This window comes from Mameliella sp. CS4 (assembly GCF_019392335.1).
Taxonomy (GTDB): Bacteria; Pseudomonadota; Alphaproteobacteria; order Rhodobacterales; family Rhodobacteraceae; genus Antarctobacter.
In genome coordinates this window covers 1-54,538 of record NZ_JAHXRQ010000022.1, presented here as the reverse complement: position 1 = coordinate 54,538, position 54,538 = coordinate 1, and the positions used below count along the sequence as shown (strand labels likewise).

At 65.0% G+C, this 54,538-nt stretch carries 58 protein-coding genes, 1 tRNA gene and 1 pseudogene (1 of these 60 cut by a window edge); 42 read left to right on the top strand and 18 right to left on the bottom strand.

The features are described 5' to 3' along the window. Positions 1 to 160 carry the 3' portion of a nitrilase-related carbon-nitrogen hydrolase gene (locus KZZ07_RS21150; RefSeq protein WP_219516976.1) on the top strand. 710 nt of this gene lie to the left of the window's left edge, so the window shows 160 of its 870 coding nt (coding positions 711–870); its start codon lies beyond the left edge, outside the window; it ends in the stop codon at positions 158 to 160. Positions 161 to 379: 219 nt separating this feature from the next. Beyond that, positions 380 to 2,785: a phenylalanine--tRNA ligase subunit beta gene (gene pheT / locus KZZ07_RS21145; protein WP_219516975.1), complete on the top strand. Its 2,406-nt coding sequence runs from the start codon at positions 380 to 382 to the stop codon at positions 2,783 to 2,785. Between the two features lie 42 nt (positions 2,786 to 2,827). On the opposite strand, the gene KZZ07_RS21140 is transcribed toward pheT, so the two are convergent. The 3 genes from KZZ07_RS21140 to KZZ07_RS21130 all read right to left on the bottom strand — a co-directional run bounded on the left by KZZ07_RS21140 (position 2,828) and on the right by KZZ07_RS21130 (position 4,721). Then, the gene (locus tag KZZ07_RS21140) at positions 2,828 to 3,736 is read right to left on the bottom strand and encodes a DMT family transporter (RefSeq protein ID WP_219516974.1); all 909 of its coding nucleotides are present in this window, start codon (positions 3,734 to 3,736) and stop codon (positions 2,828 to 2,830) included. Positions 3,737 to 3,849: 113 nt separating this feature from the next. After that, positions 3,850 to 4,296 (bottom strand): EF-hand domain-containing protein, encoded by a 447-nt coding sequence (locus KZZ07_RS21135; RefSeq protein WP_219516973.1) that lies wholly within the window; start codon positions 4,294 to 4,296, stop codon positions 3,850 to 3,852. A gap of 83 nt (positions 4,297 to 4,379) precedes the next feature. Then, a complete protein-coding gene (locus KZZ07_RS21130; RefSeq protein WP_219516972.1) occupies positions 4,380 to 4,721 on the bottom strand; it encodes a carboxymuconolactone decarboxylase family protein in 342 nt (113 codons plus the stop codon). A gap of 558 nt (positions 4,722 to 5,279) precedes the next feature. On the opposite strand from KZZ07_RS21130, the gene KZZ07_RS21125 reads away from it, so the two are divergent. The 10 genes from KZZ07_RS21125 to KZZ07_RS21080 all read left to right on the top strand — a co-directional run bounded on the left by KZZ07_RS21125 (position 5,280) and on the right by KZZ07_RS21080 (position 15,210). Beyond that, complete coding sequence (locus KZZ07_RS21125) at positions 5,280 to 5,588, top strand: 2TM domain-containing protein (RefSeq protein WP_219516971.1); 309 nt, start codon at positions 5,280 to 5,282, stop codon at positions 5,586 to 5,588. Further along, positions 5,588 to 6,838, top strand: a complete 1,251-nt coding sequence (locus tag KZZ07_RS21120) for a saccharopine dehydrogenase family protein (RefSeq protein WP_219516970.1) — start codon at positions 5,588 to 5,590, stop codon at positions 6,836 to 6,838. The genes KZZ07_RS21125 and KZZ07_RS21120 overlap by 1 nt, the downstream gene beginning before the upstream one ends. A gap of 203 nt (positions 6,839 to 7,041) precedes the next feature. Continuing rightward, positions 7,042 to 7,986: an N-acyl homoserine lactonase family protein gene (locus tag KZZ07_RS21115; RefSeq protein ID WP_219516969.1), complete on the top strand. Its 945-nt coding sequence runs from the start codon at positions 7,042 to 7,044 to the stop codon at positions 7,984 to 7,986. Further along, complete coding sequence (locus KZZ07_RS21110; RefSeq protein WP_219516967.1) at positions 7,964 to 9,517, top strand: phytoene desaturase family protein; 1,554 nt, start codon at positions 7,964 to 7,966, stop codon at positions 9,515 to 9,517. Before KZZ07_RS21115 ends, KZZ07_RS21110 begins: the two co-directional genes overlap by 23 nt. A 176-nt stretch (positions 9,518 to 9,693) precedes the next feature. Further along, a complete protein-coding gene (locus tag KZZ07_RS21105) occupies positions 9,694 to 10,023 on the top strand; it encodes a DMT family transporter (RefSeq protein WP_219516965.1) in 330 nt (109 codons plus the stop codon). A gap of 4 nt (positions 10,024 to 10,027) precedes the next feature. Further along, complete coding sequence (locus KZZ07_RS21100) at positions 10,028 to 10,471, top strand: hypothetical protein (RefSeq protein ID WP_219516964.1); 444 nt, start codon at positions 10,028 to 10,030, stop codon at positions 10,469 to 10,471. Between the two features lie 175 nt (positions 10,472 to 10,646). Continuing rightward, positions 10,647 to 12,248, top strand: a complete 1,602-nt coding sequence (locus KZZ07_RS21095; RefSeq protein ID WP_219516962.1) for an amidase — start codon at positions 10,647 to 10,649, stop codon at positions 12,246 to 12,248. 211 nt (positions 12,249 to 12,459) lie between these two features. Next, positions 12,460 to 13,092: a TetR/AcrR family transcriptional regulator gene (locus KZZ07_RS21090; protein ID WP_219516960.1), complete on the top strand. Its 633-nt coding sequence runs from the start codon at positions 12,460 to 12,462 to the stop codon at positions 13,090 to 13,092. Positions 13,093 to 13,273: 181 nt separating this feature from the next. Beyond that, entirely contained in the window at positions 13,274 to 14,047 is a 774-nt protein-coding gene (locus KZZ07_RS21085) for a CPBP family intramembrane glutamic endopeptidase (protein ID WP_255564499.1), read from the top strand. Beyond that, entirely contained in the window at positions 14,044 to 15,210 is a 1,167-nt protein-coding gene (locus KZZ07_RS21080) for a serine hydrolase domain-containing protein (RefSeq protein WP_219516958.1), read from the top strand. Before KZZ07_RS21085 ends, KZZ07_RS21080 begins: the two co-directional genes overlap by 4 nt. A 445-nt stretch (positions 15,211 to 15,655) precedes the next feature. Here the strand turns inward: KZZ07_RS21080 and KZZ07_RS21075 are convergent, their stop codons facing one another. Both KZZ07_RS21075 and KZZ07_RS28125 read right to left on the bottom strand, forming a co-directional pair. Then, a complete protein-coding gene (locus KZZ07_RS21075) occupies positions 15,656 to 16,159 on the bottom strand; it encodes an SDR family NAD(P)-dependent oxidoreductase (RefSeq protein ID WP_219516957.1) in 504 nt (167 codons plus the stop codon). Beyond that, a pseudogene (locus KZZ07_RS28125) lies at positions 16,077 to 16,244 on the bottom strand (NAD-dependent epimerase/dehydratase family protein); the annotation flags it as partial. The gene KZZ07_RS21075 and the pseudogene KZZ07_RS28125, both read right to left, overlap by 83 nt. Positions 16,245 to 16,413: 169 nt before the next feature. Between KZZ07_RS28125 and KZZ07_RS21070 the strand changes: the two are divergent. The 3 genes from KZZ07_RS21070 to KZZ07_RS21060 are packed head-to-tail and all read left to right on the top strand — an operon-like array spanning position 16,414 to position 18,749. After that, a complete protein-coding gene (locus KZZ07_RS21070; protein WP_219516956.1) occupies positions 16,414 to 17,202 on the top strand; it encodes a DUF4386 family protein in 789 nt (262 codons plus the stop codon). Positions 17,203 to 17,257: 55 nt separating this feature from the next. Continuing rightward, complete coding sequence (locus tag KZZ07_RS21065) at positions 17,258 to 18,175, top strand: helix-turn-helix transcriptional regulator (protein WP_219516955.1); 918 nt, start codon at positions 17,258 to 17,260, stop codon at positions 18,173 to 18,175. A 49-nt stretch (positions 18,176 to 18,224) separates the two neighbouring features. Then, positions 18,225 to 18,749, top strand: a complete 525-nt coding sequence (locus KZZ07_RS21060) for an SRPBCC domain-containing protein (RefSeq protein ID WP_219516954.1) — start codon at positions 18,225 to 18,227, stop codon at positions 18,747 to 18,749. 225 nt (positions 18,750 to 18,974) lie between these two features. On the opposite strand, the gene KZZ07_RS21055 is transcribed toward KZZ07_RS21060, so the two are convergent. Then, positions 18,975 to 20,660, bottom strand: a complete 1,686-nt coding sequence (locus KZZ07_RS21055; protein WP_219516952.1) for an acyl-CoA dehydrogenase family protein — start codon at positions 20,658 to 20,660, stop codon at positions 18,975 to 18,977. 228 nt (positions 20,661 to 20,888) lie between these two features. Here KZZ07_RS21055 and KZZ07_RS21050 point away from each other — a divergent pair, with 228 nt between their 5' ends. Together KZZ07_RS21050 and KZZ07_RS21045 are read left to right on the top strand one after the other, a co-directional pair. Further along, a complete protein-coding gene (locus KZZ07_RS21050; protein WP_219516950.1) occupies positions 20,889 to 21,656 on the top strand; it encodes a sulfite exporter TauE/SafE family protein in 768 nt (255 codons plus the stop codon). Positions 21,657 to 21,661: 5 nt separating this feature from the next. Then, entirely contained in the window at positions 21,662 to 21,979 is a 318-nt protein-coding gene (locus tag KZZ07_RS21045; protein ID WP_219516948.1) for a hypothetical protein, read from the top strand. A gap of 156 nt (positions 21,980 to 22,135) precedes the next feature. Here the strand turns inward: KZZ07_RS21045 and KZZ07_RS21040 are convergent. Continuing rightward, positions 22,136 to 22,211, bottom strand: a tRNA-Ala gene (locus KZZ07_RS21040). Positions 22,212 to 22,405: 194 nt separating this feature from the next. Then, entirely contained in the window at positions 22,406 to 22,729 is a 324-nt protein-coding gene (locus KZZ07_RS21035; protein ID WP_219516946.1) for a TIGR02300 family protein, read from the bottom strand. A gap of 106 nt (positions 22,730 to 22,835) precedes the next feature. Between KZZ07_RS21035 and KZZ07_RS21030 the strand changes: the two genes are divergently transcribed. Then, the gene (locus KZZ07_RS21030) at positions 22,836 to 23,525 is read left to right on the top strand and encodes a M48 family metallopeptidase (RefSeq protein WP_219516944.1); all 690 of its coding nucleotides are present in this window, start codon (positions 22,836 to 22,838) and stop codon (positions 23,523 to 23,525) included. 27 nt (positions 23,526 to 23,552) lie between these two features. On the opposite strand, the gene KZZ07_RS21025 is transcribed toward KZZ07_RS21030, so the two are convergent. Further along, the gene (locus KZZ07_RS21025) at positions 23,553 to 24,068 is read right to left on the bottom strand and encodes a J domain-containing protein (protein WP_219516942.1); all 516 of its coding nucleotides are present in this window, start codon (positions 24,066 to 24,068) and stop codon (positions 23,553 to 23,555) included. A gap of 187 nt (positions 24,069 to 24,255) precedes the next feature. Between KZZ07_RS21025 and KZZ07_RS21020 the strand changes: the two genes are divergently transcribed. Further along, positions 24,256 to 24,903: a GntR family transcriptional regulator gene (locus KZZ07_RS21020; RefSeq protein WP_219516940.1), complete on the top strand. Its 648-nt coding sequence runs from the start codon at positions 24,256 to 24,258 to the stop codon at positions 24,901 to 24,903. Between the two features lie 46 nt (positions 24,904 to 24,949). Further along, on the top strand, positions 24,950 to 26,125 hold the full coding sequence (locus KZZ07_RS21015) for a cation:proton antiporter (RefSeq protein ID WP_219516937.1): 1,176 nt from the start codon (positions 24,950 to 24,952) through the stop codon (positions 26,123 to 26,125). A gap of 14 nt (positions 26,126 to 26,139) precedes the next feature. Here the strand turns inward: KZZ07_RS21015 and KZZ07_RS21010 are convergent, their stop codons facing one another. From KZZ07_RS21010 to KZZ07_RS21000, 3 genes are all read right to left on the bottom strand, one after another. Next, complete coding sequence (locus KZZ07_RS21010) at positions 26,140 to 26,553, bottom strand: thioredoxin family protein (RefSeq protein ID WP_219516935.1); 414 nt, start codon at positions 26,551 to 26,553, stop codon at positions 26,140 to 26,142. A 39-nt stretch (positions 26,554 to 26,592) separates the two neighbouring features. Next, the gene (locus tag KZZ07_RS21005) at positions 26,593 to 27,306 is read right to left on the bottom strand and encodes a cytochrome c biogenesis CcdA family protein (protein WP_219516933.1); all 714 of its coding nucleotides are present in this window, start codon (positions 27,304 to 27,306) and stop codon (positions 26,593 to 26,595) included. A gap of 193 nt (positions 27,307 to 27,499) precedes the next feature. Then, complete coding sequence (locus tag KZZ07_RS21000; protein ID WP_219516932.1) at positions 27,500 to 28,462, bottom strand: acetyl-CoA carboxylase carboxyltransferase subunit alpha; 963 nt, start codon at positions 28,460 to 28,462, stop codon at positions 27,500 to 27,502. Positions 28,463 to 28,572: 110 nt separating this feature from the next. Here KZZ07_RS21000 and KZZ07_RS20995 point away from each other — a divergent pair, with 110 nt between their 5' ends. Next, positions 28,573 to 29,430 carry an AraC family transcriptional regulator gene (locus tag KZZ07_RS20995; RefSeq protein ID WP_219516931.1) on the top strand — a complete coding sequence of 286 codons (858 nt, stop codon included), beginning with the start codon at positions 28,573 to 28,575 and terminating at the stop codon, positions 29,428 to 29,430. A gap of 2 nt (positions 29,431 to 29,432) precedes the next feature. On the opposite strand, the gene KZZ07_RS20990 is transcribed toward KZZ07_RS20995, so the two are convergent. After that, positions 29,433 to 30,026: a LysE family translocator gene (locus KZZ07_RS20990; RefSeq protein ID WP_219516930.1), complete on the bottom strand. Its 594-nt coding sequence runs from the start codon at positions 30,024 to 30,026 to the stop codon at positions 29,433 to 29,435. A 72-nt stretch (positions 30,027 to 30,098) separates the two neighbouring features. On the opposite strand from KZZ07_RS20990, the gene KZZ07_RS20985 reads away from it, so the two are divergent. After that, entirely contained in the window at positions 30,099 to 30,551 is a 453-nt protein-coding gene (locus KZZ07_RS20985; RefSeq protein WP_219516929.1) for an Lrp/AsnC family transcriptional regulator, read from the top strand. A 27-nt stretch (positions 30,552 to 30,578) separates the two neighbouring features. Then, the gene (locus KZZ07_RS20980) at positions 30,579 to 31,373 is read left to right on the top strand and encodes a hypothetical protein (protein ID WP_219516928.1); all 795 of its coding nucleotides are present in this window, start codon (positions 30,579 to 30,581) and stop codon (positions 31,371 to 31,373) included. Between the two features lie 29 nt (positions 31,374 to 31,402). Here KZZ07_RS20980 and KZZ07_RS20975 read toward each other — a convergent pair whose 3' ends face one another. Further along, a complete protein-coding gene (locus KZZ07_RS20975) occupies positions 31,403 to 32,362 on the bottom strand; it encodes an L-malyl-CoA/beta-methylmalyl-CoA lyase (RefSeq protein ID WP_219516927.1) in 960 nt (319 codons plus the stop codon). Positions 32,363 to 32,603: 241 nt separating this feature from the next. Between KZZ07_RS20975 and dgcN the strand changes: the two genes are divergently transcribed. The 4 genes from dgcN to KZZ07_RS20955 all read left to right on the top strand — a co-directional run bounded on the left by dgcN (position 32,604) and on the right by KZZ07_RS20955 (position 38,149). Next, complete coding sequence (gene dgcN, locus KZZ07_RS20970) at positions 32,604 to 33,605, top strand: N-acetyltransferase DgcN (protein WP_219516926.1); 1,002 nt, start codon at positions 32,604 to 32,606, stop codon at positions 33,603 to 33,605. A 160-nt stretch (positions 33,606 to 33,765) separates the two neighbouring features. Further along, entirely contained in the window at positions 33,766 to 34,731 is a 966-nt protein-coding gene (dgcA, locus tag KZZ07_RS20965) for an N-acetyl-D-Glu racemase DgcA (RefSeq protein ID WP_219516925.1), read from the top strand. 366 nt (positions 34,732 to 35,097) lie between these two features. After that, entirely contained in the window at positions 35,098 to 35,961 is an 864-nt protein-coding gene (locus tag KZZ07_RS20960; RefSeq protein ID WP_219516922.1) for a D-amino-acid transaminase, read from the top strand. 4 nt (positions 35,962 to 35,965) lie between these two features. Beyond that, the gene (locus KZZ07_RS20955; RefSeq protein ID WP_219516920.1) at positions 35,966 to 38,149 is read left to right on the top strand and encodes an OmpA family protein; all 2,184 of its coding nucleotides are present in this window, start codon (positions 35,966 to 35,968) and stop codon (positions 38,147 to 38,149) included. Between the two features lie 9 nt (positions 38,150 to 38,158). Here the strand turns inward: KZZ07_RS20955 and KZZ07_RS20950 are convergent, their stop codons facing one another. Together KZZ07_RS20950 and KZZ07_RS20945 are read right to left on the bottom strand one after the other, a co-directional pair. Then, the gene (locus tag KZZ07_RS20950) at positions 38,159 to 39,367 is read right to left on the bottom strand and encodes a TIGR03862 family flavoprotein (RefSeq protein WP_370631212.1); all 1,209 of its coding nucleotides are present in this window, start codon (positions 39,365 to 39,367) and stop codon (positions 38,159 to 38,161) included. Further along, the gene (locus KZZ07_RS20945) at positions 39,364 to 40,713 is read right to left on the bottom strand and encodes a mechanosensitive ion channel family protein (protein WP_219516918.1); all 1,350 of its coding nucleotides are present in this window, start codon (positions 40,711 to 40,713) and stop codon (positions 39,364 to 39,366) included. The genes KZZ07_RS20950 and KZZ07_RS20945 overlap by 4 nt, the downstream gene beginning before the upstream one ends. 70 nt (positions 40,714 to 40,783) lie before the next feature. On the opposite strand from KZZ07_RS20945, the gene KZZ07_RS20940 reads away from it, so the two are divergent. Continuing rightward, on the top strand, positions 40,784 to 41,086 hold the full coding sequence (locus KZZ07_RS20940; RefSeq protein WP_219516916.1) for an HNH endonuclease family protein: 303 nt from the start codon (positions 40,784 to 40,786) through the stop codon (positions 41,084 to 41,086). 72 nt (positions 41,087 to 41,158) lie between these two features. Beyond that, on the top strand, positions 41,159 to 41,548 hold the full coding sequence (ybgC, locus tag KZZ07_RS20935; protein WP_219516914.1) for a tol-pal system-associated acyl-CoA thioesterase: 390 nt from the start codon (positions 41,159 to 41,161) through the stop codon (positions 41,546 to 41,548). Between the two features lie 71 nt (positions 41,549 to 41,619). Here the strand turns inward: ybgC and KZZ07_RS20930 are convergent, their stop codons facing one another. Next, positions 41,620 to 42,546: a LysR family transcriptional regulator gene (locus KZZ07_RS20930; protein ID WP_219516913.1), complete on the bottom strand. Its 927-nt coding sequence runs from the start codon at positions 42,544 to 42,546 to the stop codon at positions 41,620 to 41,622. 99 nt (positions 42,547 to 42,645) lie between these two features. Between KZZ07_RS20930 and KZZ07_RS20925 the strand changes: the two genes are divergently transcribed. Beyond that, positions 42,646 to 42,849, top strand: coding sequence for a hypothetical protein (locus KZZ07_RS20925; protein WP_219516912.1), 204 nt, complete (start codon positions 42,646 to 42,648; stop codon positions 42,847 to 42,849). A 17-nt stretch (positions 42,850 to 42,866) separates the two neighbouring features. Here the strand turns inward: KZZ07_RS20925 and KZZ07_RS20920 are convergent, their stop codons facing one another. Further along, complete coding sequence (locus tag KZZ07_RS20920) at positions 42,867 to 43,571, bottom strand: SDR family NAD(P)-dependent oxidoreductase (protein ID WP_219516911.1); 705 nt, start codon at positions 43,569 to 43,571, stop codon at positions 42,867 to 42,869. A gap of 212 nt (positions 43,572 to 43,783) precedes the next feature. Between KZZ07_RS20920 and tolQ the strand changes: the two genes are divergently transcribed. From tolQ to KZZ07_RS20860, 12 genes are all read left to right on the top strand, one after another. Further along, on the top strand, positions 43,784 to 44,479 hold the full coding sequence (gene tolQ / locus KZZ07_RS20915) for a protein TolQ (protein ID WP_219516910.1): 696 nt from the start codon (positions 43,784 to 43,786) through the stop codon (positions 44,477 to 44,479). 3 nt (positions 44,480 to 44,482) lie between these two features. Further along, complete coding sequence (gene tolR, locus KZZ07_RS20910) at positions 44,483 to 44,959, top strand: protein TolR (protein ID WP_219516909.1); 477 nt, start codon at positions 44,483 to 44,485, stop codon at positions 44,957 to 44,959. Positions 44,960 to 44,966: 7 nt separating this feature from the next. Continuing rightward, positions 44,967 to 46,184 carry a cell envelope integrity protein TolA gene (gene tolA, locus KZZ07_RS20905; protein ID WP_219516908.1) on the top strand — a complete coding sequence of 406 codons (1,218 nt, stop codon included), beginning with the start codon at positions 44,967 to 44,969 and terminating at the stop codon, positions 46,182 to 46,184. After that, positions 46,181 to 46,555 (top strand): cell envelope integrity protein TolA, encoded by a 375-nt coding sequence (gene tolA / locus KZZ07_RS20900; protein ID WP_219516907.1) that lies wholly within the window; start codon positions 46,181 to 46,183, stop codon positions 46,553 to 46,555. Before tolA (KZZ07_RS20905) ends, tolA (KZZ07_RS20900) begins: the two co-directional genes overlap by 4 nt. A gap of 139 nt (positions 46,556 to 46,694) precedes the next feature. Continuing rightward, positions 46,695 to 48,020, top strand: coding sequence for a Tol-Pal system beta propeller repeat protein TolB (gene tolB / locus KZZ07_RS20895; protein WP_219516905.1), 1,326 nt, complete (start codon positions 46,695 to 46,697; stop codon positions 48,018 to 48,020). A gap of 68 nt (positions 48,021 to 48,088) precedes the next feature. Beyond that, positions 48,089 to 48,604 (top strand): peptidoglycan-associated lipoprotein Pal, encoded by a 516-nt coding sequence (gene pal / locus KZZ07_RS20890; RefSeq protein WP_219516904.1) that lies wholly within the window; start codon positions 48,089 to 48,091, stop codon positions 48,602 to 48,604. Between the two features lie 3 nt (positions 48,605 to 48,607). After that, positions 48,608 to 49,441 (top strand): tetratricopeptide repeat protein, encoded by an 834-nt coding sequence (locus tag KZZ07_RS20885; protein ID WP_219516903.1) that lies wholly within the window; start codon positions 48,608 to 48,610, stop codon positions 49,439 to 49,441. Next, the gene (gene tilS / locus KZZ07_RS20880; protein ID WP_219516902.1) at positions 49,392 to 50,690 is read left to right on the top strand and encodes a tRNA lysidine(34) synthetase TilS; all 1,299 of its coding nucleotides are present in this window, start codon (positions 49,392 to 49,394) and stop codon (positions 50,688 to 50,690) included. Before KZZ07_RS20885 ends, tilS begins: the two co-directional genes overlap by 50 nt. A 78-nt stretch (positions 50,691 to 50,768) precedes the next feature. Further along, positions 50,769 to 52,688: an ATP-dependent zinc metalloprotease FtsH gene (gene ftsH, locus KZZ07_RS20875; RefSeq protein ID WP_219516901.1), complete on the top strand. Its 1,920-nt coding sequence runs from the start codon at positions 50,769 to 50,771 to the stop codon at positions 52,686 to 52,688. Continuing rightward, positions 52,685 to 53,503 (top strand): methyltransferase domain-containing protein, encoded by an 819-nt coding sequence (locus tag KZZ07_RS20870; protein WP_219516900.1) that lies wholly within the window; start codon positions 52,685 to 52,687, stop codon positions 53,501 to 53,503. Before ftsH ends, KZZ07_RS20870 begins: the two co-directional genes overlap by 4 nt. A 12-nt stretch (positions 53,504 to 53,515) precedes the next feature. Next, entirely contained in the window at positions 53,516 to 54,103 is a 588-nt protein-coding gene (locus KZZ07_RS20865) for an MOSC domain-containing protein (protein WP_219516899.1), read from the top strand. 281 nt (positions 54,104 to 54,384) lie between these two features. Beyond that, positions 54,385 to 54,538 (top strand): formate--tetrahydrofolate ligase (locus KZZ07_RS20860; protein WP_219517017.1); only part of this gene is annotated, 154 nt, incomplete at its 3' end.

Here is a 54,538-nt window from a genome sequence, read left to right as displayed (position 1 = left end):
CCCGGAACTGATCACAGCCGAGCTGGACTATGCGCAGGTGCGCCACGCCCGCGCCCTTCTGCCCACCGTGCGCGACAGCAACATCAGCCTGGTCGAGCGTGAGATGAACCGCCTGAACGACCGCCTCGGCGTGCCGGACATCATTCGCGACGCCGAGTGAGCCGCGCCGGGCCATCCTGGCCGGCCCCGCTGCGCGCGCGCCCATGTTTCTTTGGGCTGAAAATACCTCCGGGGGTGAAGGCCGCAGGCCGAGGGGGCAGAGCCCCCTTTCGCCCGACACATCAACCGGCAAGTCGTCCGGGCAACGCGCCCCTCTTTCCTCCCCCCACCCGATCCGCTAAGGACGGCGCGACGTGACGCATATGCGGGGCATGAAGCGATGAAATTCACCCTCTCCTGGCTCAAGGAACACCTCGACACCGAAGCTTCGGTCGACGAGATCACCGAAGCGCTGACCGATCTCGGGCTCGAGGTCGAGGAGGTCGTCGATCCGGCGAAATCGCTCTCTGCCTTTACGCTCGCCAAGGTGCAGGAGGCCGAACAGCATCCCGACGCCGATCGCTTGCGCGTCTGCAAGGTCGAAACCGACGAAGGCGTGAAACAGATCGTCTGCGGCGCGCCCAACGCGCGCGCCGGGATCACGGTGGTGCTGGCCAAGCCGGGCGATTACGTGCCCGGCATCGACGTGACGCTGTCGGTGGGCAATATCCGGGGCGTCGAGAGCCACGGCATGATGGCCTCGGAGCGTGAGCTGGAACTCAGCGACGAACATACCGGCATCATCGAGCTGCCCTCGGGCGAGGTGGGCCAGAAGTTCACCGACTGGCTGGCGCAGAACGACCCGGCCAAGGTCGATCCGGTGATCGAGATTGCCATCACCCCCAACCGGCAGGACGCGCTGGGCGTTCACGGCATCGCGCGCGACTTGGCGGCGCGGGGTCTTGGCACGCTGAAACCGCTGAAGGTCGAAAAGGTTAAGGGCCAGTTCCCCTGTCCGATCAACGTCACCATCGACGCGGACACGCAAGGCGAGGGCGGCTGCCTTGTCTTCGCAGGGCGCCTGATCCGGGGCGTCAAGAACGGGCCGTCGCCGGCCTGGCTGCAGGACCGTCTGCGCGCCATCGGGCTGCGTCCGCGCTCTATTCTCGTGGACATCACCAACTTCTTCACCTTCGACCGCAACCGCCCGCTGCACGTCTTTGACGCGGACAAGGTCAAGGGCGACACCCTGCGCATCCACCGCGCGAAACAGGGTGACACGCTCGTGGGGCTGGATGAAAAGACCTATAGCTTCTCGGATGGGCAGGTGGTGATTTCCGACGCCGAGAGCATCGAGTCCATCGGTGGTATCATGGGCGGCCTGGAAACCGGCTGTACGGAAGAGACCGTGAATGTCTTCCTCGAAGCGGCTGTCTGGGACCGCATCCAGATCGCCCACACCGGTCGCGCGCTCAAGATCAACTCGGACGCACGCTATCGCAACGAACGCGGCATCGACCCGGAGTACGACCTGCAGGCCATGGAGGATGCGGCGCAGATGATCCTCGATCTCTGCGGTGGCGAAGCCTCCGAGGTTGTCGTGGCGGGCGAGGTGCCGGACACTGCGCGCGCCTACAAGCTGAACACCGATCGCGTCATCTCCCTGGTCGGCATGGAAATCCCGGCCGAGGAACAGCGCCGCACGCTGGAGGCGCTGGGGTTCGTCATGGACGGCGACATGGCGCATGTGCCGTCCTGGCGCCCCGACGTTCTGGGCGAGGCGGATCTTGTCGAGGAGGTGGCGCGCGTCGCCTCGCTGACCAAGCTGGAAGGCAAGCCGCTGCCGCGTCTCACCGATGGCGTGACCCGTCCCGTCCTGTCGCCCATGCAGGTGCGCGAACGCAGTGCGCGGCGGACCGCGGCGGCCCTGGGCTATAATGAATGTGTGACCTATTCCTTCATCGACCAGGCGGCTGCGGCGCTGTTCGGTGGCGGGGATGACGCGCATATGCTGGCCAACCCGATCAGCTCCGAGATGAGCCACATGCGGCCCGCGCTGATGCCGGGCCTCTTGCAGGCGGCGGCGCGCAACCAGGCGCGCGGCTTCATGGACCAGGCGCTGTTCGAGGTCGGTCATGCCTTCCACGGCGGCGAGCCGGGCGAACAGCATGTGCAGGTCACGGGCCTGCTGGTGGGGCGCACCGGGCCCAAGGACGTGCATGGCGCGTCGCGGCCCGTGGACCTTTACGATGCCAAGGCCGATGCCGAGGCGGTGCTGGCCGCGATGGGCGCGCCCGCCAAGATGCAGATCCTGCGCGGGGCGCGGGAATGGTGGCATCCGGGGCGGCACGGCAAGTTCTGCCTTGGCCCCAAGAAGGTGCTGGGCGTCTTCGGAGAGCTGCACCCCAAGGTGCTGGCCGCAATGGACATCAAGGGGCCTGTCGTGGGCTTTACGCTCTGGCCGCAAGAGGTTCCGATGCCGCGCAAGAGCGGCGCGACCCGGCCCGCGCTGGTGCTCAATGACCTGCAGGCGGTCGAGCGCGACTTTGCCTTTGTCGTGGATGCCAATGTCGAGGCGCTGACGCTGGTCAACGCGGCACAGGGCGCGGACAAGGCGCTGATCGACGAGGTGCGCGTCTTTGACGAGTTCATCGGCGGCAGCCTGGGTGAGGGCAAGAAATCCCTCGCCATCACCGTGCGCCTTCAGCCCACGGACAAGACGCTGAAGGAAAAGGACATCGAGGCGGTTGCCGCCAAGATCGTCGAAAAGGTGACCAAGGCCACAGGCGGCACTCTGCGCGGCTGAGGCGCCTGTGCCCGGAGTTGACCTGTGCGGGTGACGCGCGGGTCAGCTTGTCTTCCGGCCAGTGCGGCGCAGGCGCCGTTCGCGGTAGAAGATCATCAGGCCCGCGAAGACGATCAACAGCGCGCCGGGCAGCAGGTCGTCGATGGGGGCCTCTCCGAAGAACAGCCAGCCCAGCCCAAAGGCGATGGGAATCCCGAGATAGCTGAAGGGCGCCAGGTTGCTGGGTTCCGTCATCCGGTAAGCGACAACGAGGCACAGCACCGCCGTGCCGCCGAACAGCCCCATCAACACGATAAGACCCAGATCCTGCAGGCTGGCCACCGGGGTGAATCCGCCGATCGACAAGGCCAGTGTCAGCGATCCCAGCACCGCGATGGTAGAGGAATGCAGGTTGAAGAGGGGGGTCGGCACCTCCGGGTCGATCAGGCGCGCGGACACGCCGGAAAATCCGTACAGGGCCGCCGCCCCGAAGGGCAGGAGCATGTGCCACGAGAAACCGGCCGTGCCTGGCTGCATGATCATCAGCACGCCGACAAAGCCTATACCGACCGCAAACCACCGGATCAGGCCGACACGTTCTCCCAGCAGCGGGACGGACAGGGCGGTGGTGAAAAGCGCGGTTGAATAGGAAATCGTCGTGGTGGTGGCAAAGGCCATCAGGCCCAGTGACAGGTAGAACAGATACTGCGCAAAGGTGACGGCCACGCCCCGCGCCATCGCAAGCCGCCATTGGCGGATACCCAGCCGGCGACCGCCTTTACGCCAGGCGCTGTTCATCCACAGGATGATCGCGCTGGGCAGCAGGCCAAAGATATTGCGGTAGGCCGACAGTTCCGCCGCACCGTAGTGCGGCGACAACCGCTTGATGAGAAGGCCCATCAGGTCGAACAGGACGATGGCCAGGATGCTGACGAGAACGGCAAGCGGCACTTTGTCCGGTCTGGCTGTCATGACGTCTCTCTCGTGATGATCCCTGTCAGCCAAGGATCACGTTTGAGAGCCATAGTCGACCTCCTTGCCCCCGCACGCACTATCGGGTGTGGCGGGGGCAAGGCCGGGACACGTCAGTTCTTGCCCGCGCCCATGCCGCGGCCAAAATCGGCAGTGGTCACGACGCCGTCCTCGTTGCTGTCCAACCAGGCGATCCAGTCGGCGGCACCGCCGGTGAATTCCGCCAGGCTGACCTTGCCGTCGCCATCACTATCGTTGCGTTCCAGCAGCATGCCATCAGCGGCACGTTTCATGGCACCGCGACCTTGGCCGCCTTGGGCGGCCATGTCCGCCGCGCGCGCCTCGTCGAACAGGACGTATTCCTGGGCGTCGAGAAATCCGTCCTCATTGGCGTCAAAGGCGGCAAAGACATTGCCACGGCGCTCGGCAGCCTCTTCGGCGGTGACCTTGCCATCGCCGTCGAGATCCCAGTTCTCGATGAAATGGACGCCGGGTTGCCCCTGCTGGGCAAAAACGGGCGCGGCGGCAAGGGCGAGTGCAAGGGCGAGGTATCTGGTCATTGGATCCATCCGTTGTCTGAAATTCACATTCATGTAACGACACTGGAATGTGTCTCCGTCGCGACAGGCTGCCGCAGCCCGGCTCAGGCGCCGGCGAGCACCTCGTCGAAGGCGGCCAGTGCCTTGGAGGCATACATCAGCCCCGGCCCGCCCGACATCTGGATGGCGGTGCCCAGGGCCTCGACCATTTCCTCGCGCGTGACCCCGGCGCGGCAGCAGGCGCCGACATGGCTGGTGATGCAGTCCTCGCAGCGCAGCGCCACGGCAATGCCAAGCGCGATCAGTTCCTTTTCTTTATGGCTCAGCACACCGTCGGCACTGGCGGCCTTCTCCATTGCCATGAAACCGGCGAAGGTGTCGGGGATGGCCTTGCGCAGGTTGCGCAGGTTGTTGCGGGTCTCGGCGAATTTTTCGGTAAAGGACATGTCCTGCTCCTGTGATGCAAATCACCGACCCAAGATCATGCCGCGCTGCGGCGGTCCTTGATCCGGATCATGTGACGCCAAACGCAAAAGGCCCCGCCAACCGCCAGCCCTTTGCATTTTGTGGTGCATATGATTGCGAACCGTTGCGGCAGCGCAGAAAATGTCCGCAAAGAGCCCGGAGCCGTCATCGCTCCACGGTGCAGCAATTCCCATTCGGGCGGAAATCCGTCTTGCGCTTTGCGAACTCGGACATCGGTTGCTTTGTTCCGACAATAAGACCGTTGCACAACACCCGGGCCGTCAGTCCGGCCCGATTGGTCGGACCTCGCCGGAAAACCCAGACCAGATCATTCTGGCATTTCGACCGCTGAGGGAAACACTGCTTGCGGTGGCGAAGTCTGACACAGGCGGACATCGCATGCGCCGACGAAGATAAGCGCTGCACCCCTTTTTTGGAGTTCATCCGTCGTCAGGGCGCAATTGATCCACGTCATTGTGTGAGGCGGGTTTGATCTGTTTTCACGTAATTTGGAATTAGATGCCCTGGGGGCTGGGTCGATGTCTCATACCGATAAATACGCAAACGCCCGACGGCGTGCCGAGGCCAAGTACGGGTTCTTCGTTCACGCAGCCGTCTATGCCGCAGTGATGGTGTTGCTGGTGATCGTCAATCTGGTGACCTCACAGGGCGACATCTGGTTCATCTGGCCGTTGATTGGCTGGGGGTTTGCAGTGGCGCTGCACGGACTGCGGGTCTTTGTACTGGCTGACAGAAACGACATCCTTGATGAGTTGACGGAGCGCGAGCTTCGCAAGTCAGGCATGGGCAAACCGAAAGAAGGCGTGCCTCGGACGCAGCCGAAGTAGTGCCTGGGCGAGAGTTCGATATCGTTCTATGGGGCGCGACCGGGGCCACGGGGCGCCGCGCCGCGCGCCATCTTGCCCGACGTTGTGCGGAGTGTGGGCTCGGGCTGGCCATAGGCGGCCGGAACGAGGCCAAACTGCAAGCCCTGCGGCAGGACCTGCCTGATGCGGGTAGCCCTATTGCCCTGTTGGTTGGCGACAGCCATGACAACGCGTTCATGGAGGTCATGAGCGCCCGGACGCAGGTTGTCGCGTCCACCGCGGGCCCCTTCGCGCTCTACGGAAGCGAACTGGTGGCGGCTTGTGCCAGGAACGGGACGCACTACTGCGATCTGTCGGCGGAACCCCAATGGATGCGCGCCATGATCGACGTCCATGAAGATGAAGCCCGAGAGAGCGGGGCGCGCATCGTCAATTCCTGCGGACATGACTCGATCCCCTCCGATCTCGGCGTGCAGTTCCTGCAGGAGGCTGCGCTCGCCCGCTACGGTCAGCCGTGCCGGCGCGTCGCGACTCGCGTGACGCGGATGAAGGGCGGCTTCAGCGGCGGAACGGCCGCGAGTTTCCTCAATGCGATGCGGCTGCGTGAAACCGATCCAGATTTCAGCCGGTTGTCTATTGATCCGTATGCGCTGTGCCCCGAGGGAATGCGGGACGGTCCCGACGGTCCCGACCGCATGATGCCGATCGAGGTGACCTGGGATGCCGATCTGAAGGCCTGGACGAAACCCTATTTCATGGGTCCGATGAATGCCAAGGTCGTGCGGCGCACCAATGCGATCACGGGTTACCCCTATGGACGGGACTTCCGCTATCAGGAGACCGGCCTGACCAGTGGCGGGGTCGGGGGCTGGTGGGCTGCGATGCGCGATACCCTCCTCGGTCGGCTGTTTCTCATGGCCATGTCGATCCCGGCGACAAGGCGGATACTCGAACGGCGGGTTCTGCCAAAATCCGGCGAGGGTCCGAGCCGTGAGGTGCGCGAGTCCGGTTCATACGAAATCATGCAAGTCGGCGAGATGCCCGACGGAACCATCTTGAAGGCGCGGATCACCGGGCAGGGCGACCCCGGGGTGCGCTCGACCACACTCATGCTGACTGAGGCCGCCCTCTGTTTGCGGCAGGACGAGGGAAGGATCACGGTCGGAGGAGGGTTTTGGACGCCTGCATCCGCGATGGGGCCGCTCTTGCGGGCCCGGATCGTGCAGCACGCGGGACTGTCATTCGACCTGTTTGAAGACGGAGGCGTCTGATGGCGCCGCCGCCGCGCGATGAGGCCGAGCTGAAGGAAAATCCGGCCAGCACGGATCGCGCCACGCGACGTTTCAGTCGTCCTTGACCCACGTCAAGGAGAAGAACACTCCGGAAGTTAGCCTGAGGGGGAGATCTAGCGATTCAAGCGAGCAGTACCACAACTCGGGGAAATTGATCGGGTTCTTTTTGAAGGACGAGCCATTTGGTTGAAAAGGAAATTTCAGCGGCCAATCCGCGTCTGCGAGAGAACCTCCCGATTGGGTCGGTTCGGGTTCTGACTTGCGGGCATGCGGAGCAGCACAAGGAGCACCGATACGGCAGCAGGAAACCTCAGCTCTGGTGGGTTCTATTCGGGAGAAGCTGGGCGACGCTGCCTCTGCAGTGCTTCCTGATCGAGCACCGCGACGGGTTCGTGCTTTTCGATACCGGGATTGACCCGGCTATCGTTTCTGACAGCCGCTATATCAGACAGGCAATCGGGCGCTTCTTGCTGCCACGCATCTTCAAGCTGCACGTGAACGAAGACGATCGCATCGACCATGTCTTGGAGAAGGCAGGCATCGTCGCCGGTGACATTCGGACCGCGGTGATCTCGCACCTGCATTTTGACCATGTTGGCGGCATCGCGCAGGTTCCGCAGGCCGAACTGATCGTGAGTGCGCGCGAATGGGCAATCCTGTCGGAACCTCATCCGGAGCAAGAGTGGATTCTGCGGGAGCATATCGAAATTCCGTCGGCGAAGTGGCGTCAGATCACCTTCGAGCCGAACGACGACCCGCTTTTCGCAGGGTTCGATGGCATTTACGATGTTGCGGGGGATGGGTCCATGATCCTGTTGCCTACGCCGGGGCATACGGCGGGCTCGCTGTCGATGCTGATCCGCCGGGAAGGATGGGACCCGATCCTTCTTGTCGCTGATCTAACATACGAGGCGGATCTGCTCGAAAAGGAGATCGTACCCGGAACGGGTGACAGCAAAATCCTTTTGGCTTCATTCGCCAATGTGCGTCGCCTAAAGCAGCGGCTTCCGGGACTGGCCATCATCGCATCGCACGACTTCGCTGCTAGTGCGGAGATTTCGCGTGCCACAGGCAGCGCGACGCATTTCGGAGAGGACCAGCACAATGACGGACACTACCAAGACTGACTGGGATGCCATCGTCATCGGCTCGGGCATGGGCGGGATGGCGGCGGCGGCGGCCCTTTCGAAGGTTGGTCACAAGGTGCTTCTGCTGGAGCAGTACCAGAAGCTGGGCGGGCTGAGCCACAGCTTCACCATCGAGGGTTTCAGCTGGGACGCTGGGATCCACTATCTCAATCATGTCGCGCCGGAAGATCGCGAGCGGCGCATTCTGGACTGGCTGTCGGATACACCGATCGAATTCGCCTCGATGGGCGCGATCTTTGACACTCTCCATATCGGCGATGTTCCGCCGCTGTCCATGTCTCGCCCCTACGAGGCGCAGGCACGCGACTTGAAGGACAGATTCCCCGAGGAGGCGGAGGCCATCGACGCATGGATCGCCGCGCTGAAGGAGGGCCGGGATGCTGCGCTCAAGGTCACCTCGACCCGCGCGATGCCCGGCTTCGTCGGCACGGCGCTGAAGTGGTGGCACAGCCACGACATCGAACGCTGGTGTACGCGGACGACACAGGAGGTGATCGACGAGATCACCGACAATCCCGTCCTCGCGGCGGCCTTTGCCGCGCAGTGGTTCGATCATGGCGGCAGGCCCAGCAAGGCCAGCTTCGCCATGCATGCCCTTATCACCGGGGGCTACCTGCAAAGCGGCGCCTGGTATCCCAAGGGCGGGGGCGCGGCCTTTGCCGAGCACATCCTGCCGACGATCACGAAGGCGGGGGGTGACGCGCGGGCCGACACCAAGGTCGCGACACTCCTGATCGAGGACGACCGGGTCGTGGGCGTGCGGACGGCCGAGGGGGAAGAGATCCGCGCGGATGCGGTGATCTCGGACATCGGGGCGCGCGAGACGGTAAACACGTTGCTTCCCGACGGTTGCGGACATCAGGACTGGATCGACGAGATCAATGCCCTGCCGCACTCGGTCGCCCATTTCAGCCTGTTCGTGGGCTACGAGGGCGATATCGAACGTGCCGGGGCAACGCGGTCGAACCACTGGATTTACCCGGGCGGCAAGGTCGATGTCGTCTGGACGGATGCGCCGGACAGTCCGCCGCCCGGCCTCTTCGTTTCCTTCGCCTCGTTGAAGGACCCCGCCCATGACCCCGGACCCTCGCAGAAATACGCCGGCGAAATCGTCGCCTGGGTCGACTGGTCGGCGGTGGAGACATGGGCGGGCCAGGAGCCGGGCGCGCGGGGTGAGGATTACGAGGTCTTCAAGGCCAAGATCGCGGAAGCGATGTTCGCGCAGTTCGAGGCCTATTTTCCGGACCTCGCCAAGCTCGTTGTCTTCCGTAATCTCTCGACGCCGCTTACGACGCGCGCCATCACGGGGCATCACAAGGGCGCCTTCTACGGGATCGACACGACGCCAGAGCGTCTCATGAGCGAGGCCCTGCAAACGCGGACGCCCATGCCGGGGCTGTTCCTTGCAGGTCAGGACGTGCTGAGCCCCGGTATCCCCGGTGCGCTCTGGGGCGGTGTTCTGGCAGCAGCATCCGTCGATCCGATGTTGTTTCGGCAAATGCCAAGCTAGACGGCGACTGACGATGCGGACTGTCCAACCACCCATGCCCAACGCTTAAACCGCGACAAGACTTGGGCGCAGGTGGGGTTGGGCAGCCTTGCCCCCAGAAGTCTTCGGCTCTTCAGAACCGAGCGCGAGACCGAGCAGCCAGGACTGACAACGATCGAAAGCAAAGGAAAACGAGCATGCACTGGGTTCTCCTTGCCTTGGGGGGTGGCATTGAAATCCTTGCCAGCGCGTCACTCAATTTGTCGGACGGATTCACAAAGATCGGCTACGCAGGCCTGACACTGGTCTGCTTCGGCGTCGCCTTCTTCATCATGTCGCAGGTCGTGCGGACGATGCCGCTCGGGGTGGCCTATTCCGTCTGGGCCGGGGGCGGCATCGCGGGTGTGACGATCATGGGCGCGGTCTTCTTCGGCCAGTCGCTGGATGGCTATGCCTATCTTGGTATCGGCCTGATCCTGGCCGGGACGGTTGTCCTGAACGGCCTGTCCAGTGCGGCAAGCGGCTAGAGCGATGACCATGGCGATGCCGCGCTTGTTCTGGGTGGTTTTCGCGGCCATGCTTGTGCCGTGGCTGATCATGAACCTTCGGACGGCGCCGAGGATCGAGGAACTGGCCGGAGGCGCGCGTGTTCTGGAAATGCGGCTAACGGGCTATTCCTTCGATGATGCGCGAGGCTTTGTTGCGGCGATCGGGGACGAGGGTGCGAGGTTCTATCTCGATGTGCAGCTGTGGCTCGACATGGCCTTTCCCCCACTTCTGGGTGCGGTTCTTTTCCTCGGTTACCGCTGGCTGTTCCCCGGCCTTCCGGGCCGCATCATTGGCACCGTGTCGCTCGGATCCATCGTGGTAGACTACCTGGAAAATGTAGCGGTTGCCGCGATGTTGCGCGCGGGCGCCGATGGCATGACACCCCAGATGGCGGCGACTGCGAACTTCTGGACGACGACCAAATAGGGCTTGGCGTTCGTCGGTGCAGTGACGTTGCTTGTCGGGATCGCCCTGCGACTGCGCCGCCGATGACTGTCGCGCCCGCAAACCGTCCGGGGTCATCGCGGTTTTCCGCACGGTATTGCGTTGGAGTTTGGTTTTTAGGGTTCGCGACACACCCACGAATTGAGGAGTTCCCGGAATGGCACAGAAGGATACCCGCCCCCCGAAGGATACGATCCATCTCGGCGCCTCGGAACTGGCCGCCGCTATCAAGGCCGGCGATCTCTCCGCCAAAGAGGTCGTCGATGCCCAGATCCGTCACATCGAGACCGTCAATCCCGCCCTCAACGCGGTTGTCATTCCGTTGTTCGACGAGGCCCGCGCGCAAGCCAAGCTGGCCGACGAGGCGCGTGCGAGGGGCAAGCCCCTTGGCGCGCTGCACGGCGTGCCCATAACCATCAAGGAGCAATACAAGGTCAGGGGCACTCAAGTCACGCTCGGCGCGACCAACAAGATCGGCAACGTCTACGAAGACGAGGGGCCGTTGGTCACAAGGCTCCGCGCCGAGGGTGCGATCATCGTCGGCAAGACCAACATCGCGCAGACCCTTCTGGGCTATGAGAGCGACAACCGGGTCTACGGTCGCAGCAACAATCCTTGGGACCTTGCACGCTCGCCCGGGGGCAGCAGCGGCGGCGACGCGGCGATCATCGCGGCCGGTGGCGTTCCGCTCGCCTTGGCGAGCGACCTGGGCGGCAGCGTTCGAATCCCGCCGCTTTTCTGCGGCGTTCACGGCTTCAAGCCGACGATGGGACGATTCACGAACGACGATTTCCCGAACGAACTTCTCGGATATGGGCAGGAAGCCATCCTGCCGCAGCCCGGCCCGATTGCCCGAACCGTTGCCGATCTCGTGCTGGCGATGAAGGTCTTCGCCAAGACCTCGGAGAACGCCACGATCGACAACGTCCCTCCGGTCCCGTGGACCGACCCGTCGACGATCTCGATCAAGGGCATGCGCATTGGCTATTACACAGACAACGGACTCTTCAGTGCGTCCCCCGCACTGCGGCGCGCGGTCGAAGAGGCCGCCGAAGCCCTGCGCAAGCTCGGGGCCGAAACCGTGCCCGTTGCCGCGCCGGACTCTTTTGAGGCAATGCGGATCTTCCTTGGCGTGATGTCCGCTGGCGGCGTTGGGCGGATGAAATCCCTGCTCGGATCGGAAAAGCCGATCCCGCAAGTGGCCGATGCGGTTAAGGGTATGGGAACGCCGCGCGCGGTCCTCGCCGTGCTTTCCCGGATCATGGCCGCGCGGGGACAGCACCACAATTCGCGTGTGATTGGGAGCATGGGTGCCCTGAAGACCGCCGACTATTGGCGTCTCGTCGAGGCACGCACGGATTACAGGGAACGCTTTCAAAGTGAGCTGGATGCCGCTGGGCTGGATGTCTTGCTGTGCCCACCCTGCGCCGTTCCTGCGATGACACACGGTGCTAGCGAGCACCTGTTCCCGGCAATAAGCTACGCCTTCACCTACAACGTCCTCGGCGCACCCGCGGGCGTGGTCTCGACCACCAGGGTCCGACCGGGCGAGGAGAGCGACCGCAAGTTGGCCAAGGACATCGCGGACATCACGGCGCAACAGGTCGAACGGGGAAGCGTGGGACTTCCGGTCGGGGTGCAGGTTGTCGCGCGGCACTGGCACGACCATATGGCGCTCGCCGTGATGGCGGCATTGGAAGCGCAATTCCGCACGACCGAGGGATATCCGTTCCAGCGAGATGTGCCGGTCAACAGTTGAGAAAGAGCCAGTTCTGGCGCTTCGTCAAGGCGCAAAGACGGCCTCGAAGACGCCGCGTCGGATATGTCGGCGAAAAACACAAGCCGTTCATCGGCAGCCGCTGCAGAAGCGGTCAAACGGTTCGCGCATAGTGACTTGCGCCCATGAAACTCGCTTTTCTCCTTTGCCGACCGACGGTCAGTCAGTATAAGGATCGAAGAGGAGAATCGCCTTGGCCCGGACCGTCAAAGCCCCTGAGGAAAGACGCGAAGAGATCGTGGAGACGGCAGATCGGCTGTTCCGGCAGCACGGATATGCGAACTGTTCAGTCGAGATGATAATCCGCGAGATCGGGGTCGCGAAGGGAACCTACTACTACTACTTCAAGTCCAAGCAGGACATCCTCGAAGCCATAGTCGAACGAACGCTAGGCCGGATCGTCAACATGGCCAAAGGCGTGGCGGACGACCCGTCGCTGTCCGCGATGCAGAAGATGCAGGCCCTTCTGGAAAACAGTCAGATCGGCGACGGTGACAGTCTTGAGGTTGCCGAGATGCTGCACCTTCCCGAGAACCGCGAACTCCACGAACTCACGAATGTTCAGACAGTGCTCCAACTCTCTCCGATTCTCGCGCAGATCGTGGAGCAGGGCATCGCAGAGGGCGTGTTCGACGTCGATCGGCCGCTTGAAACCATCCAGTTTCTCTTTACCGGAGCACAGTTCCTGACGGACGGAGGCCTGTTCGGATTTTCGCCCGCCGAAGTCCGATCCAGGCGTCTGGTGACGCAGACAATTATAGAAAAGACACTCGGCGCTGAACCGGGGAGTTTCGGCTTCATGAACCCCGTGCGGGGCGTGGAGTAGAAGCATGAGCAGGACGCCGCAGATCCGATTGCCGTTGCGCGGTCGGACACCGCAGGTCGGAGGCCACCGGGCCCCGACAACCTTGTCCAAATCTTTTCCGAGGGCCAATCTCATGCCGCACACCGCGACATCCACCCGCTCCGCTGACGTCCCTTCCTTCGCTTTGCTCGGGTTTTTCGCCATGACCTTCGCGATCACGTGGGGCGTTGTAAGTCTGTATATTCTTGCGCCCGACTGGGCATCGGCCCGTTTTGGCGAGATCAGCGGATCGCATCCATTCTTCTTTCTCGCCACCTGGGCGCCTGCGATCTCGGCCTTTGCACTGGTGCTCTACTTCGGCGGGTTGGCGGGCCTCAAGGCGTTCCTGTCCCGCCTTTTCCTCGTCCGGTTGGCAGCGCCTTGGATCCTTTTCATCCTGATCGCCATCCCGGTCGTCTACATCCTTGGATCGTTGCTGAAGTCCGGTCCGGTTCTCGCCCCGTTGCCGCCCGGGGGTATTGCCGGGATGTTCGCGTGGACCTTTATGATGCTCTGTCTCGGTCCCATCGAGGAGTTCGGCTGGCGCGGCGTCGCTCAACCCATCCTTCAGCGCCACATGGCGCCACTCTGGGCCGGCATCATCATCGGCACGGTTTGGGGGATCTGGCATCTGCCCGCTTTCTTCCTCTCAGGCACCGTTTTCGCGGCATGGAGCTTCTTTCCGTTCCTCGTTGGAAACATCACGCTGGCCGTGCTCGTCACACCGATCTTCAATTCGGCGCGCGGCAGTCTGGTATGGCCCATGCTGTTTCACTGGCAGTTGATCTTTCCGATTTGGCCGGACGCACAGCCCTACGACACCTGGCTTTTCCTAGCCGTAGCGGTTGCCGTGGTCTGGTGGAACCGGAAGACCATGCTGCGCCGCGACGGCAGCGCTGTGGAGGTCATACCCTCAGACGATGGCATGGCCCGATGACGTGTGTCGCGCAACGGATCGCCGCGCTATCGGTGTCTTTGATCACGTCGGTTCATCCGGTATTGGCCGAAGCGAGGAGCGCGGGCAGCGCCGTCCGGCAAGTGCTGGCGGAGTTCCACGAAACGTATCGCTTTCCGGGCGCCACGGTTGCCTACGCCACGGAGGACGGAACCGTCGAAGCCTTCGCGATTGGGTACGCCGATGTCGAGGCAGGCATCCCGATGACGCCAGAAAGCCGGATGCTTGCGGCAAGCATCGGCAAGACGGTGTGGGGCGCACTCGTGCTGTCCCTCGAAGCGGACGGCATCCTCGCCAGGTCCGATCTCGTTTCGGACTACCTCGGCGACCGTCCGTGGTACGCCCGCGTGCCGAATGCCGCCGAGATCACGATCGAACAGCTCGTAAACCATACATCGGGCCTTCCAGACCACGTGCACATGGAGGGCGTGGCCGATGAACTGATCGAACTCGGGGAGGGGGAATTTGATCCGGTCGACCTGATCACGTTCATCCTCGACGAGCCACCGCTTTTCCAGGCTGGCTCCGGCTGGGACTACAGCGACACTGGCTACGTTCTGCTCGGGCTGGCGATCGAGGCGGCGACGGGTGAGGACGTGTTCGACCTTGCACGGGACCGTTTCCTCACACCGCTTCGTCTGCGCTCGACAGACCCATCGCTGGAGCCGAGGATTGACGGGCTTGCGGTTGGGTATACCGACGAAGGCAATCTCTTCGGTTTGCGGCCGCGCACGATGGATCGAAATGGGCACCTCGCCTGGAACCCTGTTGTCGAGTGGACCGGGGGAGGCTTTGTTTCGACATCGTCCGACCTTGCGGTTTGGGGGCGTGACCTCTTTTCAGGACGCGCCATGGACCGCCCGTACATCGACGACCTGCTCGATGGAGTGCCCGTGCACCCAGACATGCCCGATGTGCTCTATGGAAGCGGCGTCGCGGTCTACCAGACCGGACCCTTCGGGCCCGTGTACGGCCATGGCGGCTGGATACCAGGCTACGTGTCGAGCCTGCGGCACTATGCAGACCACGGCCTGACGATCGCTTTCCAGATCAACACCGACTTAGGGGTGGTGGACGACAGCACCGATCTTGTTCCTGCATTGGAGGCGGCGTTGGCCGAAGCGATACTGGGCGCCCCAGATTGAGAGATCGCGCAAGACGTTCGGGTTCGTTGAGCGAAAGAAGACATCCGCCTTCCGGTCACGGACAGCCGCTTCGTCCCGCGGAACCGAAGCTCGGGCCCGGAAGCTCCAACGACCGTTCCGTTGATAGACGGACGTTCAGCCTCATTGCAGCGATCGACGCTTGAGAGCCCGGAAAGGACGATGGCGTGATGGTCGCAAGAACCAAAATTTATGAAAAAAGAAACTCCAGTCGCCCCCCGTTTCCGTGGCATTTGGAATGACAGCTCGCGACGTGCGCCTTGCGCCTTCTGAACGATATTCGGCGAAGGCTGCTTCAACCAAGGGCAAGCGACCTGGCAACGAGTTCCGGAAAGAGCCGATTGAGCCTCAGGACCTTGCCGGAAAGACCGGGGGCCACGACGCGGCGTCTGTCGGCGAGGCCCGCAAGAATGGCTTCGACCATCGTCTATGGGCTGATCTTGCCTTTGCCGCGGCCCGTGGTCATCGCAGTGTCGACCAGTGGCGGGACCGCTTCCATGACATAAACCCCCATTGGCTCCACCTGTAAGCGCAAAGCCCGGGTGAATGACTTCAGCCCGGCCTTGGTGGCGCTATAGACCGGTGCGGAGGTCTTGGGATGTAGCGCCGTCAGCGACGTCACGTTCACGATGGCACCACCCGGCCGGGCGATGCGGTCGATGAGCGACCAAGTCAGCCGGATCGGAACTTCCAGGTTAAGCGCGATCTCGGTGCGAAGGGCCGCGCTGCGGTCTTCGTCTAAGAGATCCGTAACACAGTGTGAATACTGAACCCCGGCGTTGTTGACGAGCAGGTCCACAGGCCGGCCTGCGCACTCGACTTCCGAGACCGCGCGGGATCGCGTCGCTGTCTGTGAGGTCGAGCGCCAGGTGGCGGATCCGGCCGCTTTCCGTGGACGGAGATTGGCGCCGCACGATGGAAAGCACGTCATAGCCCTGGGCGGCGAGCTTGGTCGCGAGGACTGAGCCGATCCCGCTGCTGGTTCCGGTGACGATGGCAAATCCGATGGTGTCCATGAGTGGTCACCTTCGATCTGGATGCCGGTGTCCTACCGACGCGCAGACGAGACTAATTGAACAAACGCGCCAAAGACCGGATTGGGCGGATTGGCGCGATCCTTCAATAGGCGGGGTCTTGGCTCAGTCATGCTGGCGGCACGGAAACCTACATCCAAAGAGGTCTGTCATGCCTGTCCCACCCCGAACCCCCGACCGCGCGACGGCCGTCGTGCTCATCCTACATATCGTCGCCATGTTCGCTGGCTTCGCCGTTCTCGGTGGCGTCTTCGAGTTTCCCGAGGTTCTCCGCTATCCAGCGCCGGAACGCTTCGCGATCTTCGCCGAGAACGAGGCCATTATCCGTCCGACCTACTGGGTGCTGACCATGACCGGGATCACCCAGATCCTGATCTCGGTTCTTCTCTACCACGTGGTCCGCGCCCAGTCGCACATATCTGCGGCCCTGTCGTTGATCTTTGGCACGCTCGCCGGTTTCTGCCAGGCGCTCGGCTTCGGCCGTTGGGTCATCCTGATCCCCTATTTCGTGACCGAGGCCGCCGACCCGGAAAAGGCGCAGATGGCGGCGATGCTCGAAGGCGCGTGCAACCACTACGCCGGTATGCTCGTTGGCGAGCACCTGGCCAATATCTGCTGGGGTGTGTGGCTTGCGTCGATCTGTATCGTGTTCCTGAATGGCACGAACATCAGCCGCTCCCTGGTGGGGTACGGCCTCGCGCTCTCGCCTGTCCTGTTCCTGCTGGCTGGTGAACAGATCGGCGTCTCGGGCGAAGTGCTCGACCCGCTTGTGGATTTCGGCTTTCCGTTGCTGGCCGTCTGGCACATCCTTCTTGCGGTTCAGCTCTGGCGGCGAAACGGGGCTGAAGAGTACGCTGGGTTGGGTCGCACCGAATGGGTCACAAGGGGGCGTGCTGGCACTTGCCATGATCGTCCCGGCCTTCGTCTGAACCCTGCGTGATATCAAGGCGTCGGACCGCTCCAGCGGCCCGGCGCCCCTCGATCGGGAGGAGGACATGTCCGGTTTCACCAGCACGACGCTGATCGGTCTCGTGGTCGGGGCGATTGGCCAGATCGACCCGGACCTCTGCCGGGGCATTCTGCGGCCCGATCCTATGCAGGCCGGTGTCGTGTCCGACCGGGACAAGCTCACGCTGCTGACGGCTTTCACGGATCGGCACGGAGCGTCGGCCGTCCTACGGATCGGGCAATACCTTGACCTGGACGAGGAATCGCCCGTCATCGCCGTTCTGGTCCGGTCCGTCGAGCCGACAGTGCTGGCCGAGAAGTGGATGCGTCTGGAAAGATACTACCATTCAATCCACCGGACGCGGATCGACAACGGCACGCCGCGCCAGTGGCAGTGCCGGCGCGAGAGCAAGGCGGACCCCGCCAGCGCAGCCGAGAACCTGCTGATTGCGGGTATCCTTTTTGGCCTGCTTGCCCGTATCGGCGCGAAAGACTGCCGTCTCTCACTCGGTTCGGTGGAGCTTGTCCCAAACGAGATCGCCGAGACGAAGCTCGACTGCGACGCGCAGCATTTCTCGATCCGCTGGTCCAACGATCCTGCGGCTCTTTCAGAAGATCGTTCTGACGCCGGAACCGTGAATGACCGCCTCGCCGACCTGCTTGCCGGCGATATCGGGCTCGGCTGGAAGCTAGGGGAGGCCGCGCGGGCTATGGCGCTCTCGGACCGGTCTCTCCAGCGCCGGCTGGGAGAGGCAGGCCGCAGCTTTTCGAGCGTCCTGCGCCGCGCCCGGATGCGGCGGGCCACACACCTGCTGACCGAGACGGCAACGCCATTGGCCGAGATCGGCTATTGCTGCGGCTATGCCGATCAGGCGCATTTCCAGCGCGATTTCCGGCGGGTGTCAAGCGTGACACCTAGGTCGTTTCGTGATGTAGCACGGCAGTCTGCCGCGATCGTTCAATAGAAATGCGACAGCAGCGGGCAATCTGTCCTCATCATCAATGGAGGACACCATGCTCAAATCCGTCTTGTTCATCACCTCGATTCTCACTGGCGCAAACATGGCGGCAGCCGAGACGACAGAGCGCCCGACCCGGATCGAAATCGAGACCTATATCGATCTGCCCTACGCCGCAGAGAGTATCTGGCAGGTCTTGGTTGATCTGGCCACCTGCCCCGAGTGGAATCCGTACCATGTCCGTGTCGAGGGCGTGGCGGAGCGCGGGGCTCGGCTGGAGGTTGAGGTGCACAAACCCAACGGCCATCGACTCGTTATCCACCCTCGGGTCATCGTGGCCGAACCCGACCGCAGCCTCGTCTGGGGTGGCGGCGTCCCGGGCATATTTCACGGCGTGCACCGGTTCGACCTCGAACCCCTGTCCGAAAACTGCACCCGACTGCATCACACGGAAGTATTCGCCGGCCTATTCGTCGGATATGCGGAACTCGGCTCGATTGAAGCGGGCTATGCCGCGATGAACGCGGCGTTGGCAGACCGTTTGGCGAGCGTTTCAAGGGCGCTCGACGAAGCGTGCTGAATTTGGAGTGCACCTCCACGGGTCTGCTATCAATCTAAAGAAGCTTTGAAGGTCGGCAAAGTCCCGCCGAGCTGACCTCCGGCGAAGAAGCCTCCCGAAGATTTCTTCAGGAGGCTTCATGGGAAGTAGTGTCAGACCCGCAAGGAGGTCGACGTAGAGCTGGATCACGAAATGAACAAGGCCCCGCCAACCGGCGGGGCCTTTGCATTTCGGATCGGGTGCCAGTCAGGCCAGCAGTCGCCGCGCGATCACCTGTGCCTGGATCTCGGCAGCGCCCTCGAAAATGTTGAGGATGCGTGCATCGCAAAGGATACGGCTGACCGTATATTCCAGCGCAAAGCCGTTGCCGCCGTGGATCTGCAGCGCGTTGTCCGCATTGGCCCAGGCCACGCGCGCGCCCAAGAGCTTGGCCATGCCAGCCTCAAGGTCGCAGCGGCGGCCGTGGTCCTTTTCCCAGGCCGAGAAATAGGTCAGCTGCCGGGCGATCATGATTTCCACCGCCATCATGGCCAGCTTGCCCGAAACCCGGGGGAAGTTGATCAGCGACTTGCCGAACTGCTTGCGGTCGATGGCATATTGCATGCCCACGTCCAGAGCGGCCTGTGCCACGCCGATGGCGCGTGCGGCGGTCTGGATGCGGGCGCTCTCGAACGTCTCCATCAGCTGTTTGAAGCCGTTGCCTTCCTCTCCGCCCAAGAGGTTCTCGCCCTTGACCTTGAAGTTGTCGAAGCCAAGCTCGTATTCCTTCATGCCGCGATAACCCAGCACCTCGATCTCGCCACCGGTCATGCCCTCGGTCGGGAAGGGGTCTTCGTCCGTGCCCGGGGTCTTTTCGGCCAGGAACATCGACAGGCCCTTGTAGTTGTCCGTCGACGGATCGGTCCGCGCCAGCAGGGTCATGACATGGGTCCGCGCGGCGTGGGTGATCCAGGTCTTGTTGCCGGTCACGCTGTAGTCGCCGCTTTCGTCCTTGACCGCGCGCGTGCGCAGCGACCCGAGGTCGGAGCCGGTATTCGGTTCGGTAAAGACGGCCGTGGGAAGGGTCTCGCCGCTGGCAAAGCGGGGCAGCCACTTTTCCTTCTGTTCCTGCGTGCCGCCAGCGATCACCAGTTCGGCGGCGATCTCGGACCGTGTGCCCAGAGAGCCGACACCAATATAGCCGCGCGACAGTTCCTCGGAGACAACGCACATCGAGGCCTTGGACAGGCCCAGGCCGCCGTATTCCTCGGGGATGGTCAGGCCGAAGACGCCCATTTCTGCCAGTTCCTCGATGATTTCCATCGGGATCAGCTCATCCTTGAGGTGCCATTCATGGGCATGAGGTTCGACGCGCTCGACCGCGTAGCGGCGGAACTGGTCGCGGATCATCTCCAACTCTTCGTCCAGCCCGGTGCGACCATGCGTGACTTCGGCCTGGCGCTCTTCCATCAGGTGCACCAGCCGGGTGCGGGCGCCGGGGTTGTTGCCGTGCTGCATGAGATGCTCGACCGTTTCGGTCAGCATCGCGCGGCGCTCGTCCTGGCTCAGGCCCATGTCCGCCAGGCGCACGATTTCGCCCTGGTTCATCTGGATGCCGCCGTGGATCTGCGACAGGTACTCGCCAAAGGCGATCTGGTGGATCAGTTGCTCGACCTCGCCAAAGGTGCCTTCCGCCTCCAGACGGGTGGCCCAGGCCTGCATCTGACGCAGCGATTCGACGTAGGTGGCCAGCCAGGCCAGCCCGTGTGCGGCAAACTGGTTCTGCTCGACCAGGGCGCCGGACACGCGGCCATCGGCCATCACCATTCCCTGCACATGGGTGCGGGCGGTTTCCAGGATGCCCTCGATCGGCGCGATCGATTCGCCGGTCAGGGTCAGAAGGTCGGGCAGAATCACGCTGCCAAGGCTCAGGTCTTGTCCGTCATGCGCCATTCAACAGGTCCTCTCTCTTTGTCGCCGTGCGGGCTGGCTTGGCCATCCCTTTGCGCGAATAGCAAAATATGCGCCCCGGGATTTTGGGTCGGCATACAACTTCCCGACGGTCCTAGCTACTTTGCAGGTGCAGCGCAACAAAAATGCTTGAGGTGCGGCGGTATTGTTCAATTGTTGCGCGATGTTGAATCCACGTGCGGTCAGGGCAGGACATGCTAAGAGGCCGCCATGCCCGGAATTCTTGCCGATCTGACCCCGCTTACGGTTCTCGTTGCCCTAGGAATTGCCTCGCTTGCCGGGGTGATCAAGGGGCTGGTCGGTTTTGCCATGCCGATGATTCTCGTTTCGGGCCTCGGCAGCCTCGTGGCACCGGAACTTGCCCTGGCGGGTTTGATCCTGCCGACGCTGGTGACAAACGGTTTCCAGGCGCTGGCCCAGGGGCCACGCGCGGCCGTGCAATCCGTGCGCCGGTTCCGGGTCTTTCTTGGCGTTGCCTGCGTGATGCTGTTGCTGTCCGCCCAGTTGGTGGCGGTGCTGCCGGCGCAGGTCCTGTTGCTGATGATCGGGGCGCCAATCACCCTTTTCGCGATTCTGCAGCTAGCAGGCTGGCAACCCCGCGTCGCAAGCGAGGGCCATAGGGGGCTGGAAATCGGGATCGGGGTGTTTGCCGGGTTCATCGGTGGGTTCTCGGGCGTCTGGGGGCCGCCGACCGTGGCCTACCTGACAGCGATGGGCACCGAGAAACGCGAGCAGATGCGTGTACAAGGCGTGATCTACGGACTGGGCGCGGTCGCGCTGACCCTGGCCCATATCGGCTCTGGCGTGCTGAACGCGGCGACCGTCTGGCTGTCGCTGGCACTGGTGCCGCCAGCATTGGTGGGCATGTGGGTCGGGTCGCGGGTGCAGAGCCGGATCGACCAGCGCGCCTTTCGGCGGGCGACCTTGCTTGTGTTGCTGATCGCGGGCTTGAACCTTGTGCGTCGCGCCTTAACCTGACGGTCATGACACAGCAGGATTGGTCCGCGCATGTGACGCGGCTTGTCGAGGATGAACTGGCGGGCTTTGCGGTGGAAAGCCAGGGGGACCGGCTGCTGCTGGAGGATTTCGCGCGCATGCGCGTGCGTCGCCCGCGTCCGATCACGGTGAATTTCAGCGGCGGGCTGACCCAGACCTGTTACAGCGTGACCCGTTCCAACGGCGCCTACTCGGTGCTTTTCCTGCCGCGGGCGGGGTATTTCAGCCTGTGCGTGGACAGCGATTTCGGACCGTTGGACATCGGCGTTCACGGACCCGCGCTGGGATGCTTCGCCTCTGTCTGAGGCTCCCTGGACGTCTGGTTGGACGGGCGAAGACACATAGGGTTGTGTGTCGGCTAACTTGAGACAGCAGACCCTGAGGCCAGTCTTTCAAGTGCATCCGACTCGGTCCGAAACATATCGCACCAACGTTCAGCTATCGTGTTGAAGTGGGGGTAATGGTGGAGCCTAGGGGGATCGAACCCCTGACCTCTACAATGCCATTGTAGCGCTCTCCCAGCTGAGCTAAGGCCCCATTCCCGGGCGACGCCATCGGCGCCGTGGGCGGGAATTACGCCCTGCCGCCGATGGGATCAAGCGGAAAATTGCGGCAAGGAGAGAATTTCCTGACGGAGCTTCGGCAGAGGTCCTGACGAAGGGCCGCGCAAAGAAAAACGCCGGACGGAGGACCCGACCGGCGTTGCTGTGTACTGTGCTGGTGGCCAGAAATCAGGTGTCGTCGTCTTCGTTCGAGACGTCCGTGATATCGTCCAGAGAGACGTTGTCGTCCTCCTCGTCCTCGAGAACGTCATCATCGTCGAGATCGACATTGACGTCATCGTCCTCGATCAGATCGACTTCTTCCTCGGACTCCTTGGCCTTGGACTTGTTGGCGGCATCCGCTGAATCCGCAGCGATCATGCTCCGCTTGCCGGTTTCGAGGTTGACCACCTCGCCGGTATAGGGGCTGACGATCGGGTCGCGGTTCAGGTCGTAGAAACGTTTGCCAGTGGTGGGGCAGACACGCTTGGTGCCCCATTCTTCCTTGGGCATGGGTGATCCCCTTCAACTCTCTGTGTCTGTCGACAATCCACGCCCCCTGCCATATCAGGTGAGGGATGTCAAAAGCTTTGACAGCAAGCAGCGGGGCAGGGGGCATATGGGGCAAATCACCTTGACTGGCAACCCTCCGGTTGCGGTTGTCCTGCGGCGGTCGGCGCGTGCCCGCCGCCTGTCGCTGCGGATCTCGCAGCTGGACGGGCGGGTGACGCTGACCCTGCCGCAAAAAGTGCCCGAATCCGAGGGGCTTGCCTTTCTCCGTTCCAAGGAAAGCTGGTTGCGCGGGCACCTTGCCGGGGTGTCGGGGCCGGTGGCCGTTGGCCCGGGGGCGCGCGTGCCTGTCGAGGGGGTCATGCACGAGATTCGCGGCGGCAGCGGTCGCCAGGTGCGGCAGGCCGACGGGGTATTGCTGGTGCCCGGCCCCGAAGAGCGGATGGCGGCGCGGTTGAAGGGGTGGCTGCGGACGCGGGCCCGTGACCGGCTGGCAGAGGCCTCGGACCGTTATTCCGCGCGGCTCGGACGCGATTACAGCCGCCTGACGCTGCGGGATACACGCTCGCGCTGGGGCAGCTGCACCCATGACGGTGGCCTGATGTATTCCTGGCGACTGATCCTGGGCCACCCCGAGGTGCTGGACTACGTCGCCGCGCACGAGGTCGCGCATCTTCGGCACATGGATCATTCCCCGGCCTTCTGGCGACAGGTCGAGGCGCTCTATGGCGACTGGCGCAGCCCCCGAAAATGGCTGAAGGAACACGGTGCGGAACTGCACCGATACCGGTTCGACTGACCGCGTGGTGCCGTGCAGGCAGGCCGGTCAGGCGCGGTGCACTATCTTGCCCGAGTCGACCTGCGACGCGGCGGCGCAAAGCCGCTGACCGGCCCGGAATCGTTCTTTTGCCTGGGCAGAGACGAAGCTGGCCCAAAGCGTTTCGCGCCGTTCGTTTTGGGGCTGCGCCTGCGGGGGCTGTGCGGTCGCCGTGGGGTTGGTCTCGCGTGGTGCCTGGTTCGTCTGACGGGCTTGAGCGCTGTCGCTGCGGGGCTCCTGCGCTTGTGGCTTGCGGCGACGCGCGCGCCACCCCTGTTCCTCGCGCGGCTCCTGGGCCTCGCGCTCTTTCATGATCCGCAGTTTCTCGGGGTTGTGCCATCGCAGGGCGTCATAGGCGTTGTTCAACTCGGCCAGCTTGCGTGTGCCTTCCTCGATATCGCCTCCGCTGACGTCGGGATGGTGCGCCTTGACCTGCCGGATCCACGCGCGCCGGATGGTGGCGAAATCATCCTCAGGCGTGACGCCAAGCGTCTTGTAGGCGGACATCGGTGCGGTACGGGTCATGACAAACTCTCTTGCAATGCGTGGCACGGTCCGCGGCCCGCCCCCGGGAACCGTCGGAAAAATCTTAAATTGACGATAACTTTGATTCATATCCGCCGTGTAGCCCGTTTCGCTTGCAAGGGTTAACGCGGGCGGGCGGGGCGTCACGGCCATTGACCGGCGCCGCAAATGTGATCACAAAAGACACATGCAAGCCGTATCCAGACCAGAGATCGCCGCCTCGGCCCATGACCGCGTGTATCGCGGACTGCGCACGCGGATCATGCACGGGCAGATGGCGCCGGGTCAGGCGCTGACCCTGCGCGGCATCGGCCGGGAATTCGACGTCTCGATGACCCCCGCCCGCGAGGCCGTGCACCGGCTGGTGGCCGAGGGGGCGCTGACCATGTCCTCTTCCGGGCGGGTGTCCACGCCCGAGCTGTCGAACGAGCGGATCGAGGAACTGGCCGCCCTGCGCGCCCTGATTGAGGTCGAACTGGCCTCACGCGCGCTGCCAAGGGCGCATATCGCGCTGATCGAACGGTTGCATACCATCAATGCCACCATCGCAGACGTTGTCTCGAACCGCGATTCGGTGGGCTATATCCGTACCAACCTGGAGTTTCACCGCACGCTCTACCTGCGCGCGCAGGCGCCTGCGATGTTGGCGATGGCAGAAACGGTCTGGTTGCAGCTGGGGCCGACGATGCGGGCGCTTTATGGTCGGCTGCGGCGGTCGGAACCGCCGCAGTATCACCGGCTCATCATCGCGGCGCTCAAGGCGGGCGACGAACCGGGCCTGCGGCTGGCGGTGCGCTCTGACGTGACACAGGGCCTGCGGATGCTGGCGGGCTGATACGGTCCCCATTGGCAGCGCTGCCGCGATGCGGCAAGTAGCAGGTATGGAATTCGCACCGATCTTCATCACGCTGGGCGTCTTGTTTCTTGCGGGGCTCGCGGCGGACACGCTGGGGCGGCGCACCCGGGTGCCCGGCGTGACCCTGCTGTTGGTCATTGGCGTGCTGATCGGCTCGTCGGGGCTGGCGCTGCTGCCCAAGGCGGCAATCCACTGGTACGAACCGCTCTCCATCGTGGCCCTGACGATGGTGGCATTTCTCCTGGGGTCGTCCCTGCGCCGTGACAAGGTGGCGGCACACGGGCGGGCGATCCTGGCAGTCTCCGTGGCGGTGGTCCTGGCGACGATGGTGGTCGTGGCCATCGGCCTCTGGCTGATTGGCCTGCCGCCGGAACTTGCGATCCTGATCGGGGCCGTGGCCACGGCGACCGACCCGGCGGCCACGCAGGAAACCCTGCGCGAGGCAGGGGGCGAGGGCGATTTCGCCGATACCTTGCGCGGTATCGTGGCCATCGACGATGCTTGGGGGATGATGGTCTTTGCCTTGGCGGTTGTGGCCGCGCAGGCCGTCGCCAGTGCCGGGTTTGATCCCCAATTGTTGCTTGTGGCACTCTGGGAGGTGGGCGGCGCGCTTGTGCTTGGCCTGGTCATCGGCCTGCCGGGGGCCGTTCTGACCGGGCGACTGCGCCCGGGAGAGCCGACGCGGATCGAGGCGCTGGGCCTCGTCTTCCTGACTGCGGGTCTCGCGCTTTGGTTCGAGGTGTCGTTCCTGCTGGCGGGCATGGCGGCGGGGGCGGTGATCGCCAACCTTGCGCGACATCACGAACGCGCCTTCCACGAGATCGAGATGGTCGAGCGCCCTTTCCTGATCCTCTTTTTCCTGCTCGCCGGGGCGTCGATGGAGCTGGCCGCGCTAGCCGCTGTCGGCTGGATCGGGCTGGGGTACATCATCCTGCGTATCCTCGGACGTCTTGCCGGGGGATGGCTGGGGGGGCTGTTCGGCGGGCTGACGCCTGTCGAACGGCGCTGGATCGGCCCGGCGTTGCTGCCCCAGGCGGGTGTCGCGGTGGGCATGGCTCTGGTCGCTGCTGTCGAGATGCCCGCAGTCGGGGATATCCTGTTGACCCTGACCATCGGGACGACCGTGGTCTTCGAGCTGATCGGCCCCGTGGTCACCCTCATGGCCGTGCGCGCGGTGCACAAGGCGGATGGCGGGGCCTGAGGCCCCGCCTGTCGTCAGGTCATGGCGGCGGTCAGGGCCGTGTCCATCAGTCCCTTGATCGACGCGCGAGAGGTCTGGGCGACAATCCGGCCCAGTTCTGCCTGTCCTTTCAGGACGACCAGCGTCGACCGGCGCGGGATCTTCAGCGATTTCGCTAGCTCGGACCGGCTGTGCTCGTCCCAGTCCACGTCGATGAAGGTGATCTGTGCCTCGTAGTCCGGATTTTCACCCTTCAGCGCCTTGATGACGCGCTCTTGCGCGGCGCAGGTCGAGCACCAGCTGGCCTTGAAATCCAGAAAGACGGTGTCGCCCTTGTCCAGGTGCGTTGTCACGAGGCCGGGGGTGTAGGCCAGCGGTGCCGCATGGGCAGCAAGGGGTAGGGCAAAGGCCGTTCCGGCGGTTAGGGTCAGAAAGCGGCGGCGATCCATGTGAAAGCTCCTTTGTAGGTTCGGGTCTCGGGCCCGGGGTCAGAGGGAAACGGAAAGGTCGATCAGCCAGGCCGGCAAGACACCGATAAGCCAGGCCTCGACCAGATGATGCAGGTTAAAGAAGAGTCCGAGCCCCACGGCCACGAAAGTCGCGCCCAGGATCGGGCGGGTCCGGATCGCAAGGGCGCGTAACTGGCTGTTGTACCGGCCGACCGCGCCGCGGGTGCCATAGGCCAGCCCAAGGATCAGGGTCGAGACGCCAAGCGCGAAGAACAGCATGATCAGCGCGGCCCAGCCCAGGTTCTGCCCCTGGCTGGCCAGCGAAATGGCGCCGCCCAGGGTCGGACCGATACAGGGACTCCAGACCGCGCCCAGAAGCAGCCCGCCGAGGAACTGCCCGCGCAGTGCGCCACGGTCGATCTGATCCATCTGCACATCGGCACGGGCCGATAGACCGGCAGTGGCCGTCTCAAGAACGCCCGCCGCCTGGGGCAGCAACAGCGCCAGCCCGAACAGCACCATCAGCACGGCCCCCACCCGGGACACCATGTCGATGCCGATCCCCAGCGCATGGCCAAAGGCCGTCACCCCGACGCCCAGCACCACGAAGGACAGGCTGAGCCCCGCCGCCATGACCAGGGGGCCAGCCCGGCTGGCCTGCAGGGCGGTGGCGATGACGATGGGCAGCACCGGCACCACGCAGGGGTTGATCAGGGTCAGCAGCCCGGCCCCATATGCGAATATCAGCTCCATGCGGGGGATACTGCCGGGACCGGGACCTGCCTGTCACCCGACAATGCCCTGACGCATCGTCACGAGCGCGTGCAAATTGTTTCGCGCCGGCTCTCAGCGCAGGCAGTTCTGGCGCACGAGGCTGCAGAGCGTTTCGCTACAACTGCAGGTTGGGAGAGGCCGGATTCGCCCGTCAAGGGCGCGGTGTGGCGGTTCAGGCCGCCAGGCCCTTGGACCCGATGTTCAGGAATTTGTTGCGGCGGGCGCGGATCAGGTCCTCGCGCGACATGCCGTCCAGATCGCCCAGAAGGCCGGTGATGGCGCTGTGCACGGCGGCGATGGCGGCCTCGCTGTCGCGGTGCGCACCGCCCAGCGGCTCAGGCACCACCCGGTCGCAGACCCCCAGTTGATGGAGATCCTGCGCGGTCAAGCGCAGCGCCTCGGCGGCCTCGCGCATCTTGTCGGAATCCTTCCACAGGATCGAGGCGCACCCCTCGGGCGAGATCACCGAGTAGACAGCATGTTCCAGCATCGCCACCCGGTTGGCGGTGGCAAAGGCGACGGCGCCACCCGACCCGCCCTCGCCGATCACGACAGTGACCAACGGCACGCCGATCTGCAGGCACTTCTCGGTCGCGCGGGCGATGGCCTCTGACTGGCCGCGTTCCTCGGCCCCCTTGCCGGGGTAGGCGCCGGGGGTATCGACCAGCGTGACCACGGGCAGGCCGAACTTGTCGGCCATTTCCATCAGACGCATCGCCTTGCGATAGCCCTCGGGCCGGGCCATGCCGAAGTTGTGGGTGATGCGCGAGCTGGTGTCGTTGCCCTTTTCATGGCCGATCACCACAACCGGACGATCGTCCAGCCGCGCCAGGCCGCCCATGACCGCGTGATCGTCGGCAAAGCCGCGATCCCCGGCCAGCGGCGTGAACTCGGTGAACAGCGCCTCGACATAGTCCTTGCAATGTGGCCGGTCAGGATGGCGCGCGACTTGGCATTTCCGCCAGGGCGTCAGCTTGGCATAGAGATCCTTGAGAAGGGTCTCGGCCTTGCGGTCGAGCCCGGCAGCCTCTGCCGCGACGTCCATTTCCTCGTTGTCACGCGCCATGCGGCGCAGCTCTTCGGCCTTGCCTTCGATTTCGGCCAGGGGTTTTTCGAAGTCGAGGTAATGAGTCATCCGGGTCTCCTTGCAGGGCGCTATATGGCCTCGCCGCGCGCGGGATGCAATAAAGCAAGATTTGTCGCAACTGGCCCGTCTAGGGTCTTGGCAGACAAAGGACAACCGCAATGACCCGACAAGACCACCCCGCCACCGCATATGAGGCCCGTATCCGCCGCGTCATGCGCCACATCGTTGACACGCCAGACGGCGACCTTTCGCTTGATGCGCTGGCGGATGTGGCGGCGATGTCGCGGTTCCACTTTCACCGGGTCTACGTCGCGATGACGGGCGAGACGGTGGCGCAGGCCGTGCGCCGCCTGCGCCTGCACCGCGCCGGCAAATGGCTGGTGCAGGGGGCAGAGCCGGTGGAGCTGATCGCCGCCCGCGTGGGTTATGCCAACGCCCAGAGCTTCAACCGTGCCTTCAAGGCGCATTACGGCATCACGCCCCTGGCTTTCCGTACCGCCGGACAGGCTGACCGCATGACCTTGACCCTGCGCAAAGGAGACCCCGCCATGTACCCCGTTGAAATCCGCATCTGCGCGCCCGCGCGTCTGGCGGCGCTGCCGCACAAGGGCGACTATCACCAGATTGCCCGCGCCTTTACCGAACTGGCCGCGATTTTCTCAGCCAGGAGGCTGTGGCCGCAGGCGCGCGGTATGGCCGCCATCTACTACGACTCGCCCGCGGACACGCCAGAGCCGGACCTGCGCAGCGCCGCGGGCATCCTGGTGGAGGCGGATTTTGCCATGCCCGAGGACCTGCAGGACATTCCCCTGCCGGACGGCGATCGCCTCGTTCTGACCTTCAAGGGGGCTTATGCGGGCTTGCCGGCGGCCTGGGACCATGCCTATGGCGTGGCGCTGCCCGAATCCGGTCGGATGCCTGCGGACAGCCCCTCGTTCGAGGTCTACTTGAACGATCCCACCGATACGCCGCCAGAGGCGCTGCTGACCGAAATCCATGTGCCCCTGCTGGGCTGACGTCAGCCGAACAGCACCGGCACCATCGCGGCCAGCAGGATCGCCGCCATGCTCCAGTTGAACAGGCGCAGCCGTCCAGGTTTGTCCAGCCAGCGGCGCAGGCCGGTGCCAAGGACCGTCCAGGTCACGGCAGAGACGGTGCCGATCACCGCATAGGTGCCAGAGACCCAGGCCACGGCGACAAGGTCGCGGCTGGCGGCATAAAGCGTGATCGCGCCCAGGGCCATCGACCAGGCCTTGGGGTTGACCCACTGAAAGGCCGCCGCCTGCAAGAAGCTGAGCGGCCGGGCATTGCTACCCGCCGCTCCCGGTGCCGCCTGGTTGGCGATCTTCCAGGCCAGCCACAGCAGGTAAAGGATCGAGACGACCTTGAGCAGCGTGTTGGCAAAGGGCCAGATCTCGAAGATCTGCATCACGCCCAGGCCCACCGGCAGGATCATCAGAGGAAACCCATAGGCCACACCCGCCAGGTGGGGCAGGGTCCGGCGCAGGCCGAAATTCGCCCCGGATGTCATCAGCATCAGGTTGTTCGGTCCGGGTGAGAACACGGTGGCGGCGGCAAAAAGCGCAAGGGCAAGGAACAACTCGAGTGTCATGGCGCAATTCTTACGGTATCTGCGTGCGATTTTGTTGCGAACTGCGGCGCGTATCGGGTAAGCATGCAATTAATGATCGAAATGGATGCCATTGATCGCAAGATATTGCGAGAGTTGTCCGCCGACGGGCGGCTGAGCAACCTGGCCCTCGCAGATCGGGTGGGCCTCTCGCCGTCGGCCTGCCTGCGCCGCACGCAGGCGCTGGAAAAGGCCGGGGTGATCCGGGGCTATCGCGCGGTGCTCAGTGCCGAAAAGCGGGGCATCGGCTTTACCGCCTATATCACCGTGGGGTTGAACCAGCATACCAAGCCCTCGCAGCTGGCCTTTGAACAGGCGATGGCGGCGGCGTCCCAGGTGCGTGAATGTCACAACATCACAGGGCCGGTGGAATACCTGCTACGGGTCGAGGTGGCGGACCTGGCGGCCTACAAGCATTTCCATACCGACATCCTGGGGGCGTTGCCGCAGGTCCGCACACTGACATCCTATGTTGTCATGGGGTCTCCCAAGGATGAGCGGGCCTGAGCGTTTTTCGGGCAGACAGGAGGGGCCATGCGGGTACTGATCCATCCCGGCTTTCACAAGACCGGCACCACCAGCCTGCAACGCGGGGCAGAGGCGGAACATGCGGTCCTGGCGCCACGCCTGCGCCTGGTACTGCCGCATGACATCGAGCCGGTGAATTTCGCCGCGCGTCGCGTGTCGGTGGGCGCCAACGCCAAGCGCATCGCGGCATTTCGCGCAGCCGTGACGGAGTTTGCCCAGGGCATCGACCCGGGCGATCCGCGTCCGCTGCTTGTCAGCTCGGAGCATCTCTGCGGTTTGTTGCCGGGGCGCAAATCCGTGACCACCTATGCCGCAGCGCCAGAGCTGCTGGGGCAGATGGCCGAGGTCCTCTCAGATCACCTGCCAAACCCGTCTTTGTCGATCTGGTTCACCACCCGCGCGCCGGAGGCCTGGCTGAAAAGCCTCTACTGGCAACTCCTGCGCAGCCAGCGGGTGACAGAGGGGTCAGAGCAATTTGCCAACCGCTTTCGCGACGCGGCAGACCTGGGCGCCATTGTCGCGATGGTGGCGGAACGACTGGCGGGACAGGCCGACGTGTCGTCGACGAGATTGGAGGACTGCGGCGGCGATCCATTGGGGCCGCTGGGCGTGGCGCTGGACCGGCTGGGCGTGTCATCCGCCGGGTTGCGGCCCCTCGCGCGGCAAAACGTGCAACCGGCGGAGGCCGCGGCGGACCTGCTGGCGCTCAACCGGTCTGATCTGGACGACGAGGCGCTGAGCGCGGCCAAGACTGCCTTGCTGACACGTCTGCGCAAGGCGGGCCAGACCCGGGCAGGGTAGGGCCGGGCGCACAAGCCCGGCCCGACAGGTCAATTGGCGGCGATCATCTCGGACTGGCGCACGATCACCTCGGCCTGCTTGATCGAGGCGATGTCGACCAGCCGGCCCTTGTAGACCGTGGCGCCTTCGCCCTTGGCCTTGGCTTCTTCCATCGCGGCGAGGATCTCGCGCGCTTCGGTCACGGCCTCTTCGGTGGGGGTAAAGACCGCGTTGGCCAGCGCCACCTGTTTCGGATGGATCGCCCATTTGCCGACCATGCCCAGCGTGGCCGAGCGCAGCGCCTGCGCGCGGAAGCCCTCGTCATCGCTGAAATCTCCGAAGGGTCCGTCCACGGGCAGCACGCCGTGGGTGCGGCAGGCGGCGACAATCGCGGCCTGGGCCCAGTGCCAGGGATCCGACCAGTGCTTTTGCCCCTCGCGGATCATGTAGTAGTTTTCCTGCGTGCCGCCGATGCCGGTGGTCGCCATGCCCATCGAGGCAGCGAAATCGGCGGCGCCGAGGCTCATCGCCTCCAGCCGTGGCGAGGCGGCGGCGATCTCTTCGACATGGGCGATGCCGGCGGCGCTTTCGATGATGACTTCGAACTTGATCGGCTTGGTCCGGCCTTTGGCGCGTTCCACCGCCGTCACCAGCGCGTCGACGGCATAGATGTCCCCGGCGCAGCCGACCTTGGGAATCATGATCTGGTCCAACCGTTCAGAGGCCTGTTCCAGCAGGTCCACGACGTCGCGGTACCAATAGGGCGTGTCCAGCCCGTTGATGCGGACGGACAGGGTCTTGTTGCCCCAGTCAACCTCGCCGATGGCCTTGATGACATTGGCGCGCGCGCTGTCCTTGTCGGTGGGGGCCACGGAATCCTCGAGGTCGAGGTTGATGACATCGGCCGCCGAGCCTGCCATTTTTTCAAAGATCGCCGGGCGCGAGCCGGGGCCGAACAGCTGGCAGCGGTTGGGGCGGGCAGGGGCGGCAGGCTGGATGCGGAAGGACATGGGGCAGGGCCTTTCGGTCAGAAAATTGCGTATACCTCGGTATGCGGGTTATAAAACTGCGCAGCACTCTGCAAGGGAATTTCGCTGCAGGGCGGCATTCCTGCCTTGATGCACGATTCTTCGGCAGTTTTCCCAGAATGCGCAAGAAACGTCGAAGATTTCCGCAAATTGGCGCAGGAACGCAAGGCAGTTCGGCAACGACTCAGGCATGGTCGGGCAAATTCTGACTTCGGAGGCGTCCATGATCGAGACACCCTATCTGCTGTTCCTGGGCGATGCGCCCGACCCGCTGGCGGCCAAGGTGGCCCAGGGAATCCGCGACTGGCGGCCCGAAAACTGCGTCGGCCAATTGCGCCTGGACGGTTGCAAGGCCGACCTGGGCCTGCCGGACATGGACCTTGCGGCGGCCAAGGATGCGGGGGCCAAGACCTTGGTGATCGGCGTGGCCAACCGGGGTGGCAAGATCAGCCAGGTCTGGAAGAAGGTGCTGGTCGAGGCGCTGGAAGAGGGCTTTGACCTCGCCTCGGGACTGCACAACCTGCTGCGTGACGAGCCCGACCTGAAGGCTGTGGCCGAGGCCACGGGCCGCGCTCTGCACGACGTGCGGGTGCCCGAGGTCGACTATCCGATTGCCGATGGCAAGAAGCGCGGCGGCAAGCGGGTGCTGGCGGTGGGCACCGATTGTTCGGTGGGCAAGATGTATACCACGCTGGCGCTGGACAAGGCGATGCGCGACCGGGGCATGAAATCGACCTTCCGCGCCACGGGCCAGACCGGTATCCTGATCACCGGCGACGGCGTGCCGCTGGACGCGGTTGTGGCGGATTTCATGGCCGGCAGCATCGAATGGCTGACGCCCGACAACGATCCCGACCACTGGGACGTGATCGAGGGACAGGGCAGCCTGTTCCACGTCTCGTTCTCCGGCGTGACGATGGCGCTGATCCACGGCGGCCAGCCCGACGCGCTGATCCTGTGCCACGAGCCGACGCGCACCCATATGCGCGGTCTGCCGGACTATGGCCTGCCCACGCTGGAAGAGGTGCGGGACCTGTCGATGTCGCTGGCGAAGGTCGCCAATCCCGGCTGCCAGGTGGTCGGCGTGTCGATCAACACGCAGCACATGGGCGAGGACGAGGCGGTGCGTTATTGCGAAGAGGTCGAAGCCCGGCTTGGCCTGCCGACCGTGGACCCGTTCCGCCACGGCGCCGACCGGCTGGCCGAGGCGCTGGCCGCGCTCTGACATCGGGCGGTCCGGCCTGCGGCCGGACGCTGTTTCGCGCCTTGGGCGCGAAAGACGCCCCGCCCGCCGTCCCTTGGGGCGCATCCATTGATGCGTCGCCCTGGGGTGGCCAATTGCGGACCCGGGGTATTTGAACCAAGAAGAAGCAGGGAGGACGGGCATGACAATCAGTGTTTCACGGGATGTGTTCCGGCTGGCCGAGGCCTTTACCATTTCACGTGGCAGCCGGACCGAGGCGCAGGTTCTGACCGTGCGGGTCACGCGCGGCAAGGTCATGGGATGGGGCGAATGCGTGCCCTACGCCCGCTACGATGAAACGCTGGACAGTGTGACCGCCGAGATCGAGGCCCTGCCCTCGGGGATTTCCCGCATGGCGCTGCAAGAGGCTCTGCCTGCCGGGGCGGCGCGCAACGCGGTGGATTGCGCGCTTTGGGATCTGGAGGCCAAGGCCGCCGGGCAACGGGTGTGGGAGCTGGCCGGTCTGGCGAAGCCGGGACCGGAAATCACCGCCTATACCCTGTCGCTGGACACGCCCGAGAACATGGAGGCATCGGCGCGCAAACACGCTGCGCGGCCCCTGCTGAAGATCAAGCTGGGTACGGCCGATGACATGCCCCGGCTGGAGGCGGTGCGCCGTGGCGCGCCGGAGGCGCGGATCATCGTCGATGCCAACGAAGGCTGGAGCGCCGAGGTCTACGCCGATCTTGCGCCGCACCTGGTGCGGCTGGGGGTGGCGCTGGTCGAGCAACCGCTGCCTGCGGGCGAGGACGAGGCGCTGATCGGGATGGAGCGCCCGGTGCCCGTCTGCGCCGACGAAAGCTGTCATGACCGTGCCTCTTTGCCCGCGCTCAAGGGCAAGTACGACGTGGTGAATATCAAGCTGGACAAGACCGGCGGCCTGACCGAGGCGCTAGCCCTGCGCGACGCGGCATTGGCAGAGGGGTATGATGTCATGGTGGGCTGCATGGTCGGCTCATCGCTGGCGATGGCGCCGGCGGTTCTGGTGGCCCAGGGGGCGCTTGTCACCGACCTGGACGGACCTTTGTTGCTGGCGGAGGACCGCGAAACGCCGTTGCAGTTCGACGAGAGGGGGGTGCATCCGCCACCGCAGAGGCTGTGGGGTTAGGCCAGGACGCCCAGGCGGGTCAGATTGTCCTGCAAAGGCTCTTGGACCCGGATCACGTCGAGACAGATGTGATGTGCCTTGCGGTGATCCTTTTCGACCTCTTCGATCCGCGCGAGCGCGGCCTATTTCGTGGCAAAGCGATTTGGCGCGCCAGCCAGTGCGGGCGGGCCTGACCCCGGCACGCGTATCACGACGAATTTGACCATGTGCCACAGTACGACCGGCGTCGCCGCCTTGTCCGGATCGTCGGTTTCACCTTTGGAATCGTTCCAAAGGATGGCAGGCCGGGCGCCAAAGGAACCGCGACACTTGCGGCCCGCAAGCCGCCTGCCTACAAGACCCATAACAGTTTCAAGGACCACGCTGATGACCCGTACCGTCTATGTCAATGGAGACTACCTGCCCGAGACCGAGGCCAAGGTCTCTATCTTCGACCGGGCCTTTCTGATGGCCGATGGCGTCTATGAGGTGACCTCTGTCCTGGGCGGCAAACTGATCGATTTCGAGGGCCACGCGAAACGGCTGCAGCGTTCGCTGGACGAATTGGAAATGGACAGCCCGGTCACACCCGAGGAGCTGCTGCAGATCCACCGCGACCTGGTGGAGCAGAACGGGATCGTCGACGGGCTGGTTTATCTGCAGATCACGCGGGGCGCCCCGGACGACCGCGATTTCGTCTTTCCCGACCCGGAAACCACGCCGCCGACCATCGTCCTGTTCACCCAGAACAAGCCCGGCCTGGCGGAAAGCCCGGCAGCGAAGACCGGCATCAAGGTGATCTCGATCGAGGATGCCCGCTGGGGCCGCCGCGATATCAAGACGGTGCAGCTGCTCTATCCATCTATGGGCAAGATGATGGCCAAGAAGGCCGGAGCGGATGACGCCTGGATGGTCGAGGACGGTTTCGTGACCGAGGGGACATCGAACAACGCCTATTTCATCAAGGGCAACAAGATCGTCACCCGGGCGCTGTCCAATGACATCCTGCACGGGATCACCCGCGCTGCCGTCCTGCGCTTTGCGAAAGAGGCGCAGATGGAGGTCGAAGAGCGCAATTTCACCATCGAGGAAGCGCAGGGCGCCGATGAGGCTTTCATAACCTCCGCCTCGACCTTCGTGATGCCGGTGGTCGAGATCGACGGCGTGGCGCTGGGCGATGGTACGCCGGGACAGCGCGCCTTGCGCTTGCGCGAGATTTACCTGGACGAGAGCCGCAAGGCCGCGATCTGATCCGATGACGGCCAAGGCGCTTGTCGAAGCCATCGGCGCGCTGGTCATCTTCCTGACCCTGGCCGGGCTTGGACTGTTTCAGGTCCCCAGTGACGAGCCGACCATCGAGGCCGGGCTGCGCGCGCAGGCCACGGTCTTGCTGGCCGACTATCCCGATCCACCCGTTCTGACGGTCAAGGGACGTGTGCTCACGGTCGAGGGGCTGGTGCAAAGCAACGCGGACCGGCGCGCCATCGAACGCGCGCTGCGCGCCATCGACGGTGTCGAAGAACTGCGCGCCAAGCTGGAGGTTCTGCCCCGCGTCGGGCGGTTCACCTTCAGCCTGGGCAAGGATGACAAGGGCACTCGGCTTGGCGGTCATGTCACCGCAGCCACCACTGCCGAGGCGTTGGGGCGGGTCACGGGTGCGCCGGTCACGCCCTTGCAGGTGGCCCGCGGGGCGCCTTTTGGCGACTGGGACAAGGCCCTGCTGGTCCTGGCTGAAAGCGCGGCATTGCTGCACCGGGCAGAGGTTGACGTCAGCGGGACCAGCGGCACGATCCGGGGCGAGGCGCTCTGGTCGGCCGAGGCGCGGGCGGTGGCGGCGCGGCTCGACACGCTGCCCAAGAGCCTGTCGATCAAGCGAGAGATCAGCGTGCGTGACGATGGCGCGCCTTTCCTGCTGGTGGCAGAGCGTCACCCGCGCCGAGGTGTTTCGCTGCGGGGCAAGCTGCCGCCGGGGCTGAACGTTCAAGCCCTGACAGGCGCATTTGACAGTGTGCAGGACAACGCGCTGGTGGCTGGTCCGGTCGATCCGGACCTGCCGGATCTGGGGCCTGCCATGACCGGCGCCATCAAGGTTCTTGCGGCGGCAGAGCAGGGGATTGCACTGGTGACGCCCGGTGCCGTGGTCCTGACCAGCCTGCGTGGCGGTGCGGAGATGGACAAGGCGTTGACGGCCCTGCGTGCGGATATGCCCGCCAGCTACCGGCTGGACGTGTCGCAACTGCCCGAGACCCCGCCACAGCCCTTCTGGCTGCAGCTCGATCGGTTGAATGGCGCGGTCATGGCCTCGGGTGTGCTGCCTGAGGGTATCCCGCCCGAGGAGCTTTCCAAGGCGCTGGGCGCCGACGTCTCTCGCCTGTCGCAGGCGCCTTATCCGGACACGCTTGGCTGGGCTGCCAGCATGGCGGCGGTGCAGGACGCCTTTGCCGAGGTCATCGAGGGCGGCATCCTGCTGGAAGAGGCGTCCATCACGTTGGACGCGGTTCTGGCAGATCCGGACAGTGCCGTTCGGGTCGAGACGCGTCTTGCGGCGCTGCCGCAGGGCGCTGACCTGCGCAGCTATATCGAACTGCAGGACGATGGCCGCGACCCGGATGCGACCCTGACCTATCATCCTGAAACGGGGCTGTCGCTCGATGGTGTGCTGCCCGTCGATCTGGATGCGGCCGCGATTGCCGGGCTGCTTGGCCTGCCGCCTGCCGACGGTGCGATTCAGCAGGATCAGGAGACCGCGCTGCCGCGCGCCGCCCCTTTTTTGAAGGCCGTCGCTCCGTGGCTGGGTGAGGCGGAGACGCTGACCATCACGCTTGCCGTGGGGAAACTCACTGTCGAGGGCGTGTTGTCCCCCGGCGTCGACCTGGAACAGATCGAGGCAGCGACCCGTGCCGCTCTGGGGCCGAATGACAGGCTGACGCTGTCCGTGCTGCAAGATTACCCGCCCACCGACACCCGGCGCCAGAACGTGGCCCTGGGCGCAGAGCAGGTCTTTCTGGCGGGCTACTGGTTGCCGCTGCTGGAATTTGCGCCCTCCGTGGCCGAATGCGCCCGGCAGAGCCGCCTGGCCGAAAGCGATGAGCCGGTGCGGTTCCTCTCGGGTGAGACGCGGCTGGATGCGCGTTCGATCCGGGGCGTAAACGCGCTGTCGGCGGTGGCTCGGGTTTGCGTGGGGCGGGGCGGGCTGCGCCTGCGGGTCGAGGGGCACACGGACAATTTCGGCGCCGAGGGTGTCAACCGGATGCTGAGCCGCCTGCGCGCCGAAGTCGTGGCGACAGAGATCGCCAAGCGTGGCGTCCCTGAGGTCGCGATGGAGGTGCTGGGCTATGGCCCCGATCGGCCGGTTGCAGACAATGCGACGCCGGAGGGGCGGGCGCGGAACCGCCGGATCTCTCTCGCCTGGTCGACGCCCGGTCAGTCGATCCAGTAAGGTGCGGCCTCAGCGGTCCTGATCGCGCGCAGGTTTTGCGGTTGCCCATTCGGCCGCGTGGCGCCCGGCCCAAAGCCCGGTGGCCAGGCAGCCGGTCAGCAGGTAGCCGCCTGTCGGCGCTTCCCAGTCCAGCATTTCGCCCGCGCAAAAGGTGCCGGGCAGGTCGCGCAGCATCAGGCCGCTGTCCAGCGCCGCGAAGGGCACGCCGCCCGCGGTCGAAATCGCCTCGTCCATCGGTCGGGGCCTTGCCCCGCGCAACTCCAGTGATTTGACGACCTTGGCCAGCGCCTGCGGGTCATCCGGCAGGGGGCGCGCAAATTCCATCAGCAGGGCCTGCGCGGCGGGTGTCAGCCCCAGGGCCTTGCGCAGGGCATTGGCCCTGCTCTGCTTGCCGCGCGGGCGGGACAGACGTGCCGTCAGTGTCGGGATGTCCATGCCCGGCTTCAGGTCGATCCGCAGGGGGTGGCCCGTCCGCAGCGCGGGCGTCAGGGGGTAGATGCCACCGCCTTCCAGCCCGCGGGCAGAGATCACCACCTCGCCGCGGTTGGTCCTGTCCCCGGCCGTGAGCGAGATATTCTTCAGCGGTTCGCCAAAATGCCGTTTCATGTGGTCGGACCAGTCCACCGCCAGCCCGGCATTGGAGGGGGCAAAAGGCGTGACCGGAAGGCCGGCTTGCCGGAAATGCCCGGCCCATACCCCGTCCGACCCTAGCCGCGCCCAGCTGGCGCCGCCCAGGGCCAGCACGGTGACGTCGGGATGCTCGCTCTGTTTTCCTTCGGGGGTGTCAAAGCACAGCCCGCCGTCCTTGTCCCAGCCCAGCCAGCGCCAGCGGGTCCGCACCTTCAGCCCCATACCGTCCAGCCGGGCAAGCCAGGCACGCAGCAGGGGAGAGGCCTTCATGACCTCGGGGAAAAGCCGCAGGGTCGAGCCGGTAAAAGTCTTCTGGCCCAGCCCCTCGGCCCAAGCCGAGACGTCCCCAGGGCCGAAGGCGCTGATCATCGGCGCCATATCCGGCGCTGCCGCGCCATAGGCGGCCAGAAAGCGGGCTGGCTCTTCCATCCGGGTCAGGTTCAGCCCGGATTTTCCGGCCATCAGCAGCTTGCGCGCCAGCGAGGGTTTGGCCTCGGCCAGGGTCACGGCATGGCCTGCGCTCAGCAGGGCATCGGCGGCCATGAGCCCGGCGGGCCCCCCGCCGATGACAAGCGCCCGTCCCGTCACGCCTCCTGCGCCTCGGGCGCGGGGCTTTCGGTCGAGCGCTGCAACTGGATGACGCGGTGGGGGTAGGGGATCTCGATGTCGTGTTCCTTGAGGGCGTTCCAGATCAGGAACAACACGTCAGAGGTATATTTGTTCGCCCCGTCGTCGATCCCGTTGACCCAGAACTCCACCGCGAAATCCACGCCCGAGTCGCCAAAGCCGCGCAGTTCGCAATCCGGCGGAAAGGGCGTGTCCAGCACCCCGGGATGCTTGGCCACCGCCGCCTCGACGATATCGGGGACAAGGTTGATGTCGGTCTTGTAGCTGACCGAAAAGGGCGCCTCGTAGCGGTTGGCGCTGCCCTGGTCGGAATAGTTGATGACGCGGGTGGTGATGAAATCCTCGTTCGGGACGACAATCCAGCGGCCATCGTAGGTTTCCAGGATCATCGCCCGTGCGGTCGTTTTCACGATGGTGCCCGCCTCGCCGCTGTCCAGCTCGACATAGTCGCCCACGGTGGCCTGCCCTTCCAGCAACAGGATGATGCCCGAGATATAGTTCGAGGCGATCTTTTGCAGGCCAAGGCCAAGCCCGACGCCGATGGCACCGCCCAGGACCGCGAGAGAGGTCAGGGGAATGCCGACGATGTTCATCAGCAGCAGGAAGGCGAGGCCGAAAATGCTGAATTCGGCGGCCTTTGCCGCCAGTTGCCGGGTGGCCGGGCGCATGTCCTCCTGCTTGTGGATATAGGCGCCGGTCTGATCGTTGGACCAGCGGCCCAGCCAGAACAGGATCGACCCGGCGATGACGCCGCGGATCACAGACATCAAGGTGAATTCGATATTGCCCAGGCTCACGGTCAGCTCGTTCAGGCGTTCCGTGGCCACGTCCAGCAGGCCCACGGCATAAAGTGCCATGACCGGCAGCAGGATCATCCGGCCCAGCACCTTGAGGAACCCGTCCTGCACGATCTCGCGCACCAGGATGCGCGCGGCCAGCAGCAGGAAGACGCGCTTGCCGAAGGCGATCACCGCGCCCGAGTTGAAGATTGCCCGGGTCAGGCTTTCGCCGATGCCGGTAAAGGCCCAGGCCAGGAGCGGCAGCAGCAGCGGAACGAAGATCAGCAGGAACCGGCGTGTCGAGGCCATCAGCGACTGGCGCGAGGCCTCTGGCGTCAGGACACGGGTCAGCCAGGGCCGCAGGCGCCGTGTCAGCAACCAGGCCAGCAGGAAGGCGGCGGCCAGAAGTCCGAACTGCGACCAGGCGGCGGGCGAGACCAGCCATTCATGCGCGATCTCCCCGCCCTGCAGGACATAGGCATAGGCCTGCTGCACGATCTCGGGCTGGTTGGTGAGGTCGAAATCCATTGGGCTTGATCCTTGGCGTCGTCGTCACATTCTCTTGCCCAATGCCAGTACCGGCCACAAGGGGAGCGATTTGGAACAGGGATCAGAACCGATTTGTCCGTTGTGCCTGCGCCGCATTCCGCCGGAGGCCCGGCAGAGCCTGCACCACCTCGTGCCACGGCTGAAGGGCGGCAAGGGCGGGCCGGTGGTCCTGTTGCACCAGATCTGTCACAGCGAGATCCACGCCCGGTTCACCGAAGCGGAGCTGGCGCGCGACCTGAGCACGGTCGAGAAACTGCGCGCGCACCCCGAGATGGCGAAATTCCTGGCCTGGGTCGCCAAGCGGCCACCCGCGTTTCACAGCCGCAGTGCCGGCGGGCGGCGCAAGCGCTGACACCTGCGCCCGGCTTGCGCCGCCGGGCGGCGGCGGCTAGGGCTTGGGCACTTCCGCAAGCGAGACCAGCCCATGACCCACCGTTTTCCGATCCGCGTCTACTATGAAGACACCGATATGGCGGGGATCGTCTACCACGCCAACTATTTGAAATTCATCGAACGTGCGCGCAGCGACTGGGTCAAGGAACAGGGGTTGGACCAGAACGCCATGCGCGAGGATGAGGGGATCGTCTTTGTCGTGCGGCGGATCGAGGCGGATTACCTCATGACCGCGAAATACGATGACGCGCTCGAGGTTCGGACGACAGTCAAGAGCATGACCGGCGTGCGGCTGGTCATGTCGCAAGAGGTTGTGCGAGGGGAAGAGGTGATCTTTCGGGCCGAGGTCACGGCGGTCTGCGTCACCCGCGAAGGGCAGCCCGCGCGCCTTCCGGCGGCCTTGCGGCAACGTGTGCATTGAGTGCTGTCCGCGCGCGGACAGCATAACGACGTGACGTTCGCAGCGGGTTACAGCGACGATTTTGCCTTCGTTTAACCTGTGTCCCGCTTGGGACCTGCTTGGCGGCCCGGTTTCGGCAAGGACGACTCCTCTCGCACGACGCCTTTCAGCCATTCGATGAAGACCCGTGTCTGTGGCCGCACTGGCCCCTTGGGCGTGACGGCATAATAGCCCATCGAGAACGGCGAGGGCATGGGGACGCGGCGAAGCGTTCCGGCGGCGAGGTCCTGCCGCACGTTGATCTCGGGTGCAAAGATCAGGCCAAGCCCGCTTCGCACGATGTTCAATTGCAGGAAGGGCACGCCGAGGTCCGCATTGCGCAGCTTTTCGGGGTCGAGGCCGAAGGCCCGCATGGGGCGTTCCTGGTGGTCGGCCCCCGGTGACCAGACCCAGGGCAGGCGATCGAGCGGCGGCATGTCGTCCGTCACGACGGAGGGCGCGCCGACGGCAATGACCTCGGACTCCAGCAACAGTTCGAAATCCGCATCCGGCCAGTGCGGTGTGGTTTCGCTGGCCCGGATGGCCAGGTCAAAGCCCCCGGCGACCAGGTCCGTCGTCATTTGTGAGGGTGATACCGCAACCCGCACCTCGGGGTGTCGGGCCCAGAAATCATCCAGCCGGGGCAGAACGATGGATTGCGCGATGAATATGGTCGAGGCGATCTGCACTGGCCGTGCGCCGACCTGCGCTCGGGCGGTCTCGATCGCCTGTTCGATGGTGTCAAAGCCTTCGCCAAGCCCGCTGGCAAGCCGCACGCCCTCCTCGGTCAGGGTCACGCTGCGCCCGGCGCGGCGAAGCAGCGTGACGCCGATCTCCCTTTCCAGCGCGCGCACCTGCTGGGCGATGGCGGCATGGGTGACGTTCAGCGCCCGTGCGGCGCTGGCGAAACTGCCCTCGCGGGCGGTGAGGTCGAAGGCCCGGAGGGCCGAGAGGGAGGGCAGGCTGCGCCAGTCGGGCATTATGATAGTTCAGCTATTGTTTTGGAAATCTTCCTGACTCGGTTTCCTGTCGTCACGAGCGTATTTCGAGGCCATCAAAGTGTTTCGGGAGATAAAAAGATGCAACCTGTGTTTTCGGAAGGAATGATGCGCGCTTACCGGCGTCATGACCCCGATGGCCGCCCTCTGGACCGCAACGCGGCAAACCTGGCGCGTTACCGGAAGGCGTGCGCGGCGGCCGCGCGGGAGGCGGCGCAGACGCAGGCAGGGCAGGGCGTGCAGCTGCTGGCACTGGTCCGGACCTGGCGCCGTGCCCCGGCCTGACCGACAGGCTGCCCGCGTTACCAGGTCTCGCCGAAAGGGCGAAGGTCGATCTCGAAGGACCAGGCAGAGCGATCCTGCCGCGTCAGCATCACCGCGGTGTCCGCGATACGCGCGGGCTGGATGAAGAAGTCATCCGGTTTCCCCTTGGCGAAATCGGCACGGGTGTCGGCGGTGTCGATCACTCCGTCGATAAGGATATAGGCCACGTGGACCCCCTTGGGGCCAAGCTGCTTGGCGAGGGATTGCGCCAGGATACGCTGGGCTGCCTTGGCGGGCGCAAAGGCGGTCGTCCAGTCCTGTCCGCGCGTTGCGGCGGTGGCGCCGGAGACGATGATCGTGCCCGATCCGCGCACCGCCATTGCGCGGCCCGGCTTGCGGGCGGCGGTATAAAGCCCGAGTGCCGCGACCTGCCAGCTTTGCTCGAATTGCGCCTCGTCGAGGTCATCAAGCGTTCCGAACATGGCAAGATCGGCATTGTAGATCATCACCTCGGGCGGGCCATGATCGCGGGTGACCTGGTCGAGGACGCGAGACAGCGCTGCGGGATCGGCCGCATCGCAGGGTGAGGCCGCGACCTCGGCCCCCGGCTGCGCACGACCTTCGAACCGCGCGCCGGAACGACTGAGCAGCGCCAGGTCGTATCCGGCATCCATGAATGCCTGTGCATAAGCGGCGCCGAGGCCGGGTCCGTGGCCAATGATGAGACAGAGCGGGCGGGGCATGAAACCTCCTGGTCGTGTCCGACGCGCCAATCTAACACGGTTCGCGGCTGCGCCAAAACGGCGAGTCGCCCTTCGTGTCCGGCATGGAACCGCCCATTTGACGCTTCATGGGCCACCGGGTGCCATATTGTTGGCCTTTCCCCTGCAAATCGGCTACATATCCCGGTAATCAGAGCCCCGGTCACAGGGGCCTACAGGAAATGAGCAGGTCTATGGAAGCAGGAACGCTTGCCCTCGCCTCGGAGATCGATTTCTCCTTCTGGGGTCTTTTCATGCGCGCGACGCTGACGGTCAAACTCGTCATGCTGTTGCTGATCGTCGCCTCGGTCTGGGCCTGGGCGATCATCATCGAGAAATTCGTCAGCTACCGCCGCGCCCGGCGCGAGGCGACGCGATTCGACCGCGCCTTCTGGTCCGGAGAACCGCTGGACGAGCTGTTCGAACAGTTGGGGCCCGAACCTTCGGGGCGCTCGGAACGGGTCTTTGCCGCCGGAATGATGGAATGGCGCCGCAGTCACCGAGAGGACGGCGGGCTGATTGCCAACGCGCAAAGCCGGATCGACAGGTCGATGGACGTGGCGATCCAGAAAGAAGCGGACCAGTTGCAACGCGGGCTGCCTGTTCTGGCGACGGTCGGGTCGACCGCGCCCTTTATCGGGCTGTTCGGGACGGTTTTCGGCATCATGCACGCCTTCATTCAGATCGCGGAACAGCAGAACACCTCGCTGGTGGTCGTCGCGCCCGGTATCGCCGAGGCGCTGCTGGCCACGGGCCTCGGCCTGCTGGCGGCGATCCCGGCGGTGATTTTCTACAACAAGTTCTCTGCCGATGCGGATCGGATCGTGGGCAACTACGAGGCCTTCGCCGACGAATTCGCCACCATCCTCTCGCGCCAGCTGGATTCCTGAGCGATGGGTGCGGGGGTCGTCAAATCCGGAGGCGGCAAGCGGCGGCGCGGATCGCGCAGAAGCCGCGCGCAGCCGATGGCCGAAATCAACGTGACGCCCTTCGTGGACGTCATGCTTGTGTTGCTCATCATCTTCATGGTGGCGGCGCCGCTGCTGACCGTGGGCGTGCCGGTGGAACTGCCCAAGACCGCGGCGCAGGCCCTGCCCAGCGACCCGCAGGAGCCGTTGACCGTGACGCTGTCCGCCGATGGCAAAGTGCTGATCCAGAGTACCGAGATCACGCGTGACGAGCTGGTGAACCGGCTGCGCGCGATTGCGGCGGAACGCTCGGACGACCGGGTTTACCTGCGCGCGGACGGCTCGGTTCCCTACAGCGACGTGGCCCAGATCATGGGCGCGTTGAACGCGGGCGGGTTCTCATCCATCGGCCTTGTGACGGACGTGGGCGGCCCGGCGCTTGACGGGCCCGACGGCGGCTGAGGCGCGGATGAACCGCTATCTCTACATATCCGGCGGGGCACATGCCCTGCTGTTTGCCTGGCTGCTGCTGGGCAAGGTGTTCTCGGCGGACCCGCCCGAGATGCAGGTTGCGGACGTGACCGTGCTGAGCGAAGAGGACTTTGCCCTGCTGACGGCGCCGCCGGTGCCGGATCCTGTCCCTGCAGCGGAAACGCCAGTCGCACCGCCGCCAGAGCCGGAACCCGAACCTGAGCCTGAACCCGAGCCGGTCCCCGTGCCCGAACCGGAGCCCGTCCCGGAGCCCGAGCCCGAACCCCAGCCGGCGCCCGAACCCCAGCCCGAACCCCAGCCCGAGCCGCAGCCGGACCCTGAACCCGTGCCGGAGCCCCAGCCGGTCCCGGAACCCGATCCCGTGCCCGTACCGGCCCCTCTGCCGGATCCCGAACCCGTGCCGGCGCCGATTGCGCCGCAGCCCGCGCCGGTGCCCACGACGCGCGCACCCAGTGCCTCTGTGCGGCCCCAGGCGCGCCCGGCGGACCGCGTGGCAAGCGAACCCGTGGCGCCACCCGATCCGAACACCGAACGCGCCGAAGAACGGGTCGAGGCGGTGGACCCCGAGGCCGACGCCCCCGAGGTGGTCGAAGAAGAACGTGACCCCACCGCGCCGCCCGAGACCGCGACGGAAATCGTGCCGGAGGGCGGCCCGCGTTTCGCCCCAACGGAATCACTGCGCCCGCAGGCCCGCACGCCCCGCGTGGCACAGGCGGCGACGCCCCGTCCCGATCCAGCCCCCGACGCGGCCCCGGACCCGGCGGGGACGCCGGACCCGGAACCCTCGGCGCCGGATCTGCCGGACGTCAACGCCGACATCACCTCGGCGCTGGCCGATGCCCTGTCCGCCGCGCCGCCCGATGCCCCCGCCGGTCCGCCCATGACACGGGGCGAACGCGAGGCGTTGCGGCTGGCGGTGCAGGCCTGCTGGATCGTCGACAACGGGTCCGAGGCGTCGAACATCACGGTGACTGTGGGCATGGAGCTGGACCAGGACGGACGCGTCGTGCCCGGCAGCCTGCGCATGGTCGGGGCCTCTGAGGGCAGCGCGGCGGCGGTGCAGACCGCTTTCCAGGCCGCGCGGCGCGCGGTCCTGCGCTGCGAGAAGGGCGGATACGATCTGCCTGCCGAGAAATACGAGCAGTGGAAAGAGATCGAGATGACCTTCAACCCCGACCAGATGAGGTTGCGGTGAGGGTCCTCGGTGCTCTGGCGGGCCTGTGCCTGCTGACGGCGCCCGGACCGGTCCTTGCGCAAACCTACGCGGCGGATTTCGCGCTGGCGGTGCAGCGTTGCTGGGCGATCGACGTGAACAGCGAGGCCAGTGACATCGCGGTGACGCTGGCGTTTTCCATGCGTCCGGACGGGACTGTCGTGCCGGGCAGCGTGAAGATGGTCAGCGCCTCTCCGGGCAGCAAGGCAGGTATAGACCAGGCCTTTCAATCCGCGCGTCGTGCCCTTTTGCGGTGTCAGGGGAGCGAAGGCTACAACCTGCGCGTCGCAGAGCACGCACAGTGGAAAGATGTCGAGATGACCTTCGATCCTCACGAATGGCGCCGTGAATGAGCGAGTTCCTGCGCAAATTCCCCCTCCGCAGGCCAGTATTGCCGGTTTTGCGGCGGGGGAAATCAGGATAGGTTAACGCAGGGCGGGCACAGACCCGCCGCATCCGGTCCGAGCAGCGCCCGAAGGAGGGTTTCCCGAGATGATCGCACGCCTAGCCGCCCTGGTCCTCGCCTGTGCCACGGCTTTCCTGCCTGTGGCCGTCCAGGCCCAATCGGGTCCCTTGCGCATCGAGATCACCGAAGGGGTGATCGAGCCCTTGCCCTACGCGGTGCCCGATTTCGTTGCCGAAACCCAGGCCGCCGAACAGTTCGCGGCAGAGATCAGCCGCGTTGTCGCCGCCGACCTGACCGGCACCGGCCTCTTCCGCGAGATCCCGCGCGACGCGCATATCGCTCGGGTCAGCAGCTTTGGCGCGCCGGTGCAGTTCGCGGATTGGAAGGCGATCAATGCCCAGGCGCTGATCACCGGGTCGGTCTCGGCGGATGCCTCGGGGCGGGTCGTGGTCAAGTTCCGGGTCTGGGACGTCTTCGCGGGCCAGGAGTTGGGGCAGGGGATGCAGTTCGCCTCTGACGCTAGCGGCTGGCGCCGGCTGGCACACAAGGTCGCCGACCAAGTCTATAGCCGGCTGACCGGTGAGACGCCCTATTTCGACAGCCGCGTGGTCTTTGTCTCGGAAACCGGGCCCAAGGACGCGCGCCAGAAACGGCTGGCGATCATGGATTACGACGGCGCCAACGTGCAGTACCTGACCGACGACTCGTCGCTGGTGCTGGCGCCGCGCTTTTCGCCCAATGGCGGGCGGGTGCTGTATACCAGCTATCAGACCGGCTTTCCGCGGATCCGTGTCCTGACCGTGGGCGACGTGGCCAGCCAGACCCTGCAGGTGGGCGAGGGCGTGATGAGCTTTGCGCCGCGGTTCTCGCCGGACGGGCGGATGGTGGTCTATTCCCTGACGCAGGGGTCGAACACGGATATCTACGCGATGGACCTTGCCAGTGGCGCGACCCGGCAACTGACCTCGGCCCCCTCGATCGAGACCGCGCCGAGTTTCTCACCCGACGGCCAGCGGATCGTCTTTGAAAGCGACCGGTCCGGCACCCAGCAACTTTACGTGATGCCCGCGATGGGCGGTGAGGCGCAACGGATCAGTTTCGGCGAAGGGCGATACGGCACCCCGGTCTGGAGCCCGCGCGGCGACCGCATCGCCTTTACCAAGCAGAACGCGGGCCGGTTCCACATCGGTGTCATGCGCACCGATGGCAGCGAGGAACGCCTGCTGACCGCCTCTTTCCTGGATGAGGGCCCGACATGGGCGCCGAATGGCCGCGTCATCATGTTCTCGCGCGAGACGCAGGGCGCGCAGGGGTCGTCCGCGCTGTATTCCGTCGATATTTCGGGGCGCAACCTGAAGCGGGTGCGCACCCCGGCGGGCGCCTCGGACCCCAGCTGGGGGCCGCTGCAATAAGACGTCAATTCCCATATCTTGCGCCCTGTGATAGACAAGGCGCAACGACAAGAGCAGGATCAAGATCCATGAAACATCTCACCAAGGCCATCCTGATTGGCGCGGCGCTGGCCACCGCGGCCTGCACCAACCCGTCGCGGTTCGGTGGCGACGACGCCTCGCGCGGTGCGGGCGGCCCGGGAACCTATGCGCCGGGCAGCGTCGATGATCCCAAGTCGCCGGCCTATTTCTCGGCCCGCGTCGGGGATCGGGTTCTGTTCGCGGTCGACCAGTCGTCGCTGTCGCCCGAGGCGCGCGTGGTGCTGGACGGCCAGGCCAAGTGGCTGATGGACAACCCCGACTATCTGGCGATCATCGAAGGTCACGCCGATGAACAGGGTACGCGGGAATACAACCTCGCGCTGGGCGCCCGCCGTGCCAACGCGGTGATGGAATACCTGGTGGCCAAGGGCATCCCGCAGAACCGTCTGAAATTCGTCAGCTACGGCAAGGAGCGCCCGCTCGAGATCTGCTCGGAAGAGGCGTGTTATGCCAAGAACCGCCGCGCCGTGACCGTGATCTCTGTCAGCAGCCTGACGGGGTAAGACATGCTGCGCGGTCTGGTGTTCGGCGCCTGTCTTCTGGCAGGCGGTATGGCGGCGGCCCAGCAGGGCGACACGCTGGCCGACGTCAAACAGGACCTTGCGGTCCTGACGGTCGAATTGCGCAAGCTGCGCGCCGAGCTGAACACCACCGGCGCGCCCTCTGTCGCGGTGGGCGGGTCCGCGCTGGACCGGATCACCGCGATCGAGAGCGAGCTGCAGCGCCTGACCGCCAAGACCGAAGAGCTTGAATTCCGCATCGGGCAGGTTGTCGAGGACGGCACCAACCGGGTCGGCGACCTGAAATTCCGCATCTGCGAGCTGGAACCCGGCTGTGACGTCGGCCGGTTGAGCGAGACCGACCCACTGGGCGGTGGTGATGCAGGTCCGGCACCGGTGGCGGACCAGCCCGCGCCGCCCCCCGCGACCGACGCGCTGCCGTTCGACGGCGAGCTGGCCGTCAGCGAAGAGGCGGATTTCCGGTCTGCTTTGGAGGCACTGGACGAGGGCGATTACGCCGGCGCCGCAATGCTTTTCGCCCAGTTCCGGGAAACTTACCCGATGGGTCCGCTGGAACCGGCGGCCCTGATCGGGGAGGGCCGCGCGCTGGAGGCGCAGGGTGACACGCGCGAGGCAGCGCGGCGCTACCTGTCGGCCTACTCGGGCTTTCCGGATGCCAAGGTCGCGCCCGAGGCCCTGTGGCGTCTGGGCGATGCCCTGGGCGCGCTTGGCTCGGTGGGCGAGGCGTGCATTACGCTGGGCGAAGTCGCGGTGCGCTATCCCGGATCGGATGCCGTGGCCCGCGCGAGCGCCAGCCGCCAGAGCCTTGGGTGCCAGTAAGACGGTGAGCCTCGACCAGCGGTTTGCCGAGGCGATGGGCCAGTTGCTTGGCCCTGATTTCCCATCTGAAATTGGTTTGGCGGTCTCCGGTGGCGGGGACAGCATGGCGATGCTGACGCTCGCGCACAACTGGACCCGTGTCTGGGGGGTGCGCCTGCGGGTGGTCACCGTGGATCACGGGCTGCGGCCCGAGTCCGCGGATGAGGCGGCGATGGTGGCCGGGGAATGCGCCACGCTGGGCTGGCCCCATACCACGCTGCGCTGGCACTGGGATGGCGCCGGCAACAAGATGGACGCGGCGCGGCGGGGCCGCCTGGCGCTGATCGACGAATGGCGCGGCGCCTTGTCCCATGTTCTGATGGCCCATACGCGCGACGACGTGGCCGAGACATTCCTGATGCGTCTGGCGCGCGGCTCGGGGGTGGACGGGCTGGCGGCAATGTCGGCCCGGCGAGAGGTGGGCGGCATGCAGGTCCTGCGTCCGTGCCTGGACATGGGGCGCGCCGAGTTGCGTCACTACCTGACGGTTCTGAGAACCCCCTGGGCCGAGGATCCGTCGAACGAGGATCCGGCCTATGGGCGGGTGCGGATGCGGCGGCTGTTGTCCGAGTTGCAGGCCGAAGGGCTGGGGTCCGATACCCTGGCCGACACGGCGGCCCGCCTGCGTGATGACCGTGTCGCTCTCGCCATGCGCGCCGCAACGATCTGGGATGCGGTGGGCATGCAGACAGGCTGGGGCGGACTGATGCTGGCGCCGGATTGGTACGAACAAGTCGAAACGGCCACGCAGCGCCGGTTGCTGTCCGCCATGCTGCGCTTTGTTTCGGGTGCGGAATACGCGCCGCGGGCCGAGGCGCTGGAGGGGCTGCGGGATCGTCTGGTCAGCGGGGGCAGTGGCACGCTGCACGGCTGTGAGGTGATCCACCATCGGGGCCGGGTGCTGATGTTCCGAGAGGCGGCCGCTGTGGCCGAGGGGGGCGTCATTGCCCCGGGAATTGCATGGGACGGACGCTGGCAGGTAGCGGCGCCCGGTTACGCGGGCTGCACGATCCGCGCCCTGGGAGAGGACGGCTGGCGGCAGGTCACAGAGAAACCACCAGGCGGACCGCCCTTTCGCGCCGCTCTCTCATTGCCGTCGATCTGGCGGGGCGACAGCCTGCTGGCCTGCGATGCGCTGGGTGTCGGTCCCGGCAATACTGCGCGCCTGTGCCGCGCCGGGGTGTTCCGCGACTTCCTGCTCTCGCATTGAAGCCCGGGCGCCGATCTCTATGTTACACTGCAACTCGCTGTGCTATGAGCCTGCAAAGCTTACAAAGGAGTTCCCCCCTTGGGTAACGCAAGAAACATCGCCTTCTGGGTCGTTCTGTTCCTCCTGATCCTGGCGCTCTTCAACCTGTTCTCGGGCGGCGGTACCACGCTGCAGAGCCGCGAGGTCGGCTATTCCGATTTCGTCCGTGCGGTCGAGACGCAGAAGGTCAGTTCGGTGACCATCGACGGCGAGCAGGTGCGCTATCGCACTGACGAAGGGCAGGACTATGTCACCATCAAGCCCGAGGACGCGGAGCTGACCAACCTGCTGTTGGACAACAACGTTCCGGTCAAGGCAGAGGCGCAGGAGCAATCCGGCTTCCAGTCCTTCCTGCTCAGCTTGCTGCCCTTCCTGCTGTTGATCGGTGTCTGGATCTATTTCATGAACCGGATGCAGGGCGGCGGCAAAGGCGGGGCGATGGGCTTTGGCAAGTCCAAGGCCAAGCTGCTGACCGAAAAGCATGGCCGCGTGACATTTGACGACGTGGCCGGCATCGACGAGGCCAAGGAAGAACTCGAAGAGATCGTGGAATTCCTGCGCAACCCGCAGAAATTCAGCCGCCTCGGCGGCAAGATTCCCAAGGGTGCGCTGCTGGTGGGCCCTCCGGGCACCGGTAAGACGCTACTGGCCCGCGCGATTGCCGGGGAGGCAGGAGTTCCCTTCTTCACCATCTCGGGTTCCGACTTTGTCGAGATGTTCGTCGGTGTCGGTGCAAGCCGTGTCCGCGACATGTTCGAGCAAGCCAAGAAGAATGCGCCCTGTATCGTTTTCATCGACGAGATTGACGCCGTGGGCCGCGCCCGTGGCCAAGGCTATGGCGGCGGCAATGACGAACGTGAACAGACGCTGAACCAGCTGCTGGTCGAGATGGACGGTTTCGAAGCGAACGAAGGCGTCATCATCGTGGCGGCCACCAACCGTCGCGACGTTCTGGACCCGGCGCTGCTGCGTCCCGGTCGTTTCGACCGTCAGGTCACGGTGCCGAACCCCGACATCAAGGGCCGCGAAAAGATCCTTGGCGTGCACGCCCGCAAGACTCCGCTGGGGCCGGACGTGGACCTGCGCATCATCGCGCGCGGCACGCCCGGCTTCTCGGGCGCCGACCTTGCCAACCTCGTGAACGAAGCGGCGCTGATGGCGGCACGTGTCGGCCGCCGTTTCGTGACGATGGAAGATTTCGAGAACGCCAAGGACAAGGTCATGATGGGCGCCGAGCGGCGCAGCATGGTCCTGACCGACGACCAGAAGGAAAAGACCGCCTTCCACGAGGCCGGTCACGCGGTGGTCGGGTTGGCCCTGCCGCAGTGCGACCCGGTCTACAAGGCGACGATCATCCCGCGCGGCGGCGCGCTGGGCATGGTGGTCAGTCTGCCGGAAATCGACCGTCTGAACTGGCACAAGTCCGAGTGCGAGGAAAAGATGGCGATGACCATGGCTGGCAAGGCCGCCGAGATCATCAAGTATGGTGAGGAAAACGTCTCGAACGGTCCGGCGGGCGACATCCAGCAGGCCAGCGCGCTGGCCCGTGCCATGGTGCTGCGCTGGGGCATGTCCGACAAGATCGGCAACATCGATTACGCCGAGGCGCACGAGGGTTATCAGGGCAATACGGCCGGCCTGTCGGTTTCCGCCCATACCAAGGAGCTGATCGAGGACGAGGTGCGCCGGTTCATCCAGGAAGCCTATGAACGCGCCTACCAGATCCTCACCGACCGCAAGGACGAGTGGGAGCGGCTGGCAAAGGGGCTTCTGGAATACGAAACCCTGACCGGCGAAGAGATCAAGCGCGTGATGCGGGGCGATCCGCCGCACGCGGGTGACGATGATGGCGGGTCTGGCGCGGTCGAAGAGAAACCCTCGGTCACCGCGATCCCCAAGACCAAGCCCAAGTCCAAACCCTCAGGCGACGGGGGACTGGAGCCTGAGCCCTCGGCATGACGACCGGGACGCAAGAAGACGATTGGGACCCCGGGACCTACCACAGGTTCCGGGGTTATCGTTTGTTGCCCGCGCTGGACCTTTTGGCGCGGATCGGGCCATTGCCTCGCGGGGACGTGGTCGATCTTGGCTGTGGTGCCGGGGACGTGGCGCCGGATCTGCACCTGCGGTTCTGCAAGACGACCGGCGCCAGGCTGATCGGCGTCGACAGCTCTCCGGCGATGCTGGAACAGGCGCGCGGGCAGGGGGTCTATGACCAGTTGGACGAGAGAGACATCGCGCAATGGCGGCCGCAAGAGGCCCCGGCGCTGATCTTTTCCAATGCCGCGCTGCACTGGATCGACGGGCACGAGGCGTTTTTGCCTGGGTTGGTGGACTCGCTGGTTCCGGGCGGGGTGCTGGCGGTTCAGGTCCCGCATCAGAACAACGCCCCCTCTCACCGGCTGTGGCGCACGCTTGCAGAAGAGCTCTGCCCCGGCCAACTGGAGGGGGTGCACCTGCCCGAGGTGCAGAAACCTGCGCAGTATTATCACCTGCTCGAAGGTCTGGGTGAGATCAGCCTCTGGGAGACGGAGTATTTCCAGAAATTGCCGCCCTGCGAAGACGGCCACCCGGTGCGCCGCTTTACAGAAGCGACCTATGCACGCCCCATCCTGCGGGCCATGCCCGACACGGCGCGCGCCCGGTTGGTGGCCGCCTATGACGAGCTGATTCCCAAGGCTTACCCGCTGTCCGCGGATGGCGGGGCCTTGTTCCCCTTGCGGCGCATGTTCTTTACCGTGACACGTGCAGGGCGATCCGTTTCCGCCCCCTAGAGAGGTCCACCCATGCCCGCGCTCAAGCCCACCGATTACACCGCCACCGTGACATGGCTGGGTGTCGTGACGAATGACGACCGTGCCGAGCTTCTGGCGGACCCGCGTGAGCGGCTGGACCTGACCTTTGAGGGTGTCGCAGGCTCTGTGCACGGCGGGGCGACGCGGGCTTCCTGCACGCGGGTGAAGTCGCAATATCCCAAGGGCACGGACATCCGGAACGAACGCCAGCTGAGCATCATCAGCGAAGAGGAACTGGCCGAGATCGCGGCCCTGATCGGGGTCGACGCAATCGATCCGGCGCGGCTGGGCGCCTCGATGGTGCTGCGTGGCTTGCCGGATTTCAGCTTTGTCCCGCCGTCGTCCAGGCTGCAGGCGCCCTCTGGCGCGACGCTGACCGTGGATATGCAGAACCGGCCTTGCCAGTTTCCCGCCAAGAGCATCGAAGCGGTGGCGCCGGGCAAGGGGCGCGGATTCAAGCCCGCCGCCGCGGGACGCCGCGGCGTGACCGCCTCTGTCGCCCGCGAGGGCAGCGTTGTGATCGGCGATGTCCTGCGCCTGCACATTCCAGATCAGCGGGCCTGGCAGCCCGAGGGCTGACCCAAAGGCGTTTCTGACCGAATTCCACGAATAGAGACCGAAGTTTCCGATACGAAAGTTCGTGTTGCTCTATGCCCGTGCAGAAGTGATCTATAGGCGCAACGGGATCACCATCCGCCCAGCCGGAGCCTGGGGTTTCCGATCAGCGGCACATGGCTCCTGACGCGGCCAACCTTCGCCGCAGTTACGCAAGAAAAGGTCGGATTCGCTTTCACAGGCGGTCCGGTACATCGCTATGGCTGGGCCATCGCGAAACCATCCGCAACAGGGACAGCACCAAGATGGCATTCAAGTCCGACATCGAAATCGCCCGCGAGGCGAACAAGAAACCGATCCAGGAAATCGGGGATGCGCTGAACATTCCGGGTGAGCACCTGCTGCCCTACGGTCACGACAAGGCCAAGGTGAGCCAGGATTTCATCAATTCGGTGCAGG

Excerpts from the sequence above, each read along its gene's own strand:
- KZZ07_RS21080 (WP_219516958.1), top strand. The coding sequence starts at position 14,044 with ATGACGTGTGTCGCGCAACGGATCGCCGCGCTATCGGTGTCTTTGATC.
- KZZ07_RS20995 (WP_219516931.1), top strand. The coding sequence starts at position 28,573 with ATGACCCGACAAGACCACCCCGCCACCGCATATGAGGCCCGTATCCGC.
- KZZ07_RS21025 (WP_219516942.1), bottom strand. The coding sequence starts at position 24,068 with ATGACCCGTACCGCACCGATGTCCGCCTACAAGACGCTTGGCGTCACG.
- KZZ07_RS20990 (WP_219516930.1), bottom strand. The coding sequence starts at position 30,026 with ATGACACTCGAGTTGTTCCTTGCCCTTGCGCTTTTTGCCGCCGCCACC.
- KZZ07_RS21130 (WP_219516972.1), bottom strand. The coding sequence starts at position 4,721 with ATGTCCTTTACCGAAAAATTCGCCGAGACCCGCAACAACCTGCGCAAC.
- KZZ07_RS20865 (WP_219516899.1), top strand. The coding sequence starts at position 53,516 with ATGCCCGCGCTCAAGCCCACCGATTACACCGCCACCGTGACATGGCTG.
- tolR (WP_219516909.1), top strand. The coding sequence starts at position 44,483 with ATGGGTGCGGGGGTCGTCAAATCCGGAGGCGGCAAGCGGCGGCGCGGA.
- KZZ07_RS20870 (WP_219516900.1), top strand. The coding sequence starts at position 52,685 with ATGACGACCGGGACGCAAGAAGACGATTGGGACCCCGGGACCTACCAC.
- KZZ07_RS20985 (WP_219516929.1), top strand. The coding sequence starts at position 30,099 with ATGATCGAAATGGATGCCATTGATCGCAAGATATTGCGAGAGTTGTCC.
- KZZ07_RS21105 (WP_219516965.1), top strand. The coding sequence starts at position 9,694 with ATGCACTGGGTTCTCCTTGCCTTGGGGGGTGGCATTGAAATCCTTGCC.
- KZZ07_RS21045 (WP_219516948.1), top strand. The coding sequence starts at position 21,662 with ATGACACAGCAGGATTGGTCCGCGCATGTGACGCGGCTTGTCGAGGAT.
- KZZ07_RS21095 (WP_219516962.1), top strand. The coding sequence starts at position 10,647 with ATGGCACAGAAGGATACCCGCCCCCCGAAGGATACGATCCATCTCGGC.
- KZZ07_RS21050 (WP_219516950.1), top strand. The coding sequence starts at position 20,889 with ATGCCCGGAATTCTTGCCGATCTGACCCCGCTTACGGTTCTCGTTGCC.
- pheT (WP_219516975.1), top strand. The coding sequence starts at position 380 with ATGAAATTCACCCTCTCCTGGCTCAAGGAACACCTCGACACCGAAGCT.
- KZZ07_RS20960 (WP_219516922.1), top strand. The coding sequence starts at position 35,098 with ATGACCCGTACCGTCTATGTCAATGGAGACTACCTGCCCGAGACCGAG.
- KZZ07_RS21140 (WP_219516974.1), bottom strand. The coding sequence starts at position 3,736 with ATGACAGCCAGACCGGACAAAGTGCCGCTTGCCGTTCTCGTCAGCATC.
- tolQ (WP_219516910.1), top strand. The coding sequence starts at position 43,784 with ATGGAAGCAGGAACGCTTGCCCTCGCCTCGGAGATCGATTTCTCCTTC.
- pal (WP_219516904.1), top strand. The coding sequence starts at position 48,089 with ATGAAACATCTCACCAAGGCCATCCTGATTGGCGCGGCGCTGGCCACC.
- KZZ07_RS21085 (WP_255564499.1), top strand. The coding sequence starts at position 13,274 with ATGACCTTCGCGATCACGTGGGGCGTTGTAAGTCTGTATATTCTTGCG.
- KZZ07_RS21065 (WP_219516955.1), top strand. The coding sequence starts at position 17,258 with ATGTCCGGTTTCACCAGCACGACGCTGATCGGTCTCGTGGTCGGGGCG.
- KZZ07_RS21000 (WP_219516932.1), bottom strand. The coding sequence starts at position 28,462 with ATGACTCATTACCTCGACTTCGAAAAACCCCTGGCCGAAATCGAAGGC.
- KZZ07_RS21135 (WP_219516973.1), bottom strand. The coding sequence starts at position 4,296 with ATGACCAGATACCTCGCCCTTGCACTCGCCCTTGCCGCCGCGCCCGTT.
- KZZ07_RS21005 (WP_219516933.1), bottom strand. The coding sequence starts at position 27,306 with ATGGAGCTGATATTCGCATATGGGGCCGGGCTGCTGACCCTGATCAAC.
- dgcN (WP_219516926.1), top strand. The coding sequence starts at position 32,604 with ATGATCGAGACACCCTATCTGCTGTTCCTGGGCGATGCGCCCGACCCG.
- KZZ07_RS20885 (WP_219516903.1), top strand. The coding sequence starts at position 48,608 with ATGCTGCGCGGTCTGGTGTTCGGCGCCTGTCTTCTGGCAGGCGGTATG.
- KZZ07_RS21125 (WP_219516971.1), top strand. The coding sequence starts at position 5,280 with ATGTCTCATACCGATAAATACGCAAACGCCCGACGGCGTGCCGAGGCC.
- KZZ07_RS20925 (WP_219516912.1), top strand. The coding sequence starts at position 42,646 with ATGCAACCTGTGTTTTCGGAAGGAATGATGCGCGCTTACCGGCGTCAT.
- KZZ07_RS20920 (WP_219516911.1), bottom strand. The coding sequence starts at position 43,571 with ATGCCCCGCCCGCTCTGTCTCATCATTGGCCACGGACCCGGCCTCGGC.
- KZZ07_RS21020 (WP_219516940.1), top strand. The coding sequence starts at position 24,256 with ATGCAAGCCGTATCCAGACCAGAGATCGCCGCCTCGGCCCATGACCGC.
- dgcA (WP_219516925.1), top strand. The coding sequence starts at position 33,766 with ATGACAATCAGTGTTTCACGGGATGTGTTCCGGCTGGCCGAGGCCTTT.
- KZZ07_RS21015 (WP_219516937.1), top strand. The coding sequence starts at position 24,950 with ATGGAATTCGCACCGATCTTCATCACGCTGGGCGTCTTGTTTCTTGCG.
- tilS (WP_219516902.1), top strand. The coding sequence starts at position 49,392 with ATGCCGTGGCCCGCGCGAGCGCCAGCCGCCAGAGCCTTGGGTGCCAGT.
- KZZ07_RS20930 (WP_219516913.1), bottom strand. The coding sequence starts at position 42,546 with ATGCCCGACTGGCGCAGCCTGCCCTCCCTCTCGGCCCTCCGGGCCTTC.
- tolB (WP_219516905.1), top strand. The coding sequence starts at position 46,695 with ATGATCGCACGCCTAGCCGCCCTGGTCCTCGCCTGTGCCACGGCTTTC.
- KZZ07_RS20980 (WP_219516928.1), top strand. The coding sequence starts at position 30,579 with ATGCGGGTACTGATCCATCCCGGCTTTCACAAGACCGGCACCACCAGC.
- KZZ07_RS21010 (WP_219516935.1), bottom strand. The coding sequence starts at position 26,553 with ATGGATCGCCGCCGCTTTCTGACCCTAACCGCCGGAACGGCCTTTGCC.
- KZZ07_RS21075 (WP_219516957.1), bottom strand. The coding sequence starts at position 16,159 with ATGACGTGCTTTCCATCGTGCGGCGCCAATCTCCGTCCACGGAAAGCG.
- KZZ07_RS21030 (WP_219516944.1), top strand. The coding sequence starts at position 22,836 with ATGGGGCAAATCACCTTGACTGGCAACCCTCCGGTTGCGGTTGTCCTG.
- ybgC (WP_219516914.1), top strand. The coding sequence starts at position 41,159 with ATGACCCACCGTTTTCCGATCCGCGTCTACTATGAAGACACCGATATG.
- KZZ07_RS21070 (WP_219516956.1), top strand. The coding sequence starts at position 16,414 with ATGCCTGTCCCACCCCGAACCCCCGACCGCGCGACGGCCGTCGTGCTC.
- KZZ07_RS21055 (WP_219516952.1), bottom strand. The coding sequence starts at position 20,660 with ATGGCGCATGACGGACAAGACCTGAGCCTTGGCAGCGTGATTCTGCCC.
- KZZ07_RS20955 (WP_219516920.1), top strand. The coding sequence starts at position 35,966 with ATGACGGCCAAGGCGCTTGTCGAAGCCATCGGCGCGCTGGTCATCTTC.
- tolA (WP_219516908.1), top strand. The coding sequence starts at position 44,967 with ATGAACCGCTATCTCTACATATCCGGCGGGGCACATGCCCTGCTGTTT.
- KZZ07_RS20945 (WP_219516918.1), bottom strand. The coding sequence starts at position 40,713 with ATGGATTTCGACCTCACCAACCAGCCCGAGATCGTGCAGCAGGCCTAT.
- KZZ07_RS21035 (WP_219516946.1), bottom strand. The coding sequence starts at position 22,729 with ATGCCCAAGGAAGAATGGGGCACCAAGCGTGTCTGCCCCACCACTGGC.
- KZZ07_RS21060 (WP_219516954.1), top strand. The coding sequence starts at position 18,225 with ATGCTCAAATCCGTCTTGTTCATCACCTCGATTCTCACTGGCGCAAAC.
- KZZ07_RS21100 (WP_219516964.1), top strand. The coding sequence starts at position 10,028 with ATGACCATGGCGATGCCGCGCTTGTTCTGGGTGGTTTTCGCGGCCATG.
- KZZ07_RS20975 (WP_219516927.1), bottom strand. The coding sequence starts at position 32,362 with ATGTCCTTCCGCATCCAGCCTGCCGCCCCTGCCCGCCCCAACCGCTGC.
- KZZ07_RS21110 (WP_219516967.1), top strand. The coding sequence starts at position 7,964 with ATGACGGACACTACCAAGACTGACTGGGATGCCATCGTCATCGGCTCG.